Here is a 57671-nt window from a genome sequence, read left to right on the forward strand (position 1 = left end):
GCTGTTATTTTGCGCCGCACCAACCATCGTCACGCCCCTCCTCGCAGGAACGCAGACATGCACGATCCGGCCCTTTCCGACGCGCTCGCGCGCGTAAAACCATCCCCGACTCTCGCCGTCACCCAAAAGGCGCGCGAGCTCAAGGCGCAGGGCGTCGACGTCATCAGCCTCGGCGCGGGCGAGCCCGACTTCGACACCCCGGACCACGTCAAGGAAGCGGCCATCGAGGCGATCCGCCGCGGCGAGACGAAATACACCGCCGTCGACGGCATCCCCGAGCTCAAGCAGGCCATCGTCCGCAAGTTCAGGCGCGACAACGATCTCGAATTCAAGACGAGCCAGATCTCCGTCGCGCCCGGCGGCAAGGCGGTGATTTTCAACGCCCTGCTTGCGACTCTGAATCTTGGCGACGAGGTCGTCATCCCCGCGCCCTACTGGGTGTCCTATCCGGATATGGCGCTTCTGTGCGGCGCGAAGCCGGTGATCGTCGAGACCCGCGCCGAGGACGGCTTCCGCCTCAGCCCCGAGGCGCTCGAGGCGGCGATCACGCCACGCACGCGATGGCTCATTCTCAACTCGCCGTCGAACCCGACCGGGGCGGCGTATGACGCCCGCTCCCTCAAGGCCCTTGCGGATGCGCTCGCACGCCATCCTCAGGTGATGATTCTTTCCGACGACATGTACGAGCATATCGTCTATGACGGTTTCCGGTTCTCCACCATCGCCCAGGTCGCGCCCGAACTTTACGACCGCACCCTAACGGTCAACGGCGCGTCGAAAGCCTACGCCATGACTGGCTGGCGCATCGGCTACGCCGGGGGACCGGAAAAACTCGTGAAGGCGATGGCGAAGGTCATGTCCCAGTCGACCTCGAACCCCTGCTCGATCAGCCAGTGGGCGACCCTCGCCGCTCTTGACGGCCCGCATGACTTTCTCGCCGAGCGCAATCGCGCGTTCCGCGAACGGCGCGACATGGTGGTCTCGATGCTGAACGACGCGCCGGGCCTCTCCTGCGCGACGCCGGAAGGGGCGTTTTACGTCTATCCCTCCTGCGCCGGCGCGATCGGCAAGACCGCACCCTCCGGCCGGCGCATCAAGACCGATGAAGACTTCGCCGCCGCGCTGCTCGAAGCCGAAGCCGTCGCCGTCGTGTTCGGCGCGGCCTTCGGCCTGTCGCCCTTTTTCCGAATCTCCTACGCGGCGGCCAAAGATCTGCTCGAGGAAGCCTGCCGCCGCATCCAGCGATTTTGCGCAAGCCTCAAATGACCGCGCCGTCGGCGCAGTCTATCGACTGCGTCGATGCCGGACATCCGGTTTATCCATTTGATAAACGCCGATCCGGCGCCTATCTCTGTGTGGAACCGCTATAAGGAAAGGGAGAGACAGGAGCTGCCCATGAGCAATATCAACACCGGCCTCGCCGACAACGCCCGCCGCGCCGTCGCGGCGGCCCTGAACAACGTTCTCGCCGATACCTACGCGCTTTATCTCAAGACGCATTCCTATCACTGGAACGTTACGGGACCGCAGTTCCACACGCTGCATGTCCTGTTCGAAGAGCAGTATCGCGAGATGTGGGCGGCGCTCGACGAGATCGCCGAACGCGTACGCGCGCTCGGCGTTTACGCGCCGGCCAGCGGCAAGGCGTTCTCCGAACTGACCGTCATCGACAGCGCCGACAAGGAGCCGCCTGCGGCCGAGAAGATGGTGGAAAACCTGCTGAAGGACCACGAAACGCTTATCCGCCGCGCGCGCGAGGCGCTCGCCACGGCGGAAGAAGCCAGCGATCCGGCCAGCGAAGATCTGCTCACCCAGCGCATCCAGACGCATGAAAAGACCGCCTGGATGCTCCGTTCCCTGACGGCCTGACCCAAAGAAAAAGCCGGTCCGCCTTGACGGACCGGCCAGTCGTTCGAGCAAATCAGAGGGCTCATAGCGTTTGCTCGAAGGGGACGGGGAGAGAAGCAGCGACCCCGCTTCGCGCGATCGAGACGCGCAGGAAGGTCGCCTTTTCTCTGTACGAAAAATCTAATCCGTCCGCGCCTTCGTGCAAAGACCGCTCGCCGCGGCGCGCGCACGCTCCGTCGAAGAAATCGGAACGCACAAGCGCCGCGCAACAATATAGCGCGCACGCATTATTCTTTTAACGCCCCCACAGCGCGCAACCGACGGATCGTTTCGTCGGCCGCCCGGCTCGTTTCGTCGAGCGGCTCATAGCGCCAGCTTTCCAGAACCCCGGAAAACGGCCGCGCGACGCCGCGCTCGGCGAGCGCGCGATGGAATCGTTCGAACTTGTTCGCGCGCCGCGCCAGCGGCGCGCGGTCGAGCGGAAAGACATGAACCGGCTTCCCGGTCATCGCCGCCTCCGCCGCCATGTTCACGCTGTCTGCGGTGACGATCACATGATCGGCGAGGCCCAGCATGCCGAAATAGGGATTGTCGAGGCCGGCGACCGCCTCGCCCCTCCAGAAAAAGTGCGGCGCTTCCTTGAGCGCGGCAAGGATCGCGGCGCGCGTTTCGTCTTCGGTGCGACGCGACGCCGTAACCATAAGGCCCGCGCCGCCGTCCGCCAGCGCGCGCAGAGCGTCGGCGAAGCGCTGGCGCGCGTGTGCGGAAAAGCGATAGGCTCGGTTCGGCCCGCCGACGAGAACCGCGACGCGCGGCGCGGGCAGATGCGCGAGCGCCGGCGCGAGACGGCGCGCATCGTCTTTGAGGCGCGAGGGCGTCAGGCGGTTCGGCGAGCCGAGGATCGGAAAAACGTTCGGACCATGAAGGCCGTCATGCTCAGGCGGGACGACGAGATCGAACGAAACGAGCGGCGCGCGCGGCGCCTGCGTCTGCACGACGAACGTCCGTGGGCTGCGTTTCCTGACGGCGATGCTGAAAGGAACGCTGAGGCGGCCGCAGGCGATCCACAGATCGGGAAAAGGCGCGTCGAGCCGCGCGCTGTCGGACGACAGGCGCGCGAAGGGATCGCTCCACAGGGCGCGCGGCAGCGCGCGCCAGGGCGCGCCGACGGCGAGGCGCTTCGCTTCGATACGCAGCGCCGTCCGACGGCCGATCGCTTCGGCGAGGCCGAGCGCCTGATTCTCCATGCCGGCGCGGCCGTCGCTGACGACCCAGCAGGAGAGCGGTTCGGAGGAAGGCTTCGGCGTCATCAGGGCCGTGCTTAAACCGACCCGCCCCGCCCGCCTAGTCGAACGGCGCAAGGTGAGAGGGGGGCGATAATGGCGGTGGCGCCGCGTGTCCGACTCGAACGGACGACCTACCGCTTACAAGGCGGTTGCTCTACCAGCTGAGCTAACGCGGCCGCTTGATTTCGGATATCGGATCGCGCGAAGGATGGCCAGACCCCAAGGGGCGCCGCGCGAGGGCAATATCGAAAATGACGTCGAAAACCAAGCGGTCCCTGCTTGCATGGGCGGCCGGCGCGGCGGCGGTCGTCGGCCTCGCCGCCTGCGGCCGGGAGAAGCCGTCCGAGGCGCCGGCGCTGTCCGGGGCGGCCCTGGGCGAACGGGAGTATCGGTCCTGCGCGATTTGCCATGCGAGCGCCCCGCCGGGCACGCCCGCGGGCGACGCGCGCCTCGTCGGCCCGACGCTTTGGGGCGTCTACGGCCAGCCCGCGGCGCGCCTTGACGGCTACGCCTATTCGACAGCCATGCGCGAAGCGGACCTCATCTGGGACGCGGCGACGCTCGACGCCTTCATCGCGAACCCGCAGGCTGTCGTGCGCGGCACGCGCATGAGCTACGCCGGCGAGCCGAACCCGGAAAAGCGCGCGGCGATCATCGAATATCTCAAGACGCTGCAGTGAGGTTGCAGCTTGCAGGGGGCGTCCGGCCCCCGTTCACGCATTGAGATGTCCGACGACGCGGCGGCGATGGCGCCCGTCGCGATGTTCGAAAAGATAAATTCCCTGCCAGGTCCCAAGAGCGAGTCGGCGGTCAGCGACCGGAATTGACAGCGACACGGCCGTCAGCGCCGCCTTGATGTGCGCCGGCATGTCGTCCGGCCCCTCGGCCCTGTGCGCGATCCAGCGCATCGACGGGTCGTCAGAAGGCGGAACGAGGCGGCGGAAGAATTCGTCGAGATCGCGCCGGACATCCGGGTCAGCGTTCTCCTGAACGAGCAGCGAGCAGGAGGTGTGCTGCGCGAAAAGCGTCAGCAGCCCCTCGCCGACCCCCGCCTCGCGCACGAATCGGCGCGCATGCTCGGTGAACTCGTAAAGCCCGGGGCCGGCGGTCGCGATGGCGAAGGTTGTTTGCACGAAGCGAATGTAGGGCGGATGACGGAAAAGAGGAAGGAAGGAACGGAGCCCGCCGTCCCGGGCGCGTTGCAGCATTTTGATGACGCAATGCAGACCCGGGACCAAGTTCGTCAGAGTTCGGCGCAGGCGCGTTCTTTCCGATTCCCCTCTATCGATCGTATCCCGGGTTCTCCCGGTTCAGCTTCCGCAAAAGCCCCGGCCAGGCGAGATTGTCGCCGAGGCCCGGCGCGAAGGCCGGCGCGCCCTGCTGGAGAACCTTGGCCGCCATGGCGGGCGGCTCTTCGAGCGGCGTTTCCTGGTCGCACTGGGCGAGGATCTGCGCCCGGCAGGCCTGTTCGAGGAAATACATGCGCAGGAACGCCGTCGCGCAATTGGCGCCGACCGTCAGCGTGCCGTGGTTCTTGAGGATCATGAAGCTGCGGGACCCGAGATCCTTCACCAGCCGCTCGCGCTCGTCGAGGTCGGTCGCGATGCCTTCGTAGTCATGATAGGCGACGTCGTCATGCACGATCATGGCGAACTGGGTGTAGCGCTTCAGCCCTCCTTTCTGCGCCGAGACGGCGACGCCATAGGGCGTGTGCAGATGAAGCACGCAATGCGCGTCTTCCCGCGCCATATGGACGGCGCTGTGGATCGTGAAGCCTGCCGGGTTGGAGAAGTAGGGCGTCTCGGCGACGACGTTCCCGTCGACGTCGACCTTGACCAGCGCGGAGGCGGTCATCTCTTCGAAGAAGACGCCGTAAGGGTTGATGAGGAAGCGCGGCCTCCCGCGCTCGTCCGGGCAGCGCGCCGATATGTGCGTGAAGATCATGTCGTCCCAGCCGTAAAGCGCGACGAGGCGGTAGGTCGCGGCGAGCTCGCAACGCAGGCGCCATTCCTCGTCGCTCACCTTTCCCTTGAGCGAAGGCAGCGTCTGCGGATCGGGCACGTTAAAGCCCGGCTCGACCCCGATGGTCTCGGCCATCCCGGTGGGGGAATCGTCGGCGCGCATGGAGCTTGCGTGCATGGTCATGGGATTCCTCCCGATCGACTGCGACGCGGATTGTAGCGGAAATCGGGGAGCGCGCACGCGCCTGTTGCAGATGCGCCCGCGCGGCTTTCCAAACCCGCGCCAGGCCCGCTATCATTCTTCCGGGCGCGCCGGGAGCCGGAACGCGTCGCCGCGCGCGGGAGCGCGCCGTCAGGAGATCGGAGCGCTGGGCGAGCGCATGTCGCAGAAAAAACTGTCCTTTTTCGCCAGCGACCGGCCGGCCGCGATCGAGGCCGTCGCCGACCTGCGCCGCCGTTACGGCGAAACGCCGCCTGAACAAGCCGACGTGATCGTCGCCGTCGGCGGCGACGGCGCGATGCTGGACACGCTGCGCAAGACCATGGGCGACGGCAAGCCGGTCTACGGCGTCAATTGCGGCACGGTGGGCTTTCTGATGAACGCCTACGATCCCGACCAGCTGCTCGAGAAAATCGAGAAAGCCGAAAGCGCCGTCATCTATCCGCTCGTCATGAAGGCCCGGACCGTCGCCGGCGAAACGGAAGAAGCGCGCGCCATTAACGAGGTCTCCCTTTTCCGCCAGACCCGCCAGAGCGCGCGCGTACGCATCCTCGTCAACGGCAAGGTCCGCATGGAGTCCCTCACCTGCGACGGCGTGCTGCTGGCGACGCCTGCCGGCTCGACCGCCTATAATTTGTCCGCTCACGGCCCGATCTTGCCGATCGGCTCGCGCCTGCTGGCGCTGACGCCGATCAGCGCCTTCCGGCCGCGGCGCTGGCGGGGCGCCCTGATCCCGCATGACGCCCTGGTGCGCTTCGAAGCGCTCGAGCCTGAGGTCAGGCCGGTGTCAGCCGTCGCCGACAACCTCGAGGTGCGCAACGTCGCGGCGGTCGACGTGCGCGAGGACCGGTCGATCCCGATGACGCTCCTGTTCGACGAGGGGCATTCGCTCGAGGAGCGGATATTGCGCGAGCAGTTCAATTACTGACCGGCTGAGCCCGCATGGTTTACGCGGCGGCCTGAATCGTTTCACGTTCAGGCGCTGAGCATGGTCCAGCGCGCCGCGCCGGCCATTCAGCGAGAATTAACCCGCGCCGCCGAGGATGGCCGGCCTTGCGAGCGGGGCGGCGAGCGGCCAGCTCGGCGGAGGACGACGGATGGGCGCGCAGGCGGTTCGACTGTCGAATATCGACATCGATAATGCGCTTAAAAACAAGGACTTCGAGGTCCTTTTTCAGCCTATATTCGACCTTGGCAACGGGGCCCTCGCGCGCGTCGAATCCTTCGTACGCTGGCGTCATGCGACGCTCGGCGTGCTGCCGCCGGGGGCGTTCATCTCCTTTTTCGAATCGCAGGGGCGGATGGGCGAGCTCACCCGCTATGTGCTCGAGCAGGCGCTCCAATCCTATCAGGCCTGGCGCGGGGCGAACCCGCCGGGCTTTTCCATCAATCTGGCGCTGAGCGATCTTTCCGACGACGCCTTCGCGTCGCATTTCGACGTGCTGCTGCGCGACAGCGGCTTTCCGGCGGACCTCATCACGCTGGAATGCCCCATGCCGCCGGTCACCACGGAACCGGCCCAGGCGGCGGAGCAATTCCGTCGCCTCGCCCGAACCGGCGCGCGGCTCGCCATCGAGGTCCGCGGCCGGGCGAACGACTTTCTCCGCCAGATCGAGCCCTTGCCCTTCGACGAAATCAAGACCGGCGGAGCGGCGATCCTGCGCTTCGCGCGGACGGTGCGCGGCCCTGGCCTGAGCGCGATTTCGGAGCTGCTCGACATCGCGCAGAAATCGAACGCCGCGATCACCGCGGTCGGCGTCGAGGATCAGGCCTCGCTCGCGGCGCTGCGCAGCCTCGGCTTCGCCGCCGCCCAAGGCAACCACCTCGCCAAGGTCGGGCCGCTGTCGAACTTCCGCACGGAGCGGGTGAACGAGGTGCGCGCGCTGCTCGGTCTCGCTCCGCTCGACGAGGCCGAGCTCGACGCGCTGTTCCGAGTGAGCGCCCCGGACGTTTCCGCCGCCGCCCTCGACGCGAAGAAGGCCGGGCGTCCCGCTAAGAAATCGGCGGCCGCAACGGCGCCGGAGGGCGAAGCTGCGCGCGCCGAGGACGAGGAAAAAACGGCGGCGAACGAAACTGTCTCGCAACCGGTGAAACCGTCCCGCGCTGCGCGGACCCGCGCCCGGTCGGCGCCTGTGCGCGCAGCCGATCCGGAAGCGACGAAAGCCGCGGCGATCGCGCGCATCAAGCGCAAGGCGGCCGCCGCCGCGGCGAGCGCCGGCGAGGCCGACGGCCAGGAAGACGACGCGCCCGCTCCCGCCGCCGCCCGTTCGCTGCAGGAATGGCTCTCGCGCGAGTTCCATTCCGACGCGCTCGACGAACTCGACGACGGTTTCGACCTCGGCGAGCCGCCGACCGGAAGCGACGGCCAGCCGTCCGCGAGCCGGTCTAAAGCCGACGCCGAAGAAGCGCCGCTGGCGACACAGGCTGAGCCGGCCGACGCCCGCGGCGGGCGCGAACAGGAGGAAGAGGCAGGCCGCCGGCGCGAACCGTCAGCGTCCGACGCATCCGACACGACGTTCGCGCCCGCGCGCCCGCCTGAAGAAAGCGAAAGCGACGCGCAGCGGCCGGAGACGGCGAAGGCCGCGCAGGACGCGTCCGTCGCCGATGACCAGCCCGACGCGTCGGACGCGTTCGAACTCGAAGAGATCGAGCCCGTCCTGATCGATGCGCCGCCTCCGATGAAATCTGCGCCGCCCGATCCCGAGAGCGTCAGACGCGCCGCCCTCGCCATCGCCGGCGCGCGCGCCTATTTCCGGCCAGGCATCCGGGTCGGCGTTCTTGGCGCAGCGCCGGCGAGCGACCAACCCGCCCCGCCAGATAAATCCGAAACAGCTGAATTTGAAACGCCCGAGTCCGACGCGCCCGAACCGTTCGCCGCGGCGCATGGCGGCGCGCGCGAGGCGGAAGCATCCGCGCCGGCCGAGCCGGTCGCTCCTGCGCGCCCAGCCGCGCCGCGCCGCCGCCGACGCAAAAACTTCCTGACGCGGAAATACCGGTTGTGGCCGACCCATTTCTGGCCGAAGAGCTGGAAGCGCGCTTGGCGCCGGCGTCAGGCGCGGCGCGCGGCCGAATAACCTCTCGACATGCAGCCGTTGGATGCGCTTCTGACGGATACGCCGCTCAGGCGATCGCCGAAGTTCTCGAACCGGCCCCGTCGTCGCCCGCCGCCTCCGCCTTTGGCGCCGGCGCATCTGCTTGCGCGCGCAAGCGCGCCCAGCGCTCCTTGATCATCTTCGAGGTGAGCCGCGAGCCGTCGGGCGACCAGCCGGGCGGGCCGAAGAGATAACCCAGAACCTCGCGCGGCGAGCGGGCGCTCAGAACGTCGCGCGCCATCGCGATCCACTCATGAAACGAGATGACCAGCGGATTGAACGACCCAAGGTTCTTCACGATACCGTAGCGGGGCTTTTCCGCGTCGTCTTCCGGTACGAACGTGCCGAAAATCCGATCCCAGACGATCAGCGTGCCGCCGTAATTGGCGTCGATGTAGCGCGCGTTGGTCGCGTGATGCACGCGGTGATGGCTCGGCGTATTGAAGACCCATTCGAGCGGCCCGAGCCGCCCGATCTGCTCGGTGTGAATCCAGAACTGATATACCAGATTGAGCCCGCCGACGAAAACGACCATCGCCGGATGAAAGCCGAGAAAGACGAGCGGGGTCTTGAACAGGACCGCGCCGAGGATCTGACCGGTCCAGGTCTGCCGCAACGCCGTCGTCAGATTGTAGTGCTGGGAGGAGTGATGAACGACATGGCTCGCCCAGAACCAGCGCCGTTCATGACTGATCCGGTGCCACCAGTAATAGCGCAGATCGTCGAGCACGAAGCACAGAAGGATCGCCTGCCACGTGTTGGGAATGTCGAACAACCGGTATTCGTACGCCCACACAAACGCGGCGAAGACGAGCGCGCCGCCGCCGAACAACGGCGCGATCTGGCTGCCGAGCCCCATGACGAGGCTCGCCGCGGCGTCCCGGGTCTCGTAGTTGCCGCGCCCCGTCGCGCGCCACAGCGCCATCTCGATCAGGACGAGCAGTACGAAGGCCGGCACGGCCATCGTCACGACGTCAGGAAACTGCATGGTTTCCATTATAGGACGCCCCGCCGAGACGGGAAGCCCACGCCGCAGCCTCGGCCTCGCTCGGCGCCTTGAGCCGCAGCGTCCACCGCGAGGGATCGCGCAGGGTCGCGACCAGCGACTCGCCTTCGGCGCGAACCGGCGCGGCGCCCCGTTTCATCCGCCGCACGGCGATCCCGTCGCCGACGACGAAAAGCCAGGCGACCTCCTCGCCGTCCTCGGAAAGCGCCGCGGCGGCCCGCCCTTCCGTATCGAAGAGCCAAGCCGAGGGGAGAAAATCCGGCTCGTCGAAGGCGAGTTTGTCCGGGGCGGCGGCGGCATCGAGGCGCGCCGTTCGCCATGCGCCGAGCAGCCAGGAAACGGCGACCAGAACCCCCACGCCCGCTAGGGAGACGGCGAGATCGAGATAGAGATTCCCGGTCAAGGCCGCTCGCAACGCATCTAGCCGACGATCTCGCAGGCGGAGAAGAAGTAGGCGATCTCTTCTTTCGCCGTTTCCGGTCCGTCGGACCCGTGGACGCAGTTCTCGCCGATCGATTCGGCGAAGTCGGCGCGGATGGTGCCCGGCGCGGCTTCCTTCGGATTGGTCGCGCCCATGATCTCGCGATTGCGGGCGATGGCGTTCTCGCCCTCGAGCACCTGCACCACGACGGGGCCGGAGCTCATGAATTCGACGAGCTCGCCGAAGAAAGGGCGTTCACGGTGAACGGCGTAGAAGCCCTCGGCCTGCTCGCGGGTCAGCCGGATGCGCTTTTGCGCCACGACGCGCAGGCCGCCTTCCTCCAGCCTGGCGATGATCTTGCCCGTAATGCTCCGGCGCGTGGCGTCCGGTTTGATGATCGAAAGGGTGCGTTCGAGCGCCATGAGACAGTCCTTGTGAAGAAGGGAGAACGATTGATTCGGCGGGGCTACCTATCAACGCTTTCGCGCCCCGGCAAGCGCCGGGTGTTGCCTCGCCCTCGCCGCGAAGGCAAAAGCGGCCCAAACCGATCCGCGCCCATGCTGCATATCAACGACGTCACTTACCGCATCGAAGGCCGCCTGCTGCTCAACCAGGCGACGGCGGCGATTTCCGACGGCTGGAAGGTCGGCTTCGTCGGCCGCAACGGTGCGGGCAAGTCGACCCTCCTGCGCCTCATCCGCGGCGAGCTGCATCCTGAGTCGGGCGAAATTTCCCTGCGCAAGAACCGCCGGCTTGGCTGGGTCGAGCAGGAAGCGCCGGCCGGCTCGCAAAGCCTCATCGAGACGGTGCTCGCCGGCGACGGCGAACGCGAAGCGCTCATGGTCGAGGCCGAACGCTGCGACGATCCGATCCGGCTGGCCGAGATTCACACCCGCCTGGCCGATATCGAGGCGCATTCGGCCGAAGCCCGCGCCGCGGCCATTCTCGCCGGACTCGGATTCGACGCCGAAGCGCAAAAGCGCCCCTGCGCCGCGTTCTCGGGCGGCTGGCGCATGCGCGTCGCGCTCGCCGGGGCGCTGTTCGCCGCGCCGGATTTTCTCCTGCTCGACGAGCCGACCAACTATCTCGATCTCGAAGGCGCGATCTGGCTCGAGAACTATCTGAGGCGTTATCCGTACACGGCGCTGATCGTCAGCCACGACCGCGATTTTCTGAACCGCGCCGTGACGCATATTCTGGCGCTTGAAAACGGCAAGCTATCGGTCTCGCCGGGCGACTACGACAGCTATGAACGACGCCGCGCCGAGGCGCGCGCCGCGACGGAGGCCCAGCGGGCCCGGCAGGAGGCGCGCCGGCGCCACATGCAGGCCTTCATCGACCGTTTCCGCGCCAAGGCCTCGAAAGCCAAGCAGGCCCAGAGCCGCATCAAGGCGCTGGAAAAGATGCAACGGACCGAGCCGCCGCCCGAAACGCGCGTGCAGCCCTTCCGCTTCGCCGATCCGCGCCCGCCCATGGCGCCGCCGCTCGTCCGGCTCGTCGAAGCCGATCTCGGCTACGAGGAAGGCAGGCCGGTTCTCCGGAAGGTCAGCTTACGGATAGACCAGGACGACCGCATCGCGATCCTCGGCCCCAACGGCGAAGGCAAGTCGACCCTCGTCAAGGCGATCGCAGGCCGGCTGAAGCCGCTCGCCGGCCATGTCTACAAACACAAGAAGCTCGACATCGCCTATTTCGCCCAGCACCAGCTCGACGAGCTGAAGCCGAAGCAGACTCCTTACGATCATGTGCGCGCGCTGACGCCCGAGGGAACCGAGGCGGAGATCCGCGCGGCGACGGCGAGCCTCGGCTTCGGCCCGGAAAAGGCCGACGTCGCCGTCGAAAAGCTGTCGGGCGGGGAGAAGGCGCGCCTGCTGCTGGGGCTCATCACCTTCCGCGGGCCGCATCTCATCATTCTCGACGAGCCTACGAATCATCTCGACATCGACGCGCGCGCCGCGCTCGCCGAAGCGCTGGGCGATTATCAGGGCGCGGTCATTCTCATCACCCACGACGCCCATCTCGCCGGAACCGTCGCCGACCGTTTGTGGCTGGTTAAGGACGGGCGCGCCGCGCCCTATGACGGCGATCTTGAAGATTACCGCGCGCTGATCCTCGAAGCGGGCCGAACCCCGCCGCAGAACGCCGCCCGCCCCGCGACCGACCCGCGCGCGCTTTCGCGCCGGCAGGCTGCCGCGCGGCGCGAAGCGATCAGTCCACTGAAGAAACGCGCCGAAGCTTGCGAAGCGCGCGTGAGCGAACTCGCCGCGCTGCTCGAGCGGCTCGATGCGACGCTCGCCGATCCCGCGCTTTACCAGAACGACCTCGCCCGCGCGACGAAGCTCCAGAAGGAGCGCGCCGCCCTGACCGCGGCCATCGCAGAGGCGGAAGACGCTTGGCTCGCCGCCCTCGACGCCTATGAGGAGGCGCGCGCAGAGAATGAAACGGCGCGCGGCTGAGGCGCCTCAGCCCCCAGAAGGCGCCCGCGCCTCGCGTCGGCGGAAGAGAATCTCCACCACGTCCCGCACGAGCCGGACGACGCGCTTCTTGTCGAGATTCGGGTTGACGATGTTGCGCACGCCGAGCCCCTGCAACAGCGCGACGAACACTTCCAGCCGCATGTCGAGGTCCTCTTGATTGACCCCCTCGCCGAGGCAGGCGGTCACCCGGCTTTTCATCTCCCGATCCGTCGAGCGCAGAATCTCCGCGATCTTCGGATTGCGGGTCGCTTCAGAGGCCATTTCGAGAAACAGCGCCGACCAGAAAGGGTCAGTGGACGAGTCGACGCTTTCCTCAAGGCTTTCGACCATCTTGTCCACGACGCGGTCGCCGGCCTGCTCGAAACGCTCCAGCATGCACTGTTTCTGCTCGACATGGGCGCGGACCATCTCGGCGATGATCTGCTCCTTGCTGTCGAAATAATGATAGATGTGGCCTGGGCTCATCCGGGCTTCCTTAGCGATTTGCGCCATGCGCGCGCCGTGAAAGCCGCTGGCGATGAAGCAGCGCTCAGCCGCCTCGATAATCTGCCGGCGCTTGTCCTCCCCGCCCGCGGGCGTCGTCCCGCGCTCCGGCCCCGGTTCAAACATCCTCGCATCCTTTCTGCGGCTCGCCCCCTGCCGCCGTCATACGGCTGCTGACATCAATTGTCATTTGAACGTTGTAACCTGACAGCCGTCGTCGTTGCGTCGCAAAATTTTTTTCGATTCGTCGCGACGCGCCCTTGAAATCCTCAGTTAGAATGAACATTCAGTCTATTCAAGGGCCAGCTGCAGTCGCCAAAGCCGGCCCGCCGCAGCCGAACGCCCGCCCCGGGGAGAGTTATGTCATTGTTTTCACGTCGCTTCTACAAAGCAGCCGGGGCCGGGACCCTGGCGCTTCTCGCCGTCGCCTGCGCCGGAGAGGCGCAGGAGGGCATGTACGGTCAGGCCGGCCCGCCCGAGGTCGCCGTAGAATCCGTCAAGGCAAGGCCTGTGCGTCTGACATCGGTGCTGCCCGGCAGGACCGTCGCCTATCGGGTCGCCGAAGTGCGCCCGCAGGTCTCCGGCGTCATCACGGAACGGCTCTTCGAAGAAGGCGACGAGGTCGACGCCGGCCAGCCGCTTTACCGCATCGACAGCGCGCCTTATCAGGCCGCCTTTGAAAACGCCGCCGCTGCGCTCGCACGCGCCGAAGCTCTCGCCGTAGCCGCGGCGAACCGCGAGAAGCGCCTCGCCAGGCTCGTCGAGACCAACGCCGTCAGCCGGCAGGATTACGACGACGCCGTCGCCGCCGCCCGTCAGGCCCGCGCCGACGTCGCCGCCGCGCGCGCCGCCCGGGACAGCGCCAAGGTCGACCTCGACCGCACCGTCGTCGCCGCGCCGATCGCCGGACGCATCGGACGCGCGCTGGTGACCGACGGCGCGCTGGTCTCGGCCGGCCAAGCCCAGCCGCTCGCCGTCATCCACACGCTCGATCCGATCTATGTGGACATCGCACAGTCGAGCGCCGAGATCCTGCGCTGGAAGCGCCGGGCAACCGACAAGCGCGACGCCGGCGACGCCGAATCCTTCGGCGTCAAGCTGACCCTCGAAGACGGCTTTCCCTATCCGCTTGAGGGCCGTCTCGAACTCACGGAAGTAAGCGTCGAGCCGTCCACCGGCTCCGTCGCCATGCGCGCCGTCTTTCCGAACCCGGACGGTCTTCTTCTGCCCGGCATGTTCGTGCGCGCCGAAGTCGTTGAAGGCATGCTCGACGAGGCGATCCTCGCCCCGCAGCGCGCGATCACGCGCAACCCTCAGGGCCAGGGCGTGGCCTATGTGGTCGACGCTGAAAATCGCGCCGAGGCGCGCATTGTCGAGACCGAACGCGCCATCGGCGACCAGTGGGTCGTGACCGCCGGCCTGGAGCCCGGCGACCGCCTCGTGGTGGAAGGCTTCCAGCGTTTCCGGCCAGGCGATCCGGTCACGCCCGTGGAAGTCTCGCGCGTCGCCGCCGCCGGCAGCGAGTCCGGGGCGAACGCCCCAGGCGGCGGCCGCCCCTGAGGGCCTTCATTCTCGCGCCGACATAAAGCCGCCCGGCGCGCCGCGCGGCCGCTGACAAGGAAACTTCATCGTGGCGAATTTCTTCATCGAACGCCCGGTCTTCGCCTGGGTCATCGCGATCATCGCTATGCTCGCCGGGGCGCTCAGCCTGATGCGCTTGCCGGTCGAGCAGTATCCTGAAATCGCCCCGCCCCAAGTGACGATCACCGCCGTTTATCCGGGGGCCTCGGCGAAGGCCGTCGAGGACGCGGTCACGCAGGTGATCGAGCAGCAGATGAAAGGGATCGACAATCTGCGCTATATCGCGTCGAGCTCCAGCGCCGACGGCGTGATGTCGATGACGCTCACCTTCGAGTCCGGGACCGATCCCGATATCGCGCAGGTCCAGGTTCAGAACAAGCTGTCCCTCGCCGCGCCGCTCCTGCCCGAGGAGGTCCAGCGCCAGGGCGTAGTGGTCGAAAAGGCCCAGACCGGCTTTCTAATGGTCGTCGCGCTCGCGTCGGAAGACGGCTCGCTGTCTCGCTATGATCTCGCCGATTACATCGCCTCCAATCTTCAGGATCCCATCAGCCGGGTGAAGGGCGTCGGACGGGTGCAGCTTTTCGGCGCTCAATACGCCATGCGCGTCTGGCTCGATCCCTACGCGCTCGCCAATTACGGGCTGTCTGTGCAGGACGTCGTGCAGGCGATCCGCGCCCAGAACGCCCAGGTCGCGGGCGGCCAGATCGGCGGCGGGCCGAGCGTGCCCGGCCAGCAACTCAACGCCACGATAACCGTGCAGTCGCTGTTGCAGACGCCGGAAGAGTTCCGTGCGATCTCCCTGAGAACTCTTGAGGACGGCTCGCAAGTTTCGCTGGGCGACGTCGCGCGCGTCGAGATAGGCAGCGAGTCTTATTCGGACATCGGCGAGTTCAACAACAAGCCGGCGGCCGCCTTCGCTGTACAGCTCGCCACGGGCGCCAACGCGCTCGACACCTCGCGCGCGGTGCGCGCCAAGCTCGAAGAGCTGTCGGCCTTCTTCCCGCCCGGCATGACCACCGCCATCCCTTACGACACGACGCCTTTCGTCAAGGAGTCGATCAAGGAGGTGGTCAAGACCCTGGTCGAGGCGGCCCTGTTCGTGCTCGCCATCATGTTCCTGTTCCTCCAGAATATCCGTGCGACGGCGATCGTGATGATCACCGTGCCGATCGTTCTGCTGGGCACGCTGGCGATCCTGCTTTCCTTCGGTTTCTCCATCAACATGCTCACCATGCTCGCCATGGTGCTGGCGATCGGCCTTCTTGTCGATGACGCCATCGTCGTGATCGAGAATGTCGATCGGGTTATGGACGAGGAAGGCCTTCCGCCGCTCGAAGCGACGAAAAAGGCCATGAGCCAGATTACCGGCGCGCTGATGGGCATCGGAGCCTCGCTCTCGGCGGTGTTCGTGCCGATGGCGTTTTTCGGCGGCTCGGCGGGGGCCATTTACCGCCAGTTCTCCGTCACCATCGTTTCGGCGATGCTGTTGTCGGTGCTCACGGCCATCATCCTGACGCCGGCCCTGTGCGCGACCATCCTGAAGCCGCGCGATTTAGCCAAGGCGCCGCGGCCGGGTTCGCTCGCCTACCGGCTCGCCGCGCCGCTGCGGGGCTTCAACGCGCTCTTCAACGCCAGCGCGCGCGGCCATCAGCGCGGCGTTAAGGCGGTCCTCGCCCGCGCGCCGCGATTTTTCGCCATCTTCCTGATGCTCAGCGCCGTGACAGCCTTCGCTTTCTCACGCATTGAACAGTCCTTCCTGCCGGACGAAGATCAGGGGATCTTTCTGGTGATGGCGCAGCTTCCGCCCGGCGCGACCTTCGAGCGCACCCTCGCCGTGCTCGACCAGGTCGAGACCTATCTGGACGAGCACGAACAGGAGGCGGTCGAGTCATATTTCACCATCGCCGGCTTCAGCTTCGCCGGAACCGGACAGAATGTCGGCATCGGATTCGTGCGCCTGAAGGACTGGGAGCATCGCCGCCGCCCCGACCTCAGCGTCGCCGCAGTGGTCGGCCGGGCCATGGGCGCCTTCTCCCAGATCCGCGACGCGCAGGTCTTCGCCTTCGCGCCGCCCGCCGTGCCCGGCCTCGGCCAGGCGGGCGGTTTCGACCTGTTCCTTCAAGACCGCGCCGGCCATGGTCACGACGCGTTGATGGCCGCCCGAAACCAGCTGCTCGGCATGGCCAACCAGAACCCGAAACTGTTCGGCGTGCGCCCCAACGGCCTCGACGACGTGCCGCAGCTTAAGGTAGACGTCGATCATCGCCGCGCGCAGGCGATGAGCGTGGCGCCTGAAACCATCAACGCCACGCTGAGCACCGCGCTGGGCGGACTTTACGTCAACGACTTTCTCGATCGCGGACGGATCAAGCGCGTCTATGTGGCGGCCGACGCGCCCTATCGCATGACGCCGGAAGACCTAGCCCTGTGGCGCATTCCCAACGCCGAAGGCGCGCTCGTTCCTTTCTCCTCCTTCGCGGACGTCTCCTGGGCCTACGGGTCGCCGAAGCTCGAGCGCTATAACGGCGCGCCGGCTGTGCAGATTCTCGGCTCGGCCGCGCCTGGCGTGAGCTCCGGCGCGGCGATGAAGGAGATCGAGGCGATCGCCGCGCAGCTTCCCGCCGGCTTCGGCGTCGAATGGACGGGCGTGTCCGCCGAGGAGCGCGAGACAGGAGCGCAGGCGCCGATGCTCTACGCGCTCTCCGTGCTCGTCGTTTTCCTCTGCCTCGCAGCGCTTTACGAAAGCTGGTCGGTCCCGATCGCGGTGATGATGGTCGTCCCGCTCGGCGTCATGGGCGCGGTCGTCTCGGCTCTCGGCAACGGACTCGCCAACGACATCTTTTTCCAGGTCGGCCTTCTGACGACCATCGGTCTGTCGGCCAAGAACGCGATCCTGATCGTCGAGTTCGCTCAAGCGCTCGAAGGGGCGGGCCGATCCGCCGTCGAGGCCGCCGTCGAAGCGGCGCGCGCGCGGATGCGCCCGATCCTCATGACCTCCTTCGCCTTCGGGCTGGGCGTGACGCCATTGGCGTTGAGCGGCGGGGCCGGCGCGGCCGGCCGTTCCGCCATCGGCGCGGCGGTGCTCGGCGGCCTCATCGCAGCGACGGCGCTCGGCCTTTTCTTTACGCCGCTCTTTTATGTCCTCGTCCGTCGCCTCTTCGGCGGAAAGCCTGCGCGCGCCGGGGAGCCTTTGACAGAAGCATCCGGAGCCTGACAGTCATGCCGTCTTCTTCCATATCCCGCGCTGCGGCGGCGTTTCTCGCCTCGGTCTCGCTAAGCGCCTGCGCCACCATGGCGCCGGAATATGAACGCCCGTCCGCGCCGGTCGCCGGCGCGCTTCCCTATGCGGACGAACGGACAGAGGAAACCGGCGAACTTCTCGCCTGGCGCGACGTTTTCTTCGATCCCACACTGACCGCGCTCATCGAAACGGCGCTTGAGAACAACCGCGACCTGCGCGTCGCGACGCTGAATGTGGAGAGAGCGCGCGCGCTTTACCGCGTGCAGCGCGCCGAAACCCTGCCGGAGATTACAGCAAGCGCCGACTATCTGCGCCAGCGCTTCGGAGAGAACGCCTCGATTGGCGTCGCCGGCGCAGGAGGCGCCGCCGGCGCGAACGAACCTTTCGTCGTCGAGCAGTTCAGCGCGACCGGCGCCGTCACGGCCTACGAACTCGATCTGTTCGGGCGCGTGCGCAGTCTCAACCGCCAGGCGCTCGAAACGTTCTTCGCGTCGGAAGAAAACCGCAAAGCCGCCGAAATCGCCCTCGTCGCCGAAGTCGCGAACGCCTATCTGGCGCTTGCGGCCGACCGAGAGCTTCTCGCCATCGCGCGCGAGACCGCCGAAAGTCAACGGGAATCCTACGAGCTCACGCGGCAGCTTCTTGATAACGGCCTTGGCGGCGACATAGACGTGCAGCGCGCGCGCACGGCGTTCGAACGCGCCAGGGCCGACGCCGCTGCTCTTGAAGCGCAGGTCGCGCGCGACGAGAACGCGCTGCGCCTGCTGGTCGGAACGGCGGCGCTTCCCGCGAGCGACAGCGCGCAGACCATCGACGGCGTCGACATGCTGTGCGAGATCCCTGTCGGCGTCGCATCGGACGTGCTGCTCGGCCGACCGGACATTCTCGCCGCCGAACGTCACCTGCGCGCCGCCAACGCCAATATCGGCGCGGCGCGCGCGGCGTTCTTCCCGCGCATTCTCCTGACTGCAAGCGCTGGAACTGCAAGCGCGGAGCTTTCCGATCTCTTCGGTGGCGGCGCGGGCGTGTGGAGCTTCGCGCCATCGATCAGTGTACCGATCTTTACTGGCGGGCGCAACCGCGCCCAGCTCGCAGGCGCGAAGATCGACCGCGATATCGCTCGAGCGGAATATGAAGGCGCCATCCAGACCGCTTTCCGCGAGACGGCCGACGCGCTCGCGACCCGGCGCACCATCGCGGCCCGACTCGAGGCGAGCGAAAACCTCGCCGACGCGGCCGCGCGGGCCTTTCGCCTCGCCGAAGCGCGCTTCGAGAACGGCGTCGATGATTATCTCTCGGTGCTCGACGCCCGGCGCGAGGATTACGCCGCGCGCCGGGCGCTGGTGGAAACGCGGCTCGCGGCGGCCGCCAACATCGTCGCGCTATATCGAGCGCTCGGCGGCGCCATCCCGGCGGGCGCGCAGAATTCGCGTCAGGCGTCGTCCGCGTCCGGCCAGGTATCGCCGACGCGATAACCTGTCGGCCACGGATCGTCCGGGTCGAGAAGGAGCTGGCGCGTTCCGCTGATCCAGGCCCGCCCTTCGATGACGGGAATGACGGCCGGCATGTCGCCGAGCTTTGCCGTTTCTGAGATTGTTCCCACGAAGCGCGAGCCGATGATCGAGCGGGCGACGAGCTTTTCGCCGGGCCTGACGAGACCGCGGGCGTGAAGGACGGCGAGGCGCGTCGAGACCGCAGTGCCCGTCGGCGAGCGGTCGATCTTGCCGGGCCGGATCGCCGTCGCGTGACGGGTGGCGAAACCCTCCCCTTCCCGCTCGACGGGACCAGCGAAAAGACAGAAGGACACATGACGCCAGTCGGGCAGCGCCGGATGCGCGAATCCGACCTGGGCGCTCGCCGCCTCGGCGATGGCGACGCCCAGACGGGCCAGTTCGCGCGCCTCGGAAGGAATCAGCGAAAAGCCGAGCGCGGCCGCGTCGACGACGGCGAAACTGTCGCCGCCGAAGGCGATGTCCGCCCTGATCTCGCCGAGCCCGTCGACTTTCACGCGCGCGTCGGACGCGTAGACGAAAGACGGAACGTTCCTGATGCTGACAGCCTTGACCTTGCCCGCCTCGCATCGGGCGCGCGCCTCGACAAGCCCGCCCGGCGCTTCAAGAACGAGAATCGTCTCCGGCTCGCGCATGGGCGCAAGGCCGGTCTCGAGCAGGACCGTTGTCACGCAGATTACGTTCGAGCCCGACATGGGCGGCGTATCGGCCGGCTCCATGATGATGAATCCGAAATCCGCGCGAGGGTCTTTCGGCGGAACCAATAGGTTCACATGCCGGAACACGCCGCCGCGCGGCTCGTTGAGGACGAAGCGGCGCAAAGTCTCATCGCGTGCGATCCAGCGCGACTGCGCCCATATTGTTTCGCCCGGAGGCGGCGCGACCCCTCCGACGATGACGTCGCCGACCTCGCCTTCGGCGTGGCACTCGACGATATGGATGAGCCTTCGCGTGCGCACGGCGCCGCTTTATCGTTCCCACGCCCCGTCGACAAGGCGCGGCAGGCTCAAGGGATTGTCCGCCTTCGTCGCCGCCGGCAGGAGCGCGTCGGGCAGGTTCTGATAACAGACAGGCCGCAGAAAACGCTCCATGGCGCGCGAGCCGACCGAGGTTACGCGCGGATCCGACGTCGCCGGGAACGGGCCGCCATGAATCATCGCATGGCATACCTCCACTCCCGTCGGCCAGCCGTTGGCCAGGATGCGCCCTGCCTTGCGCTCGAGAATGGGCAAGAGCCTTGCGGCGAGCGCCGCGTCGGCGTCCCCAAGATGCAGCGTCGCAGTAAGCTGGCCCTCCAGCGCCTCGAGCGCGTCGATGAGCTGGTCTTCGGCCTCGCAGCGCACGATCAGCGAAGCCGCGCCGAACACCTCCTCGCGCAGCGAATCATCGGCGATAAAATCCGCAGCCTGAACGCCGAACAGCGCCGGGCGGCACAAATTGACGCCGCGCCTCGCCGCGCCGCGATGGAGGGTTTTCACGGCGGGATGGCCCGTCAGGGCCGCGACTCCTTCCTCATAGGCCGCGCAGATCTCCGCGGTGAGCATCACCGCCGGCTCGACCCTCGAAAGCGCCGCCACGGCGGCCCGCTCGAAACGGTCGAGGTCCGATCCGTCGAGCGCGAAAAGAAGGCCGGGATTGGTGCAGAACTGCCCCGCGCCCATGGTCAGCGAACTGACGAAGCTCTCGCCCAGCGCCTCGGCGCGCGCAGCGAGCGCGCCCGGCAGGAGCGCCGCCGGATTGACGCTGCTCATCTCGGCGAAGACCGGAATCGGTTCGGGCCGCTTCGCCGCGACGTCCATCAGCGCGAGCCCGCCCCGGCGCGAACCGGTGAAGCCCACGGCCTTGATGCGCGGATCGGCGACAAGCGCGGCGCCGACTTCCGCGCCGCCGTTCAGCAGGGAAAATACCCCTTCCGGAAGGTCGAGACGGCGGGCCGCCTTCGCCACTGCGCGGCCGACAAGCTCGCCGGTCCCAGGATGGGCCGGATGGCCCTTGACGACCACCGGACAGCCCGCCGCGAGCGCCGAGGCCGTGTCGCCGCCAGCGGTCGAAAAGGCGAACGGAAAATTGCTCGCTCCGAAGACGGCGACAGGCCCGAGCGCGATCATGCGCTGGCGCAGATCGGGCCGCGGCAGGGGCTTTCGCTCGGGCAACCCTGGATCGATCCGCACGCCCGCGAAGGCGCCGTCACGCAGAACTTCCGCAAACAGACGAAGCTGGCCGACGGTCCGCCCGCGCTCGCCTTCGAGCCGTGCGTGCGGCAGGCCGGTCTCGGCGCCGGCGCGCTCGATCAGCGCCTCGCCCAGCGCCATGATCTCCTCGCTGATGGCTTCGAGAAAAGCCGCGCGGGACGCTGGCGCGCTCTCGCGATAATCATCGAAGGCTTCCCAAGCGAGCGCGCAGGTCGCCTCGACATCCTCATCCCGCGCGATGGAGAAAGCCGGCTCGATCGCCTCCCCAGTCGCGGGATCGCGCGCCCTGAACGTCGCCGGAGCGGCGATTCGTTTCGCCCCGATGATGAGCTCGCCGGTCAAAGTCATGATCCCTCGTCGAATGCTGGTGTTGAACGACGCCCGCCCGCGTCTCGGCGCAGGCGGACTTGCGGCTGCGCCAATATCGTATACGATATTCTGAAACCGACATTCAACCCGCCGCCGACAAACCTAAGGGGCCGATTTCATGTGGAACGATCGTCTTTCGCGCCGGAGGCTGCTCGCGAGCGGGGCGCAGGCCGCGATGCTGGCGGCCTGCGCGCCCCGCGCCAGGAAGGCAAAGCCCGCCGCCAGCGGCGTCCAGCCCTTCCCGCTCGAGGCGGTCCGCTTGAAACCCTCGCCCTTCCTTGCGGCGGTCGAGGCGAACCGGCGCTATCTGCTGAGCCTTGAACCGGACCGTCTGCTCCGTAACTTCCGGCTCTATGCGGGCCTCGAGCCGAAAGGCGAGGCTTATGGCGGCTGGGAGAGCGAGACCATCGCCGGGCACACGCTCGGCCATTATCTCTCCGCCCTGTCTCTCATGCACGCCCAGACGGGCGACGCAGCCTGCAAGGCGCGCGTTCATTATATCGTCGCGGAGCTTGCCCTGTGCCAGAGCGCGCACGGCGACGGTTATGTCGCGGGCTTTACGAGAAAGTCCGAGTCCGGAGAGATCGAGCCCGGCCGCCTTGTTTTCGAAGAGATCCGGCGCGGTGACATCCGGCCGTCGAAGTTCCACATCAACGGCTCCTGGGCGCCGCTTTACAACTGGCACAAGCTCTTCGCGGGCCTGCTCGACGCCCAGCGCTATTGCGGCGCGGGCGATGCCATCGCGGTCGCTTCAGGGCTCGCCGGCTATCTCGAAAGGATTTTCGCCCCGCTGCGCGACGAGCAGGTCCAGGAAGTCCTGAGCTGCGAGTTCGGCGGGATCCCCGAATCCCTCGCCGAGCTATACGCGCGCACCGGCGAGCGGCGCTGGCTGGCGCTGGCTGAAAAACTCTATCACCGCGCGGCGCTCGACCCACTCGCCGAGAAGCGCGACGCGCTTTCCCATCTGCACGCCAACACGCAGATTCCGAAGCTGATCGCCCTAGCGCGCCTCCGCCAGCTTACGGGCGAGCCGGCCTATGCGACCGCGTCGCATTTCTTCTGGGAGACGGTGACGGCGCACCGCTCCTACGTCATCGGCGGCAACAGCGACCGGGAGTATTTCCAGGAGCCGAACTCCATCTCGAAATACATCACGGAGCAGACTTGCGAGTCCTGCAACACCTACAACATGATGAAGCTGACCCGGCTGCTCTACAAAGACCATCCGCAAGCGGCCTATTTCGACTATTACGAACGATGCCACTTCAATCACATTCTCGCCCAGCAGCGGCCCGACGACGGCATGTTCGCCTATATGGTCCCCCTGATGGCGGGTTCGCACAGAAGTTTTTCGACGCCATACGATTCTTTCTGGTGCTGCGTCGGCACGGGACTGGAAAGTCACGCCAAGCATGGCGATTCGATCTACTGGCGCGACGGAGAGACGCTTTTCGTCAATCTGTTCATTCCCTCGACGCTGGAATGGGCCGAGCGCAGCGCGCGCTTCGCGCTCGATACGGACTATCCCTGGTCGGGCGACATCCGGCTTTCGGTCGAGGCGGCGGACGACGCGCCTTTCGCCATCGCCCTGCGCGTTCCGGCCTGGGCGACGGACGCGACGTTTGACGTCAACGGCGAACCCGTTCCGCTCGAAACGGACGCGCGCGGCTATGCGCGCCTCGAACGCGTCTGGGCCGCAGGCGATGCGCTGACGTTGTCGCTTCCCATGTCGCTCCGCATCGAGCCGACGCCCGACGATCCGGACACGATCGCGTTTTTGCGCGGCCCCCTCGTGCTCGCGGCGGATCTCGGCCCTATCGACAAGCCTTGGAATGAACCGGCGCCGGCCCTCGTCGCCAACGACGCCCTGGCCGCCGTCAAGTCCGAGAGCGCCGCCGCGGCAATCCTCCGCACCGACGGGGCCGGGCGACCCGAAGACCTGCGCTTCAGGCCGTTCTTCGAGCAGCGCGACCGGCGCACGGCGGTTTACTTCAAGCGCTATACGCCGGCGCAATGGGAGGAGGCGCAGGCGGCTTTCGCGGCGGAGCAGGCGCGCCTCGCCGCGCTCGAGGCGCGTTCGATCGACCGCATCCTGCTGGGCGACGAAGCCGGCGAGCGCGCGCATGATCTTGATGCGGATATTTCCTACGCCGTCGCCTATCGCGGCCGCAAGGGGCGCGACGCGCGCACAGGGGGCTTCTTCGCGTTCGACATGACCGTCGCCGACGGCCCGCTTATCTTGCAGGCGACCTATTGGGGCGGCGAGCGCGAGCGCGTCTTTCACATTCTCTTAGACGGAACGCGCATCGCCACGCAGACCCTCGAAGGCGAGCATCCCTGGCGGTTCATCGACGTCGACTACGCTATCCGGCCCGAGCTGACCGCCGGCAAGACCTCGATCCGCATCCGCTTCGAGCCCGAGCCGGGTCACAGCGCCGGGCCCGTCTTCGGTTGTCAGCTCCTGCGCGCCGACGCGTGAAGCAGAACGCGCTGCGAAGGCTCCGCGACACCCGGCCGCGCGGAGCCCGGTCCCGGGTCTGCATTGCATCATCAAGGATGCTGCAATGCAGACCCGGGATGGCCGCGTTACTGATCCGAGATGGCGGAGACGCGCCGGTATATCGTCCGTACCTTAACGGATCTGACGCCCCGAAGGCATCGCCGGGCGAGCGCTCATGGGCGCGCGTCGGACGCGTTTGCGCGCCGCGCCACCGCCCGGCGGCGCGGCGGTTTCATTTCCCTCGCCCAGCTCCGCGCGCAGGTCCTCCAGCGTGCGTTCGAGGTGCCGGCGCACCAGCGCGGCCACCTTGTCGGGCTTGCGGGCGAGCCAGCAATCGAGGATTTCGCGATGCTCCGCTTCGGCGCGCACATGCCGTCCGCGCGGTTCGAGGTGTTTGCGCACATAACGGTCGGCCATGACGTGCAGCCGCATCACGATGTCAGTCGTGATGCGCCGCCCGCCTGGCTGCACCAGCGCCATGTGAAAAGCGCGATTGAGCGCGCCCACGTTCGGCCGCCCGGCGGAGGCTTCCTCGTCGAGCAGCGCAAGCGCGCGCTTCGCGGCGTCCTGATCGGCCTCGTTCGCCCTGAGGCAGGCATAAGCCGCCGCCTCCGGCTCGAGCTGGAGGCGCAGGGCGTAGACCTCCTCGGCTTCCTCCGCCGACAGGGGCCGTACGAAAAAACCGCGATTGGGGTGGGAAACGACCAGCCCGTCCTGCTCCAGGCGCGCCAGCGCCTCGCGCAGCGGAATCTTACTCACGCGCAACTGCGCAGCTAGGGCATCCTGCCGGATGGGCACGTCAGGCGGAATTTCGCCGGACAGAATGAAGTCGCGCACCACCTCGACCAACCGATCAGAGAGCGTGCGCACCTCGAGATAGGCCGACAGGGCCGGCCGCTTATCCGTCGCATCCATCATCGTCACATCGCGCGCTCGTGGCATGTTCGCACGCAGCATATCCTGAGTTGCGCCGCCGACAAATCGCCACGTCAGGAGGCGAATCGTCGCCCGTCGTAGCCGCCCCGCGGCGAGGCGCTCATGTCACCTGAAAGCCGCGCCAGAGCGGATCGTCCCGGTCGACCCAGATCGTGTTATAGCCGGTGGCGACCGCCGATCCCTCGATCGAAGGAATGATCGCGTCGTGATCGCCGAGGCGGATCACGTCTTCAACTGCGCCGACGAACCGGCTGCCGATATAGCTCTCATGCACGAAGCGGTCGCCCTTTCCGAGCCGCCCCTTGGCGACGAGCTGGGCCATCCGAGCCGACGTGCCGGTGCCGCAGGGGCTGCGGTCGATAGCGCCCTCGCCATAGAAGACCGCGTTGCGCGCGTCCGCTTCGGCGGATTTCGGCTTGTCCGCCCACAGAACATGACTCACGCCGCGAATGGAGGGCTCGACCGGATGGACCGGTTCGATCGCTTCGCGCACGAGTCGGCGCACCACGCGGCTGAGTTCGATGATCCGGCCCGCGCCGAGCGCGTCGAGCCCCTTATAGGCCCCCTGCGGCTCAATGATGGCGTAATAGTTGCCGCCATAGGCGATGTCGACCTTGAGCGGCCCGAAGCCGGGCGCGTCGATCGTCACGCCTTCGGCCGCAAGATAACTCGGCACGTTTCTGATGCGCACGGAAGCAACGCGGCCGCCTGTCTGCCTGTAGGCGATGTCGACGATCCCGGCGGGGACCTCGACGCGCAGTTTGCCCGGCTCGCGCGGGGTGATGAGGCCGTGGTCGAGGCCGAAGGTGACGAGCCCGATCGCGCCGTGACCGCACATCGGCAGGCAGCCGCTGGTTTCGATGAACAGGATGCCGACGTCGCAATCTTCCCGCGTCGGCGGATAAAGAAAGCCGCCCGACATCATGTCATGCCCGCGCGGCTCGAAGCACAGGCTCGTCCTGATCCAATCGAAGCGCTCGAGGAAATCGAGCCGCCTCTGGGCCATGCTCGTCCCCTTTAGGAGCGGCGCGCCCCCGACGACAAGCCGAACGGGATTGCCGCCCGTATGGCCGTCGATGCAGAAAAAGATGTGACGCATAACGTGCCGGCCGGGGTGAGACGCTGTCAGGAAGCCAAGGCCCGGCGCCGGGCCTCGACCGGGCGGTTCGCGGCGGCGCGCTCCACTATCGCGACGACCTCCTCGCGGCGCACGCCCGCAAGCGGCAATCTCGGCATTCTCACCCGTTCGGAGCCCCTTCCCATGATCTGTTCAGCCAGCTTTATTGATTGCACCAGATCATGCTCCGCGTCGAGATGAAGCAACGGCATGAACCAGCGGTATATTTCCCTCGCGGTATCAAGATCGCCCTTGCGCACGGCCGCCGCCAGCGCGATCGATTCTTCTGGAAAGGCATTGGTGAGGCCCGAGATCCATCCCTTCGCGCCAAGCAGCATGGCTTCGAGCGCCACGTCGTCAAGCCCGGCCATGACGAGGTAGCGTTCCCCGAAAGCGTTGATGAGGTCAGTGATCCGTCTCGTGTCGGCCGCGCTTTCCTTGATCGCGATGATGTTGGGAATCTTCGCCAGCTTTTCGAGCGCGTCGAGCCCGATGCTCACGCGATAGGCCGGCGGGTTATTGTACAGCATGATCGGCAACGAGGTCGCTTCGGCGATCGCGCGAAAATGAGCGATAAGCTCCTCTGGTTGCGGAACGTAGACCATCGCCGGGAGGGCCATGAGGCCGTCGACGCCGATCTTCTCGGCGTCCCGGACGAAACGGACCGCCCGGTCCGTCGTCAGCTCTGACACGCCGGCGATGATCGGGCGACGCCCGGCCGCGGCGTCCTTCGCCGCGCGCAGAAGGTCACGCTTTTCTTCCGGCTCCAGCGAGTTGTTTTCCCCGACCGTGCCCAGTACGACGAGGCCGTCCACCCCGTCCTCGATCAGGGCGTTCTGAATCTTCTGCGTCGCCGCAAGATCGACGGAGTGGTCCTCGGCGAACTGGGTGGTCGCGGCCGGAAAGACGCCCGACCATTCAACCGACATCACGTTCATGGCTTGCTCCTCTGACATCCATTTTCGTATACCGTATCTGAAAGAAATGCAAACCCAAAGCACAGGAGACCTGCTTGGGGACTTACAAATCGGCGATCGTCGCCGGCGCCGGCGTGATCGGCCTTGCTTGCGCCTTCCGCCTGCAAGAGGCGGGTTATGCGACGACCTTATTCGACCCGGCTCCCGCCCGTCCGTCAGCGTCCTGGGGCAACGCCGGGCACCTGGCGGTCGAGCAGGTCGAGCCGCTCGCCTCGCGGCGCATGATCGCCAGCGCGCCCGGCCGGCTGTTCGCCTTAGGCGGCGCGCTCGATCTGCCTCCGTCCCAGATCGCCGCCTGGGGGCCATTCCTGGCGCGCTTTCTGCGCGCCTCGGCGCCCGCCCGATTCGCCGCGGGCAAAGCCGCCCTTGCAGCCTGGCTTGAAGCCGCCATCCCCGCCTGGCGCCGGCTTGCCGCTGACATCGGCGCGCCGGATCTGGTGCGCGAGGACGGCCATTACGTGGTCTGGGGATCGGCCCGCGCGGCGGCGCGCGGCGAGGCCGCCTGGAGGCGCGTCGGCGCGGCGACCGCCGCTTTCCGGCCGGCGAGCCCGGCCGAGCGTGCGCGCCTTGAAACGATGATCCGCGCCCCCCTCGCTGGCGCGATCCGATTTGAGCGATCGGGCCAGATCGCCGACCTTGTCGCACTGCGTCAGGCGCTCGAGAGCGCCTTCGAGAGAGCCGGCGGGCGGCGGCGCAAACAGGCCGTGGCGCGCCTCGACGTCAGAAACGACGCGGCCCGCGCCATCGACGAGACGGGAGGCGAGCATCAGGCCGATATTGTGCTCGTCGCGGCAGGAACCGGCGCGCGCGCGCTGCTCGAACCCCTCGGCGTCCGCGTTCCGGTCGTCGCCGAGCGCGGCTATCATATCGAAGCCTCGGCGGGAGGCTGGCCGGCCGGTTTTCCCCCCCTCGTGTTCGAGGACCGCGCCGTAATCGCGACCCGCTTCGCGCGGTCCCTGCGCCTTTGCAGCTTCGTCGAATTCGCGCGGCCCGACAGCCCGCCCGATCCGCGCAAATGGCGCCGCCTGCGCCGGCACGCCGCCGAACTCGGCCTGCCGCTCGAAGAGCCGACGCGCGAATGGATGGGCGCGCGCCCGACCCTGCCCGACTATCTGCCGGCCGTCGGCGCGAGCCCCGCCGCGTCCGGTCTTCTTTATGCATTCGGACATCAGCATCTCGGGCTCACCCTAGCCGCCGTCACGGGCGAAGCCGTCGCGGCGCTAGCGCAGGAGCGCGCGCCGGCGGTCGACCCGGCACCCTTCGATCTCGCCCGTTTCGGTCGCGGCAGTCTTTATAAGGAGCAATAACGATATGACGAAAGGCGTCGGCGGTTCGACCGTCTCGGCGGAGCTTGCGGCTCTCGGCCCCTGGCCTGACCCGGCCCCGCCGATAACGGCGGGAGAGCGAGGGGCGAGGCGCGAACGCGCCCGCGATCTCGCCGCACGCGAAGGAGCTCATGCTCTGATCGTCGGCGCGGGCGCGAGCTTGCGCTACTTCGCCGGCGTCGTCTGGGGCGCAAGCGAACGCCTCCTCGCCATGATCCTGCCGGCGAAGGGCGGCGCGCCGGTTTTCATCTGCCCCGCCTTCGAACGCGGCTCGCTCGAAGTCTCGCTCGACGGCGCGCTTGCAACGGAAGCGGACATTCAGTGCTGGGAGGAGCATGAAGACCCATACGCGCTGACGGTGAGCGTCCTGAACAAGCTAGGCGTCAGGCGCGCGGCGCTCGACCCGGATATGGCGTTCGGCATGGCCGCGCGGCTCGCCGGCGCAGCGCGCGAGATTGAAGCGGTTCCGGGCTCGGCGATCGTCGACGGTTGCCGGATGCGCAAGTCCCCCGCAGAGATCGCGCTGATGAGGCAGGCGAAGTCGATGACCCTTGAGGCGCATCGGCGCGCCGCGCGTATTCTGGCGCCCGGAATCACGACAGCCGATGTCCGCGATTTCATCAGCGAAGCCCACCGCCGGCTCGGCGCTGCGGGCTCGACCTTCTGTATCATCCTGTTCGGCGAGGCGACCAGCTATCCGCACGGCGTCCCGCGCGAGCAGACCCTGCGCGAGGGCGACGTCGTACTAATCGATACGGGCTGCAACGTCGAAGGATACCATTCCGACATCACGCGCACTTACGTCTTTGGCAATCCATGTACTGATGTTAGGCGCATATGGGAGGTTGAAAAAATGGCGCAGGGGGCCGCCTTCGAGGCCGCCCGACTCGGCGCGCCCTGCGAGAACGTCGATGCGGCCGCACGCCGCGTGCTGGCGCAAAACGGTTTCAGTCCGGACTATCGCCTGCCCGGACTTCCGCATCGCACCGGCCATGGCGTCGGCCTCAGCATCCATGAGGCGCCTTATCTCGTGCGCGGCGACGCGACGCCGCTCGAAGTCGGCATGTGCTTCAGCAACGAGCCGATGATCGTCGTTCCGGGCCGTTTCGGCGTGCGGCTGGAAGATCATTTCTACATGAGCGAAAATGGGCCCGTCTGGTTCACGCAGCCTTCGCCCTCGCTCGACGCGCCTTTCGGCTGATACGGGAAAGCGACCTGCAGAGCGAGAGGGAGGCGCGCCCTGCAGGTCCTGGCGGCATCTTGTTCGAGGCCCTGGAGAAAACGCCTCTCGTCGAAGGGCGGGGAAGCGCCCCGGACGCGCGTCGCCGCCCGCCCGGGGGATCCGATCAGAAGCGCGCCCGCGCGCCGACGAAGAAGCGCCGGCCGACGACGTCGTAGATAGACACGTCGGTATTGGCGTCCCCGCCGAAGCTGAAGCCCAGGAGCGGCGGCTGCTCGTCGAATACATTATCAAGGCCGGCGAAGAGCTGGAGATTTTCCGTAGCTTGATAGGTCGTCGCCAGGTCGACATATTTACGCAGCCCCGCCTCAGTCAGGAAGGAGTTGACGCCGGGGAACAGCTCCATCTTGCCGATGAGGCGGTTCTGCACGCGCACCGACAACGGGCCGCTGTTGTAGGACACGCTCATCGTCGCCTTGAAGTCGGGCGTGCCGAACACCGTCTGGCCGGTGCAGCCGCCGCCGAAGAATCCTGCGCAGTCGCGGGCCGGGGCGTTAACGACTTGGCTCGTATTCTCGAACATCCAGCCCGCGACGGCTGTGAACTGCACCGCCGGGGCGTCTCCGAAGAGCGACAGCGACTGCGGCAGATCAGCGCCATAATCGACCTGCACGTCGACGCCGCGCACCTTGCGAAAACCGATATTGTTGAGCGCTGTGCTGACGAAATCGATCTGACCGTTTGAGAAGCGATGGATCGCCTGACAGGGCTCGCTCGAATTATCGAGCAGGGCGAAGCACGCATCCACCGTCTGCTGCGCGCCGATAGACGCGACTGCGTTGTCTATCTCGATATTGAAATAGTCTACGGCCAGGTTGAGTCCGTCGATGAAGGGCGCCCGGATGACTGCGCCGACCGTGAACGTTTTCGAGCGCTCCTCCGTCAGGTTTGGATTGCCGCCGCTTTCTGCTTCGAAACCCACATTGATCTGCTGGAAGGTGTCGATGTCGGAAGCTGGAACGCCCTGCGCCACGCATAGATCCTTCTGCGCCTGGGTCGGCGAAAAATCGACGTCGCATAGATCGTCCCCGGCGGTGAATCCAAGGCTTGTCGGCGAAAACAGCTCGTTCAGAGACGGCGCGCGCAGGGCGCGATTGTAAGCCGACCGGAAACGCAGCCAGTCGACGGGAGCCCATTCGCCGCTGACCTTCCATGTCACCGCGCCGCCGAAGTTCGAATAGTCCGAATGCCGGACAGCGCCTTCCACGGCGAGGATGTCGAAGAAAGGCTGGTCGGCCAGGATCGGGATGCGAACCTCGCCGAAGAATTCGGTGACGCTGTACTCTCCGGCCGTGACGCCGCGTGAGATCGGTCCGTACTCACCCGCCAGATCGGTCGCGCCGGGCGTGAAGTCGTATTCGTCATGCCGATACTCGAAGCCGGCCGCGGCCGCGACAGCGCCCGCAGGCAGATCCAGCAGCTCGCCTGAGACCGAGCCGCCGAAAATATAGCGCTCGAAGATTTCCTTTGAGGTGCGCGTCGTGGCGATGAAGGCGCCGGCTTCAGGCGTGATCGAGTCGATGCCGAAGGGATTGACCGGCACGCAACCGAGTATCTGCACCCGGCAGACCGCGTTGCCTGAACCATCATCGACGGCGTCAAGACCGAGCCCGAGGCGCGTCAGCGAATACTGCCCGTCGATCGTTTCATCCGTGCGCGAACGCTGGAACTGCCCGAAAACGTCCCAACTCCAGTCGCGCTCGGCAAGCGCAAACGAGCCGCGCAGACCGCCGGTCATGCTGAATGCGGAGCGTTCGTAATCGTAATGGCGCGGCCCTGTTTCGACGCCGCGCCTGCCCGTGCCCACGACGATAGCGTCGCCGTCGCCATCAGGATCAAATAGTTGCGGGTTATCGATGAAAAACTGCCTGACAGGATCGGGCAGAACCGGATTGGTCGCGTAATCCGGCACCACGAGCCCGCCGCTCGGGTGGCCGGGCGTGCGCAAGGCGAAGGATTCCTCCGCCTGCTGGTAGGCGTTTCGCGTGTTCACATAATGAACTTCCGAATAGGCCTCCACGCTCGGCGTGATCTCATAAGAAGCAAGACCACCGATCTGCTCGCGCTCCATCGGGCGCAGAAGATAATTGAGCGTGGCAAAATTGTAGGCGTCTTCCGGCTGGCAGAACGGGACAACCACGCCGCCTTCGTCGAACCGCACGCCCGACAGGGTCGTGCACGAGCCCGAGGGCGTCAGATCGACGCCGTTGAGCGAAGCGAGCTGCCCGCTGCTGAGCGCGATCCGCGTGCCTGGAATGTTGCTGGAGCCGAACGGCACGAGCGCGCCGTCGACCTCGCCCAGAGAAATTTCCGAGAACTCCCGATCGGCCATGAAGACAGGGTCGCGCTTGGTGTAGGAAGCGTGAACGACCGCGTTGCCGCGTCCGCCGTCGAAATCCGCGCCCAGCGTCAGATCCGTCTTGTGGTGGGCGCCGTCGCCCTTGGTCGTCTGCCCGTATTGATAAGAGGCCTCGACGCCTGTGAAATTCTCCTTGAGGATGAAGTTCACCGCGCCGGCTATAGCATCCGAGCCGTAAACGGCCGACGCACCGCCGGTGATGATCTCGACCCGCTCCACGAGCGCGCTCGGCACGGTCGCCAGATCGACGTTGCCGTCGCCGTTGGCCGCGACGAAGCGTCGGCCGTTGACCAGAACAAGCGTACGCGTCGACCCTAGCGCGCGCAGGTTCGCCGTCAGGACGCCAGATCCGCCGGCGGCGTTGACGCTTGACGTGTTGCCAGCCGCGAGCTGCGGAAATTCGTACAGGATGCTCTCGATGGTCGCGTCGCCCGCATTCTGAATCTGCTCAGCGCCGACCACCGTCGTCGGGCTGGGCGCGGAAAGATCGCTGCGCTGAAGACGCGAGCCGGTAACCACAACCACGTCTTCCGATCGCCCTTCCTGCGCCGCGGCCGGCGGAGCGCCCGCCGCCGCTATCGCCGCTGCGCCCGTCAACACCGTCGTTAGTTTCAGCCGCATCTTGCGCCGCCTGGCGCTGTTTATCCTGGTCCCGTTCGTCATTGGTCCACCCTCCGCTTTCATCTGTCCTTCTTTTGCTTCCCTCACCCGCCAGACGCCGCTCTAGGAAGCTCGCTCATGAGCAGCGCCGTTTCGTGTAAAGACAAAATGTCGATGAACGACCACTCCTCGCTCCACGGCAGCCGCGACATCTGCAAAGCCGGTCCCTCGGGCATAACCGCGAACATGTCGGAGAAGTTCGAACCGATGCCGGTTTCGGAATCGAACAGACCAGGCTCGACCGAAAAGCACATGCCCGGATCGAGGATCGTTTCATCGCCGAGCGCGAGCCAGGGCGGCTGGTGGCCTTCCGTACCCTCGCCGTGCGCCGGCCGGTGATAAATGTATTCTGCACGCCCTGCTCAACCTGGAACCTGTGAATGGCGCAAGCGACGTCCTGGCAAGGCGTTCCGGCGCACGATAGATCCTTCTGCATAAGACAGGCGTCGCGATTGACGGTCCATATCTTTTTCATATGGTCCGTGTACGGTCTTATCATGCATGGGCGGTAAAGCTCGCCGCCACATCCGCCGATACGCACGACGCCGGCGATCTGCAGGGCCTGTCCGCGCTCGACCTTATTGTGGTGGAACTGATTAGGATGCGGATAGCTGGTCGCTTTTCCGGCGCGGCAGCCGACGCCGATGGTTATCCCGACCGCCATATGCGGCCCGCCGTCGCGCACGATGTCCGCCATGACGAGGTCGGTTCCGTATTTCTCCGCTGCCGAAGCGATGTCGTAATCGATAAGGTCCGTGCCATGCGTCAGAAGAAGATCGCGCGCGAAGGCGTGAATCCTGTCGAAATAGGCGTAGGCTCGCCGGGCGAGCGCAAGCTCCTCCGGCGTCTTGCGCATGCGCATGTTCATGCACGCCGCGCTCATATCGCTCATTGCCCGCCCGAGCGTCCTCACGATCTTTTTCTGCACGGACGGAACGAGCTCGGCGTCGGCGGCAAGCTTGCGCCGTGTATAGCCGCGCCGCTTCAACCCTTCCGCGGCCCATTCCCACAGATCGACCTTCGGGCCTTTGACCACTTCGCCAAGGTGGGGAAAACCGCTTTCGGCGTGATGCCAGTCGAAATACATCTCGCCGTCGGCGAACCACCATGACTCGATAAGGTCGCGATCGAGCGCGGGATAGAACCAGATCGGCCCTTCGCCCTCGCTCGGAATGAAGGCGTAGATCATCCGCTCGGTGGTGGTGTGCCACAGGCCAGTGAAATAAATGACGTTCCAACGGTCCGTCAGCAGCACGCCGGCGTAATCGGCCTTCAGTCGCTCCTGCAACAAGCGCGTGCGGCGCTTGCTCCAGTCGAGATCGAGTCGGTCATAGGCGGCAGGCTGAAGATCATCCTTGTCGGCGGGCAGGAAGAGCTTGCTCGATTCCGCGCCGAGCCCTTTGCCCGTGCGGGCGGCGTCCTGCGCCGCAGCCCGAAGGCCCGCGCCCCCGAAAAGCGCGCCGCTTGCGGCGGCCGCGCCGGCGGTCAGCAGTTGGCGTCGATCAACCATCGGCCTAGCCTTCTCGAGGTTCATAAACGTATACGAAATACGGTATGCTAATTGTCAGGGCTGTCAACCGGCCGCCACAAAGAAAGGCTGGGAAAGCGACTGGCCGTTGCAAATGAGTGACGGCCATGGGCCGGCTGACGAAACCGAAAGGGAGTGAGTTTGATGACAAAGAGCTTCAACGGGCGGCGGCGCGCCGCCGGCGCCCTCGCTTTGGCCTGTCTCGCCTTCGCAGGGATCACCGCCGCGCAGGAGCCCGCCGACATCGCGATCACAGACGTGACGGTCATCGACGGGACCAGCGCGCCGGCGCGCCAGCATATGACGGTCCTGGTCAAGGATGGCCGGATCGCCGCCATCGCTCCGGCCGGACGCGGCGGCGTGGATGCGGCGCGAGTCACTGACGGGCGGGAGAAATACCTTCTCCCTGGCTTCATCGATAGCAACGTCCATGCGACCGTCTGTGGCAACGCCAAGCGCTGCGAGACGGTCGTGAAGTATGGCGAACGCAACGAGGCGCTAGCAATCGAGTCGGCCCAACGCCATCTGAAATACGGCGTCACGACCATCCGCAACAGCTAAGGCGTGCTGTCGGCGCTCGTCGGTGTGCGAACGCATCGAGCGCGGCGATGCGATTGACGCGCAGATGTTCGTGGCCGACAACATCATCGGCTGGGGCGAGCCGTTTTCGACCACCTTCTCGCTCATGGCTGAAGAAGAGCTCACGCCTTTTCAAGAGCAGTGGAACGATCTGGTCGCGCAAGGCGTGGGCGAAGAGCTCGCCGATATGGGCACCGAGGCGTTGCGCGCCGCGATGGGCGCCTATCTCGACAATGGGCCTGACTTTATAAAGTACGGCGGCTCTGCGCATTTTCGCCAGCCCGTACTGATCGGCTTCTCTCCGGGCGCCCAGTGCGTGATCGTGGAGGAAGCCCATAAGCGCGGGAAAAAGTCGAAACCCACGCCACCAGCCAGGACCCTCTGCGGCTCGCCGTCGATGCCGGGATCGACTTCATTCAGCACCCGGAGATCCTGAGCGCTGACTATCCGGACGATCTTATCGCGCTGATCGTCGAGAGCGACGTGCTCTGCGGGATTCTCTCAAATATGCTCACGGGGCGGATCTGGCGGCGGCATCGCGATGCGCGCCGCGAAGCGCTTTGCAAATATGAAGGCGGATCGCCGCCTGCAATGATCGCCGAGCGCCGCCGGGGCGCCGAAGAACTGGACGAAGACCTCGAATTGCAGCGACGCAACGTCACGCCTCATCAAGGCCGGCTGCACGGTCTCCATCGCCACCGATTATTACCAAGGCGACGCCCCTGAGTTGCGCCGCGCGCCCAAGCCCTTGGAGCAGGAAGCCGGACTCGGTTCGCTGCTCGCCATCGAAGGGCTTGTCGAACTCGGCATGATGCCGATGCAGGCCGTCGTCGCAGCCATCCGCAACGGCGTTCTCGCGGTCGGGATGCTCGACGAGATGGGTACGATCGAGGAAGGAAAGACCGCGGACCTAATGCTGCTCGGCGCCGATCCCCTGCGCGACATCGCCAATGTCCGGAAGATCAAGCATGTAATCGCCCGCGGACGCCTCATCCACCGCGACAGTTTGCCGGAAAAGCCGATCTTCCACCTGCCGGCGGCCGAAAAAGGATTTTAGAGCGCCGCGGGCAAGATACTCAAATAACGCCGGCTTTTATAAAAACGCAAACACAAGCAGCGCAGCGATCGCGATGGGCGCGACGTAACGTATGAACAGTCGCCAGAGACGGAAGACGACGCCGTCGGGAAGCTCCAGCTCTTCGAGCGCCATGCGACGCGTCATCACCCAACCCGCGAAGATCGCGGTGGAAAAAGCGCCGATCGGCAACAATATATTCGAGGCGATGAAATCGGTCGCGTCGTAAATGGTCATGACCTCGAACAAAGCGATAAACCCGAGGGGATGGAAGTCATTCAGCAGGTTGAAGGACAGCACGGACCCGGAGCCGACCGCGAAAATGAGCGCGCCGAAGACAATCGCCGCGCGCCGGCGCGATACGCCCCGACGTTCTTCGGCCCAAGACAGCAACGGCTCGAAATTAGCCACTGTCGAGGTGAGCGCTGCCGCCGTCAGCAGAAGAAAGAACAACGCCGCAAAGACGCCCCCGAAGGGCATCGCGCCGAAGGCGAGCGGCAAGGTTTGAAAGACCAGACCCGTGCCTTCCGTCGGCTCCAGGCCGTTCGCGAAGACGACAGGAAAGATCGCGAGCCCCGCCACGAGCGCCACGAGCGTGTCGGCGGATACGATGATGATCGAGGACGTCGAGGGCTTGATCGTAGGCGGCAGATAAGCGCCATATGTCATCATTCCGCCCATCGCAACGCCTACGGAGAAAAACGCTTGGCCGATGGCCGCCAGAAAGGTCATCGCGGTCACATCTTCAAACTTCGGCGCGAATAAAAATGCCGCCGCCTGTCCGAACCCCTCTGTCGTCGCGCCGTAGATCGCCAGAAGGATCAGAATTACGAACAGCATTGGCATGAGCACCAGCGTCGCGCGCTCGATACCGCGCGTGACGCCCCGACTGGTGATAAAGGCCGTCAAGGCGAGCACCACGCCTTGCCAGAATGCGAGCCGCCACGGACTCGCGAGAAGTTCGTCGAACATTGCGCGCGACTGCGCGGTGGAAAGTCCTTGGAAGCCGCCGAGAATCGCGCGAACAAGATAGTCCATCGCCCAGCCGGCGACGACTGCGTAAAAGGTCAGGATCGTGAATGTGGCGATGAGCGCGATCAATCCGACGACGCCCCATGCTGCACTTGCGCCGGCCTCTGTCGCAACCTTGCGCATGCTTACGATCGGACTCATGCGTCCGCGCCGGCCGATCATCAGCTCGGCGGCGACCAGCGGCGCCCCGATGGCGAAGATGACCGTAAGATAGATGAGAACGAAGGCCCCGCCCCCGTTCTCGCCCGCAACATAGGGAAAGCGCCAGATATTGCCGAGGCCGACCGCGAAGCCGATTGCAGACAACAGGAAGGTCGTACGCGACGACCATGTTTCATGCGTAGACTGATGTTCGGACAAGGAACGGCCCTTCCAATGCCAATGACGATAAATTAACAGCCGCAGCGGTCAGCGGCGCGGCGACGTCTCGACGGGCATGGGCCCTGGCGGAACGCCGAGCTTCTCCTTCGCGGAGCGCACCATCTGACGCACGTCGCGCAACAGCACGCGTGCGTCATAAACGATCCCGTCCTTGATCGTATATGCGACGCCGCCTATGCGTTCGACCTCGCCGGTATCGTCATTAAGCCTGATCGTCCCCGTGCCGAGCAGGACGTGAAGATTCTCGAGCGGGTTCTCCTTGACGATAACGAAGTCGGCTTTTTTTCCGACCTGCACGGAGCCGACATCATTGCCGATGCCGAGCTGCTCGGCGCCGGCGAGCGTCGCGGCGTGGATGACTTCCAGAGACGAGAACCCCGCCTCTCGCAGAAGCTCCATCTCCTGAACGTAGCCGAAACCATAGAGGTTGTAGATATAGCCTGAATCAGAGCCGACGGTGACGCGACCGCCGCGATTCTTGTATTCGTTCACAAACTGCATCCACAGGCGGTAGTTCTCTTTCCAGTCGACCTCTTCTTCGAGCGTCCAGTAAAACCAGTACGATCCGTGTGCGTCGCGATTTGGCCGGTACCAGTCCCATAGCCCCGGCATGGTGTATTCATCGTGCCAGATCGCGCGACTCATACGCATGAAGTCGCGGCTCGTCAGATAAGCGGTAAAAGTGGGGGAAAGACCGAAATCGCGCTCGAGCAGAGTGGTCATCACTTCGTTCCACTTCTCGGAGCCAGGTCTCGCGGCCTGGCGCCATAGCCGGCCGGCCTCGGCGAAGCGATGCTGCTCGTCATGATAGATGTAATCATTCGGATAGCGCTGGATGCGCTTATCCTCGAACATCGCCTCTGGCAGGCCGTACCAGTGCTCCATGCCTTTAAGTCCACGCGCCGAGGTGTCGAGCACGTTCGCCTGGGTAACTGCAATCTGGGCATGATGCATAGTGGAGTTAAGGCCGATCCTGTTCGCTTCATCGAGCGCAGCCCAGAGAATGTTCGCAGGCGCGCCGATGAACTTGACGCCTGATGCGCCGAGCCGTTTCATCAGGCGGATCTGCTCGCGGGCCTCGGCCTCCGTCGTGGCGGGCGGAATCCCGAGCGAGCCGCTGTTGAACATCGGATAGACTTCCATGCGCGGGCCTGTGATCTCATTGCGGGCGCTGCGCCGGGCGGTTTCGATCATCCAGCGCGTATCTTTTGCGCCGACCGTGCGTCCGCTGGTGACGCCGTGCGCAAGCCAGAGCTTCAAAATATACTCGGGCGGGACGCCCTGCCCCTCTTCCTCCGTATGCAAATGGAGATGCGTGTCGACGAAACCCGGCAGGACGTACATCCCGGAGACGTCAATCTCGCGGGCGCCGTTAGCCGGCGGGCGCTTTTCCGGATCGATCGCGAGTTTCGGCGCGCCGACGACCTTGATCTCGACGATGCGGTCCCCCTCGACGACGATGTCGACTGGACCCTGCGTCGGCGCGCCCGTTCCGTCAATCAGATACCCCCCGCGCAGAATGAGCCGGTCGAACGGCCCCTCGCCTTCGGCGCGCGCTGCGACCGGCCGCGGCGCGGCGTCGGCCCGCGGCGCGAGGCCGGCGAGCGCGACCGCGACGCACGCCGCTGCGGCGAACGCTTTCACGCCGCCGAACAGGCGCGCCGTTCCGATTTTGGCGCGCTTGCACGCGCGCACGCTCTTTGTCGTCGCCATCGGATCAACCCTCCCGAACTCTCTTTCGAACGCTTACCGCGCTGGACAAGATCATTCTAGATCGAATACAGTATACTATGTCAACCAATCCTGACGGCACCGGAAGGAAGCGGGCCGTTCGCCGCTGACAAAAACCGCAAGGGAAGAGGGGCTTCATGACACGCCGACTTTCGCCGAGAACCGCCTTTCTGTCTCTGACCCTCGCCGGTCTGTGCGCCGCCGCGCCCGCCGCGAAGGCGCAAGCGCCGGATGCAGCCGCGCTTCAGGGGTGGGCCGAGGATCCGCCCGTGCTATCCGCTCTCGTCGCCTTCGCCCAAACTGAAAGCGATCTGCGCGCGTCGGTGGTTCGCTATGTCGAAGACAAGGCGGCGATCGGGCGGCGCTATCCCGTGCTTTACTCGTCGGCGCGCGCCGCGCGTCTGCGGGCGTTTCACGAAGGCTGGCGGGCGCGCCTCATCGAGGTTGATTTCAATTCGCTCAACCAGGAAGGCCGGATCGACTACATCCTGCTGCGTAACAGGATCGACTACGATCTCGCCATGCTCGATCTCGCCGAACAGCGCGCAAAGGAGATCGCGCCGCTCGTGCCGTTCGCCGATTCGATCCGCCGGCTTGAAGAGACGCGCCTCGACCGCCGGCGCGCCGATCCGCGCGAGTCAGCGAGCCTTCTTAACGATCTCGTCAGACAGGTCGAAGCGCTGACCGCCGCCCTCGTGCAGGAAGCAGCGCGCCGCAACGGCCTCGTCGTCCGGCGCGGGATCACGCCCGCCATCGCCCTGCGCGCGGCGGAGCATGTCGAGCATTTGCGCGAAACGCTCAAGAACTGGAACACGTTTTACGACGGCTACGACCCGGAATTCAGCTGGTGGGTGCGCAAGCCTTACGCCGCGCTCGATGCGGCTTTTTCCGCCTACGCTGCAGCGATCAAGGCGCACATGGTCGGCATAAAAGAGGGCAAAACGCCGCCTATCGTCGGCGACCCGGTTCTCGCCGAAGGACTCCAGGCGGACCTCGCCGTCGAAATGATTCCGTACACGCCTAAAGAACTCATCGCCATCGGCGAGAAGGAATTCGCATGGATTGAAACAGAAATGAAAAAGGTCGCCCGCGACATGGGATTCGGCGACGACTGGCAGGCCGCGCTTGAGCATGTCAAGAATCTCGCCCCGCCGCCAGGAGAGATTCCATGGACGCTCTACGACATCGCAGACTATTCAGAAACCTTCATCGAAAATCTCGACGTCATCAATATGCCGCCGCTCGCGCGCGAGGTCTGGCGCTTCGCCATGCAGACGCCGGAGCGTCAGCTCTACAATCCCTTCTTCAGCGGCGGCGAGGTTACGCGCCTGTCCTACCCAACGGACGGCATGGAGCATGACCAGAAGATGATGAGCATGAGGGGCAATACGCCGCACTTCAACTTCCCGACCGTGCAGCACGAGCTCGTTCCTGGTCATCATCTTCAGAGCTTCATGAACCGACGCTTCAATAGCCATCGCGCGGCGCTTAACTGGACGCCGTTCTGGACCGAGGGGTGGGCGCTATATTGGGAGCTCATTCTGTGGGACCGCGGATTTGCGCGCAACGATCCCGACAAAATCGGGATGCTGTTCTGGCGTATGCACCGAGCTGCGCGCATTATCTTTTCGCTGAATTACCAGCTCGGAAACTGGTCTCCCGAGCAGTGCGTCAATTTCCTCGTCGAGCGCGTTGGTCATGAGCGCGCCAATGCCGAGGCCGAGGTGCGTCGCACCGCCCGCGACGCGCCGCTTTATCAGATCGCCTATATGACTGGCGCGCTTCAGATCCGGGCCCTGCGCCGGGAACTCGTCGAATCCGGCCTGATGAGCGAAGAAGAGTTTCACAACGCCATCCTGATCGGCGGACCCATGCCCATAGAGCTCGTCCGCGCACGTCTGACCGGAAAAAAACTGACCCGGGATTATCAGAGCCAGTGGCGCTTTTACAACGAAGCGGGCCGTTGACACGTTTTCTCCGCCGCCTTGCGCGCCTGCGGATAAATGTCCGTAGGCGTTATTTAAAAGGGGCGCGCCCTTTCGGGGGCGTCCGGGGGAGACGAGACGGTCGAAAGGGCGCGCTTGCTTCCGCCCGGGGCCAGGCGGAAACTCTCATGTCAGAACGACAAACTGAACACCGCTCCGAAGCGATGACTCATGGCCGAATCCTCGAACTCTCCGTCATAGTTGAAAGACAGGACGTAACTGTCGCCGGTCGCGCCGAGCGCCAGCCCGAACAGAACAGCATCGCCATACCCTTTGAGGTCGGCGATCTCGAAAATTTCGTCGACGGCGACGAACCGCGCCTCAGCGTGGTAAAGTGTCTGCGACAAGATCGTGCGATAACCGGCGTAGGCGTGCTGGAAGAATCGAGTCTGCGACCTCCGCCCGCCCGGCGTGAAGCCGCCGTCGAGGACGCGCCGCGGCGCGAGGGCTTTCGGCGCGCGGCCGAACTGCGCCATCGCCGTCGCCGCGGCGCGGCCGGTGTCAGCCCCGCCGATTTCGAGCGCAAAGGGCGTGTCCGCGCCTGTTCCCGTCTCCACATGCCCATCGCGGCTCATGCGGAAGTAATCCGCACCCGCTGAAGGCGCAAGATAAAATGATCCGTGCTCGAATCTATAGGAAAGGCGCGCCGAACCGCCGTAGAAGAATCCTTTATCATCGCCTTCGTACACGTCAAGAATATCACCGAAGGAGATGATCCGCTTCGTATCCAGCCGCGCAAGACCTGCTGATCCCGCCAGATCAAACGCCAAAGCGCCGAGCCTTTTTAAGGCATAAAGACCGAGCTCATAAGCCGCGACGTTCACCTCGCCGGTGCGGTCGTCGAGAGTCTTGAACTTGCCGATGCGCGCCGCGCCGCTCGCGCCAAAAATGAAATCATTCCCCAGCAGACGGTCATACCCCCCTTTGAAGGAGAAACCGAAGCCGTCATAGCCGGTCTTTTCTTCGCTCGTCTTTTCACGCAGATAGCTTGTCTGTTCAGTGAGCCAGAAACCATGCCGGGCGGCGGGATCCCCGGCGCGCAGGGCATCGAAACGATGCGCCAACACGCCGTTGGCGAACGAGGTCTCGCCAGCGATGAAGCGCGTCGCCGCGTCGGCGTGGTCGGGCAGAAGCTGCCGGTAGGCCGCGATCAGCGCGTCCTCCTCCATATAGCCGACAAGGGCGCGCCCGACGGCTTCGTTCCCGTCAGCAAGGGCGAGAAACGGCGCAAACGCTGCGCTTTCGTTCGTGTTCAGGCCGAGTTCGGCGCTCGTTTTAGGGGTAAGCGCGACGGCCAGCGTCGTATCGCTCGTCTCAACGGCGCTTTTGAAGATCGCCGGCGTCGCGATCGACAGCGCGATATCGCCCTCGCCGACGAGCGTAAGCGAGTCGGCTTGGATCAGCGCAAGCGTGCGCGCCTCGTTGCGGAACCGTTCGATCTGCACGTTGATCTGAGTGTCTCGCGCTATGGTCGCCGTCCCGGAGGCGGTGATGAGGGCTTGCACGTCGCCGGAGCTGAAGCTCTCGACAGAGAAGCCGAGCGTTGATCCGCCCGTCACATTCAACGTGTTGATCATAACCGGCTCAGCGTCGAGCAAATCGAGTTCGGCGCTCTCCACGGTAATGACAGCCGAGCCGTCGGGATCGCGGATGGCGCCGCGAAAGACTGCGCCGTCGCTAAACATTAGCCGGTCGACTCCCGCGCCGAGATCGAGCGCACCGAAGAAGACCGAATCGGAGACCGTGAGCACGTCATCGCCAGCGCCGAAAAACACGTCGCCCTCCACACGGCCGGCGAAAATCTCGAAACGGTCCGCCCCGGCCCCGAACAGCACGTCGCCTATGATCGCGGGCGCTGGCGGATTATCGTCGTCATCAACCGGCGCGCGCCGCGACTGGGCGAGGCGCGCGCCCTGTCCCGCGCCGTGGCGGGAAAGGTCGATTGCGACCGTCGCGCCGAGACCTTCGTCCTCTTCGCCGTCGTCGACGAAGCGCGCGACGATGGAGCCTTGATTGAGGATCGATTCGACGCCTCCGGAGAAATCGGCGATCGCCGTCGCCTTCCCGCCATAGCCGCGCGAGGAGGCGCGGATGACTCCGGTGTTGACGATGCGCTCGACTTCGGCTGTCTCTTCGATTAAAATCGCACGCGCAATATTGTCCTCCTCGGTATTGATCGACGCCTCGATGGTCCCGCTGTTGAAAATGGCGGGAACAATCGAATGACGACCCACGGAAAGCGCGACGGCGTCGGCCTCGAAAGCCGAGGACGCGATCTGACCGGTGTTGCGCAGCCCGCCCTCGACGACGACCCGGCGCGCGCCGTCGTTCGATCCTTCCAGGCTCAAGGCGGTCGCGTCGAACCCGACATTCAGCCCGTTGGCGCGGATCGTTCCACGGTTGATTAGGCCTTCATCATAGGTGATCACGGCGACGATTTCGTTCGTATCGTCGTCATCATCCGTATCTGAAATGTCGCGGACGGACTCTACCGCCTTGCCGAGTACGATGTCGCCGGCCGTCGGGTTAAGATCGGCCGAGATGAGCACCGCCTCGCCTGACCCGAAGCTGCGTATGGTTCCGGTCGTGCGGTTCTCGTCGTGATCGTCGCCGGCCGCGCCGTTGTTGAGAAATCCCTTTCCCACGCTTGCGCCGATGGCGACGGCGGACCCGCCGTCAAGCAGATCTTCCGGGTCGATCCGTTCCTCTATGGGCGTGTCGTCCTCGTCAAGCGTATCCGGGTCGACATAGTTGGACAGCGTGGTGCTGGCGAAGCCGGTTGCCGTGACGGTTCCCTCGTTCACGAAAGCCCCGCCGATCGCGCCCAGCGACACGACGCCTCTGGCGTTCTCGCCCCTGCTCGTTACGGTTCCTGACTGCAGCACGTCGCCGCTCGCGCCGGCGTGCAGCTCGATTCCGACCGCATCGTCGCCGAGTACAGAGATAGAGCCGTCGCTCGCAAATGCGCCGTCAAGAAGTCCTTCGACTCGTACGCCCGCCGACTGGTTGCCCTCGATCTCGATGGAACCGCCCGCGCCGATCACGATATCGCCGGAAAAACCACCCGTTTCCACGCGCAGGCCCGTCTGGCCGACCGCGAGCGCATAAGGCCCATCCGCATCGTCGTCGTCATCTGTATCGGGGCGTTCGTAATCTTCGAGAATCTCGATGTCGCCGGTGACGACGATCTGTCCCGACACGCCGCCTTTGACCAGCACGCCCGTGACATGATCAGCATTTTCGATCAGAATGCGTCCGGCGTTTTCAAGCCGGTGGTCGCTGTCAATGGTAACCGCAACGACGCTGTCCGTGTTTTCCAGCTCGATGGCCCCGCCGCTGGTGATGACGACGTCGCCGGGCGATCCATTGTTGATCGTCGAGCTTCTCACCGGCGTCGTGATGGTTCCGTCGATCTGCGCCCGCGCCGGAGACAATAGCGCCGCCAAGGCGGCGCCGCACAGCAACAGGGTTTTCCGCTTCCCCACGAACCGCTCCCGCTTGAGTCTTTAATACGGCTGAAACAGGACACGGCGCGCGCCGGCCCGACATCGCGACTACGACGGGCGCAAAAGATTATTCCGTCTGCTGGAGATTTTTATTGCAGAGCCGGCCTGTTCGCGCCGGCGGCGAGATAGGCGTCTTCGGCGAGCAGCCCTGCGCCATAAACGAGGTCGAAGCCGGGCTCGCCGAGATCAATCGCCGCGGCCATGACCAGCGCGCGCATCTGCTCGGCCGCGCCGGCCCGGGGTTCGTCGAGGCGGCGCGCGAGCCAAGCTGATACCACAGGCGCGGCGTAGGATGTGCCGGCGAGACGCTCATCGGTTCCCTGCGCCTGCGGCGGCACTACGCCGACCCCGACGGCGGACACGTCCACCCCTTCGCCGCGGTTGGCCCGCTCGTAGATCCGACTTTCGCGGTCGACGGCGGTTACGCCGATCACGCCCGGATAGGCCGCCGGGTATTGCGGCGGCGCCTCGGGCCCCTGATTGCCGACCGCAGCGACCACGACATGCCCGCGTGCGAGCGCACGGGCCACGGCGCGCTCGAGCAGGCCGTTGGGCGGCCCGGCAAGGCTCATATTGACGACGGGAACGCCCTTCCCCGCCATCCAGTCAAGAGCGCGAACGACTGCCTCGACGTCAGCGAAGGCGGGCTCGCCGGAAAAGACGTCCGCGACCAACAGCCGGCCGGCGCCGTGCCGGCGCGCGAGGGCCGCCACCGCCGCGCCATGCGCGCGCGGGGTCGTCCGCTCGCCCCGGCCGAAATTCTGCTGCGCGAGGATCGCTCCGGCGAGCTCTTCGATGTCCGGATCCACGCCGGTGTCGATCACGCCGACGAGCCCGACGGCGCGCCCGTCGTCCGCAAGCCCTGCGGCAATAGGAAGGAGAGGGCGCGCAACCGCGGCGCCCTCCTGCAACTCGAACATTGCATTGGGATAATACGCGCCGTCCGGGTCGCCCCGGCGCAGACGCCGGAGGGCGCGGCGCACCGACTGGCCGCGCGGCGCGCGCAACACGTCGACCCGGATATCGAGCGACTCCAGACGCCAAGCGCGCACCGGCTCGAAACCCAGCGCACGCGCCCTCTCCAGCGACGCTGGGTTGAGATCGACGCCGACCACCTCCTCCCGGCGCACGGGAAAGTCGCGCGCGCCGAAGCTCATGCGCTCCACACTGGCGCCGAGCCGGCGCTCGGAAGCGGCCAGCGTCGCTGCGCGCGGGGCCGGCATGTCGCGCGGACCGTATTCCGGGCCCTGCATCTGAAAGCGCGACAGCCTGTCGATCCGGTCGGCGAAATCCCCGACAGGGCGCGGCTCGGTCTGGGCGCGCGCGCCCGCCAGCGCAAAACAGGCGAGGCACAACGCCGCCAACGCCCCTGCGCCAGGCCAAATCTTGCGTTCCGCTGGTTTCTTGCTCGCTCTCATGATCCGGGCCACCCCGTCTTGTGTCGCGCGCCAGCATAGCCCAAGAACAGACGGAATCGTCCCCGCCCCGTCATGAGAAATATTTTACGCGGCGATGGAATTTTTTCTTCCGCGCGTCGTAGTCGCATCGAAAGCGAATTCGCCGGCGGAAAGATTTTGGACGCGCAGCGAAAAGAGCTGGTCGACTGTATTCCGCGTCTCCGGCGGTTCGCCCTTGCGCTTGCCGGAGACCAGTCGGACGCCGATGACCTCGTGCAGGCCGCCGTAGAGCGGGCGCTGCGCCGTCTCGACGGCTTCAGGCAAGACGGAAGAATGGACAGCTGGCTGTTCAAGATCGCGCAGAATTTGTGGATCGACGGCCAGCGGGCGCGCCGGCGCCGGGGCCGGCACGTGGAGCTGGAGTTCGCCCATGATCTTGTCGGCGAGGACGGCCGCCGCGCCGCCGAACAACGCGCCGCCGTCGCCGACGCGCGCGCGGCCATCGCGCGCCTCCCGGAGGCGCAACGCCTGGTGGTCGCTTACGTGCTGGTGGACGGGCAATCCTATCGCGACGCGGCAGCCAATCTCGGCGTGCCCGTGGGCACGGTGATGAGTCGGCTCGCCCGCGCGCGCAAAACCTTGGAACAGGCCATCCTCGGAGAGGACGGGAGCGATGACCAAAATCAGCGATGAATTGCTCGCCGCCTATGCGGACGGCGAAGCGGGCATGGCGGATCGGGCGGCGGTCGAGCGCGCGCTGTCGCAGGACGCGCGCCTGCGCCGCGACCTTGAGCGCTACCGGCGCCTGCGCCAGGAGATCGACCGTAGCTTTGCGCCCGTCCTGTCTGCGCCGACGCCGACGCGCTTGCGAAAAGCGATCGAGGCCGCCGCCGAAAGGGCCGCCGCGCCGGCGGCGAGCCTCCGCAGGCGTCTCAAGCGCGACTGTTTCATCCCGGCGGCGCTCGCAGCTTCCTTCGCAGCAGGGCTTTTCCTCGGCGTCGCCCTGATGCGCGCGCCGGGAGACGACTCCCGCCTGCTTGCCGCGAGCCCTGCCCTGGCCGCGGCGCTCGATTCGCTCCACGACGCAGAAGCGATCGGCGCGGTGCGCATTCTTGCGAGCTATCGCAATAGCGAGCTTCGGGTGTGCCGGCGTTTTTCAGTTTCAGACGGGCGTCTGCCTGTCGAAGGGCTCGCCTGCTTCGCCGAGGATGGGGCTTGGCGCCTCGCAGCGCTCGAAGCAAGCGCGCCGGCGGACGCCTATCTGCCTGCCGGCGAGACAGGCGGGCTCGACCGCTTGACGGCCTTGATGCGCCCTCTTCCGCAGGACGAACTTGAAGCGTTCCTCGCCGCTCGCCGCGACCGGCCTTAGTCGCGGTTTGGGTTCCCGCCGACATCGAAATCGATAGAAAAGCGAATGCCCGCGCCGATGTCGGGACTCGCATCTGAAAGGCCGGTCACGCTGTAGGCAAGCACGCTCAGTCGCGAGTTGATCCGTGCGGAAACATAGGTAGTGACTTCGCTGATGTCGTCAGAACCGACCAGTACGGGTTCGCGCCAGTCATAAAGCGCGCCGACCGTAAACCGCCGTCCGACTGGCGCATAGGCTGCCGCCGACAGTCGCCAGCGATCCTGCAGTTCAAAGCGCGGCGTCTTGCCGACGAATGTACGCCCGCCCCCGATAACAAAACCGAATCGGCGCGTCTCATAAATGAAATCGGCCTGCATGGTTATGTCCGTGCGGCCCGTGCCTATCAGCTTGTCGACATCGCCGACGGGCAGTTTCGCCAGGACCATCGCGTCAAGATACAGGCGGTCGCGTTTAAGCTCGAGGGACCGTCCCACGCCTGCAGTGACGTCTCCAAAGCCCTTGGTGGTCGGATTAAGCCGGGGAAACAGAAAGCTGGGATCGTCTGGCAGCGAAACCAACGGTATGGCTGCAGCGTCGACGCCTTCCGGCAGGCGCAGCGCGAATACCGGCGTCGCCTGTGGATTGAACGGCGCTCCCGGCCCCGTCACCCGCACATACGGCACGGTCAGGCTGTAGGTCCAGCCGTTAACGCTGTACCGGGCCGAAATCGAAGCCATGGCGATTTCGGTTTCAGCAAAGGAGCCGTAAAGCCCTCGAGTATACTCGAAGCCGCTCGCGAGCCGCAAATTTTGCGCATCCGCAGCCGCAGGCCACATCCAGCAGGCGAATGCAAGCGCTCCGCTTGCCGCCGGCCTTTTGAGCCACCGTTTTTTCCCCACGACCGCGCGCAACAGTCAGCACCGCCTTCTTGTGCGCGTCCTTTTCGCCCCAGTCGCGCCGTCTCCCGCGCGGAATTGGACGCCGCCTTAGCTTCAGTCCTGCATAACCAAACGCCGGGGCCGCGACAAGGCGGCCCCGTGCAGTGCGAGTGCGATGCTTCCACCGTCGCTGGGGCTACGCTCAGAGCCTCACCCATTCAGTCAAAATTTGGCTAGGTCAACCGCGTTCAGCGCGCACCGTTTCGGCTTCAGCGAAAGTCCATTCGACGATATCGCTCAAAAGGGCCGAAATCGCCTGATCGAACGCAGAAGCGACCTGAGCCGCCCCTTCGTCGTCAACCGCCACCGCATGTTCAAACAGGCGGGCGGCATAGACTTCTCCGCGCCTGCTCATCAACTTCGCATAAACAGACACGGTCGCGATCGGCCGGCCGCTCGTATAATCGGCATGCATCGCGCGAATATCCGTACGCAAAATGAAATCGCTCGACGGGGAGCTCGCCAGATCGCCAACGGAAAGAATGCGCCCGCTGTTCTCGAAACTCCTGACGAGCGCAATAAGGAACAAGCGCGGCGCGCGATCGGCCCACTCGCCGCCGGCGTAATACTCGATTCTTCCAGGTGCACGCGCGAGCGCGATTTTCGTTGTGTCATAAGCACGCGTCGCCGCCGGATCGTCGACGCCCAAGCTCCAGGCGACCTGCGCCTCGCCGGCCGCGGCGAACCCCGCCGACGCCAGAACATAGCGCGGCGGCGGCGGCGCGGCTTCGGGCAGCACTGAAACGCATGCGACGAGCGTAAGCGCTGCGCCGGCGACGATACACCCTCGGATCATGGCTCAACCTCATATCGCGGGGCGGACTCTCCGAGAAGGTAGCCGCGCGGGTCGCGGTCGATCTCGCGGAGGACATGATCGAGAGAACGCATCAGCCTGCGCGCCTCGACCACGGCCGGACCGACTTGGGCGAGGCCTTCCTCCGTAAAGGCCGAAAGCGGCGCGCGATTCTCCTCAACCACGACGCGCAGCTCGTCGGCGAGCGTCCTTATGGACGCCATCGCCTCGCGCGTTTCTGCAAGCGTCGCGGGCGCGTCATTTCCAATTAGCTTTTCTATTTCGTCGGCCGCTCGGCGAAGCCTGTCGCTCGCTTCGGCCATGTCCTCCATCATCGCGGCGAAGTTGGCGATCGATTCGCCTATCTTGTCTTCCTGCTTGGCGAGAACCCCGGTGAAAACATCGATGTTTCCGATAATTCGACTGAAGGCTTCGATGTTATCCTCCGCTAGCAGAAGGTTTATGGCGGCGACGATGTCGCTGCTGCCTTCGATTATTGCGGCGAAACCGGAAGCGTCCGCCCTGATGCGAGGAATCCCGCGCTGGACATCCTTGAGAAGCGGCGCGTCTGGACTCCCGCCGACGAGCTGAATCACCGCGAGTCCCGTGAACCCAACCAATTCCAGTTCGGCCCGCGTATCCGTTTTCACAGGCGTATCGTTGTCCACTCTGATGCGCGCGACGACGATCGAAGGATCGTCCGGATCGATGTTGAGTTCGCGAACCTCGCCTTTTTGAATGCCGTTGAACCGCACCGCGGCGCCGACCGAAAGCCCAGAGACGCGATCCGTGAAAATGACATCGTACTCGTCGAACTCGCGCTGGGTCTGTCCGAGCCACAGAATGAATAGAAACGCGAGCGCCACCGCGCTCAGCACGAAAGCGCCGATCAAAACGTAATGCGCCCGAGTCTCCATCCGCTCACTGCGCCTCTTGTCTCGCCGCGTCCGCGCCGACGCCCTTAGAAGCCAGCGCCGCCCGGCCCCGCACGCCCCCGAAATACTCCTGGATCCACGGATGCGGATTGGCGCGCACCTCACATATCGACCCGCATGCGATCACCCGTTTCTCCGCCAGCACTGCGACGCGGTCGCAGGCTGCGTGAAGCGTATCGAGGTCATGCGTAACCATAAACACGGTTAACCCTAAGGATCTCTTTAGATTTACGATCAGCTCGTCGAACTTCGCAGCGCCGATCGGGTCGAGCCCCGCCGTCGGTTCGTCCAGAAACAGAAGCTCGGGATCGAGCGCCAGCGCCCGGGCGAGCGCGGCGCGCTTCTGCATCCCTCCCGACAACTCCGCCGGATATTTCGCGCCGGCGTCCGCCGGCAAGCCGGCCATGGAGATCTTCATCGCAGCGATGTCGACCGCGAGCGCCCGCGGCGGATGCAGATGCTCCATGATCGGCGCCATGACGTTCTGGGCGACCGTCAGGGACGAGAACAGCGCGCCGGCCTGAAACAATACGCCCCAACGTCGTTCGACGCCGAGTCTGGTCTCCTCATCAGCTTCAAGATAATCCACGCCAAAGACCCGGATCGAGCCGGCGCTCGGACGCTTCAGGCCGATGATGGCGCGCATCAGCACGGACTTTCCGGTTCCGGAGCCTCCCACGACCCCGAGTATTTCGCCCTGATGAACGTCCAGATCGAGATTCTCGTGGATGACCGTATCGCCGAACTGGGTCTTGAGCCCGCGAACCTCGATCACCTTTTCCGTATGGGAACCGTTCTCCGTCAAAAGTCGATCTCCAGAAAAAACATAGCGAAAAACGCGTCCAGCAGGATGACTAGAAACAACGCCTGGACGACAGACAGCGTGACGCGCTGGCCGAGAGATTCGGCGCTGCCCTTGACCTCCGTGCCCTGAAAACAACCGATGATGGCGATGGCGAAGGCGAAGAAAGGCGCCTTGATGATTCCGGCCCAGAAATTCGACATCACGATCGTCTCCTGCATGCGGGTGATGAAAAGAACGGGCGAGATTCCCAACGAACTCCACGCCACCAATCCGCCGCCGATAAGACCGAGCATAGCGGCCAGAAAAGCAAGCGCCGGCAGCATGATGACGAGCGCGAACAGGCGCGGCAGGACGAGCACCTCCATCGGATCGAGACCAAGAACCCGCAGGGCGTCGATCTCTTCGCGTATTTTCATCGTGCCGATCTGAGCGGTGAACGCGCTGCCGGACCGGCCGGCGATAAGGATCGCCGCCAGCAGCACGCCGAATTCGCGCAGAACCGAGATGCCGACGAGTTCGACGGTGAATATCTCCGCTCCGAACTGGCGCAGAATTTTTGCGCCCATGAACGCCACCACCGCGCCGATGAGAAACGACATAAGGCCGATGATAGGCACCGCGTTCAGGCCGGCCTCCTCCATGTGATAGACCACCGACGTCCAACGGATGCGGGAAGGATTAGCCATCACGCGCGCGGCGCTCGAGAGGGCGAAACCAACAAAGCTCAGAACTTCGAGCGAGGCGAAATAGGCTTCCACCGCGCCCTGGCCTAGCCGGTTGAGCATTGCGACGAAAGCGTTCCCGCGCGCCGGTTCGACCGGACAGGGAACGATATGTTCGCCAACCTGCTCAAGCAGCGCCGCATGGGGCGGGGCCGCGCCGATGATTCGCGAACGCTCGCCGCGAGTCTGACAGGCCCGAAGCACGCGCTGCAGGACCATTGCGCCCGCGGTATCCATCCGTTCGACCGCCGAGACGTCGATCAGAAGATCGCGTCCCATCGAATCGTCTTCGAAATCGCGCAACGCCCCATCGATCTGGCCAAGGTTGGGCGCGCGCCAATCGCCCTTGGCGACTAGCTTGAGCAGATCGCCCTCGATATCGATGTCGAACAGCGTCTGAACAGCCGACATGAGGCGCCCTCCCTAGCAGGCGTCGCGACGGCGGCGCCCGGATTGCATTGGTAAGCCTTAACCTAGGATACTAAAATCATCCTGAAGGCGCGTTGCGCCGAACGCGCTGCGACGACTCGGGTATAGGTTCGCCGAGGCGGCCGGCGTTGGGGCCGAGGGAGCGGGACGACGTGGCGATAAATATGTTTGCGGCGCGGTTTCGCTGGCTCACGGCCCTGCCGCTTTTGTTCGTGATTCTCGCGCTCGCCGTGATCGCCGTAGGGACTTTGTCCGGCGCGCATTCTCCGAAGGCCGCTACACGAGAGAAATTATTTGATTTTTATCAGAGGGTTATCCCATCTTCTTCAAGTACGCCACAGCCTTTTCACATTATAACGATAGACCGGGAGAGCCTAGATCGGATCGGTCCCTGGCCCTGGCCGAGAACCATCCTCGCCGATCTTGTCGATAAAGCCAGCGCCGCCGGCGCGCGCGGCGTTCTTCTGGTCGAGCCGGTCGACGCGCCGGATCCGCTTTCGCCGGAGACCATTGGCGATTTCTGGCTCGGCGGTACCCGCGACGAGGAACTCGCCCGCCAGCTCGCATTGCTGCCGAGCACGGATGCTGCGCTGGCCGCAGCCTTGACGCGAACCCGCGGGGCGGCGGCGATCGCTGAGAGCGCTAGCGCCGAGGCGTTGGGCGCGCAGCGCGCCGATATGCGGGGGGTCGAATGGCTCAGGCTGAAAGGAGGGGACGGCGATTATCTCGCCCTCCCCGGCGCGCGCCCGCGTTTTGAGATCAACGACGTTCTTGCAAGATCGACTCGCCTTGCAATTGCTGCGCTGGAGCCTGACGGCGACGGCGTGCTCCGGCGCGTCACGCTTCTCTGGTCGCGCGCCGGACGCCCTGCGCCGTCGCTGGCTCTCCAAGCCGCCCTGATCGCCAGCGACGCGGATACGGCGACGGTAATAGCCGATCCTTCCGCCGTGGCCCTGACGGGGAGACTCCCGCGCATGTTGGAGATTTCCGGCCGCACGCTTCCTCTAGGACCGGACGCCGCGCTGCGCCTTTATCCTTCGCGTCAGACGCACGCGCCCGAAACGCCGGCCTGGCGCCTGCTCGAACCCGCCGCTTCCAACGCGCAGCTTCGTGGCGCGGTGGTGCTCATCGGCCTGGACGTCGCGCAGGGCGCAGCCGTCAAAACCCCGCGCGGAACGCTGTCGCGTGCCCAGGCGCACGCGATGATCGCGCGTCAGATCGTCAGCGGCAAGGGCCTCACACGACCCCGTTGGGCGGGATATGTCGAAGCGGTCGCCGTGATGCTTCTCGGGGCGGCGGCGATCATGTGGTCGCAGCGCTTCGACTTCTGGAAGGCCGTAGGCGTGGCCGCCTTGTGCTCGCTAGTTCTCCTCGCCGCCTCGGTCGCGGCGTTCGTTTTCGCCGACATGCTGCTCAATCCGCTACCGCCCGCGCTCGCCCTGTTCCTCGGCGCATTCTCTGTGGCGGGAGGTCGCTCCCTTGGCGTCGTCTTGCGCGACGACACCGTACGCGGATCGTTTCACGACTCCTTGCCCGAACCGACCATGAAGAGGCTGCGGGAGGAAGGCGCTGCGGAAATCCTCGACGGAGACCATCGCCCGATAACCGTGCTCGCCTGCGAACTGAAACTGGCGGATGACGATATGGCCAAGCTCGCGGCGACGCCAGACGACGCCACCAAACTCATCGCCGCGGCCTGCGAGGATCTGCGCAAGACCATCATCGAGACGGGCGGCGCGGTCGAACAAGCTCAGGGCGGGAAACTGTTCGCCTATTTCAACGCCCCGCTGCAGAACGCCGACCATATTGAAGCGGCCTGCGCCAGCGCGTTGCGCCTCATCGAAAGCATGGACAAGGTCAACGCAGAGCTCGAAGCGTCATCGCGCAGCCGGGACGTGCAGGTGCACTTAGCTATCGGCATCGCCTCAGGCAATTGCTTTGTCGGCCCGATGGGACACGGTCGACGCAACCGTTATTCGGCGATCGGGCCTGCAGTCAATTCCGCCGCGTTTTTGCGCAGCCAAGCCGAGGTCTATGGCCCAGCCATCATCTGCGACGAGACAGTCTACCGCAAGTCGCACCATCATTTCGCGTTTCTGGAACTCGATCGTCTGAAAACGAATTTCTGGGAGAAGCCCATGAGCGTCTATGCGCTCGTCGGCAATCCGTTCATCAAGTCGAGCAAGAGCTACCGCACGCTCGAGGAAAACCATCGCAAGCTGCTCGCCGCCTATCGCGCGGGCGACTGGGCGACAGCGCGCGCCATGCACGCAAAAGTCAAGGAATCTCCAGGCTCGAACATCGCTCTGTTTGACATTTACGAAGAACGCATCCGAAAGATGGCCGAGGAAGGCGCGCCAGCCGACTGGGACGGCGCGCACCGGGCGCATGTCTGAAACTCAGTCGAACAGCTTTTCGCCGCGCCACATACGCGACAACAGCAACGCAAGCGACAGCCCTGCGCCCGCGATTCCCGCCATCGCGACATAAGCGGCGGACGCGCCGTAGCCGGCGAAGATATAGCCCGCGATTACCGTCGCCAAGCCGGTCAACGCGCCCACCCCTGTCGTCGAATGAAGCGTCATCGCCGTGTTTACGAGGCGTCTCGGTATCGCCCGGTCGACAAACTCTATCGTTCCTACATAGGTCGCGCCGAAGGTCAGCGCGTGCAGGGACTGCACGCAGAAAAGCAGCGGCAGAGCCGGCTCTGCAGCCGTCAGAAGCCAGCGGAAGACCGCGCCGCCGACGCCGAACGCGATAAGATGGTGACGCCGGCCACGATCGCAGGCTTGAATGTGGAGACCGCCAGAAGAGCAGCCCCCGACGCAAACAGAAAGGCGATGAGCCGCAAGACGCGTCGTTCATCGGCCTGCCCATCCGCCCAGAAAGCGACCGGCGGTCGGAGAGCGAGCCTCAACGCCAGCGCCGCTCCCGTAACAAGGCCGATTTCCTGCGGAGAGAAGCCGCGCAAGACCAGCCATCCTGACAGAAAGGGCAGCTGCACGCCCAACAGGATGAACTTGCCGCTATAAAACGCCGCGTAGGAGATTTGCGTCCGGCTGCGCATGCCTCGCCGATCAAAGCTGATATGGGGCCGACGCTCTGCGTCTATGCAGAAATCATAACTAAAGAAAACAGAGCGCCCCCACCGGCCGGCGCGCCTGATCTGGCGGCGCGGTCCCGCCATTCAACTGCGTAGGAGGAGCGTTAGAGGAGTGTTACGGCGGATAACACCTTAGAATGAGCCGCCGAATCCGTCAGGACGCAGATCGTGTCCTGCATAGGTCGATGTGCGATCTTGGGCGACAGCTTCGGCCAGCCTATCAGCTGCGACTCCAACCTCCGCGATCGCCGCGTTGAAGGCGCCTTTCACCGTATGAACGGTTTCCGCATCCACCGCGTCGTTTTCGCTCGACAGCATTTTGAGAGCGGCGACATATATGTCGCGAGCCTCGCGCAGCTCGCCGATCGCCGCCTCGACGACAGAAACGTCAGAAACTGTAGGGCGGATGGAGTCCGCCGCCGCCGCCGCCGCGAAAGCCAATCCGCGCGCCGCTTCGAGGTGCGCCTGCGCGTCAGAGATGACCTGGGCCAATCGCGCGTCCGTATTGTTAGCCAAACTGGAAAGATAAATTTCGACCGCTTGGCTTTGCGTCATGCGATCGCTGCTGACCACCCCGACGCTCAGAATCTCGACCAAAGACGCTCGCTCGGGTTTGGGCCATTTGACGCGCCCGACCGCGGCGGCGGCCTCCACAAGCGCAGTTCGTTCGACGGCGGCTTCACGTCGCGCGACCGCGCTTTCGCTGGAGATAACCGTTGCGCAACCTGAAGCTGAAATCAACACGGCCGCCGCCCCCAACGCCAAGCGGCCGTTACGCCACACGCCCCTCATCGGCGCCCCGCTCCTCTCTAGAACCTTCCGCGGCGCCCATCCGCGCAGAGGTCCTTGATTACCTGACCAACCCCCTGTTTAACGGATAGCACGCTCAGCCGCCCAGTGTCAGTAAGGAAATGATAGAACGCCTTAATTTGTATCCGCCAATTGAACCTTTCGAGACGGGTTTCCTGAAAGTCTCCGACCTTCATGAGATCTACTACGAGGTTTCCGGCGCGCCCGACGGCAAGCCCGTGGTCGTATGCCATGGCGGGCCGGGGGGCGGGTCGACGCCGTCGATGCGCCGATATTTCGACCCGAGGATCTACAGGATCGTGGTCTTCGACCAGCGCGGCTGCGGCCGCTCCACGCCGCGTGCGGAGCTGCGGGAGAACACGACCTGGCATCTGGTCGAGGATATGGAGAAACTGCGCGAGCGCCTGGGGATCCAGCGCTGGCAGGTGTTCGGCGGCTCCTGGGGCTCGACCCTGGCGCTGTCTTACGCCCAGACGCACCCCGAAAGAGTGACCGAACTGGTGCTGCGCGGGATCTTCACGCTGCGCCGGGACGAGTTACGCTGGTTCTATCAGGAAGGCGCGAACTGGCTTTATCCCGACGCGTGGGAAGACTTTCTGCGGCCGATCCCAGAAGATGAGCGAAGCGACCTCATCGCCGCCTATTACCGGCGCCTGACTGGAGATGACGAAGCGGCGAGACTGGCCGCCGCCAAAGCGTGGAGCGTATGGGAAGGCGGCACAGTATCCCTGTTTCCCTCCGCAGAGCGCATCGCCAGCTTCGGCGGCGACGACTTCGCCCTCGCCTTCGCGCGGATCGAGTGCCACTACTTTATCAATGGCGGCTTTTTCGAGCGTGATGACCAGATCATCGCGAATATCGGGAGCGTGCGCGACACCCCGGCCGTCATCGTGCAGGGCAGATACGACGTGGTAACGCCCATGAAAACTGCCTGGGAACTCCACAAGGCCTGGCCGGAGGCGGAATTCGTCCTCGTGCAGGACGCCGGCCACGCCGCCAGCGAGCCTGGCATAATCGACGCGCTTGTGCGCGCCACGAACAGGTTCGGCGCGCGCTGAACCGCCCTTGCTGTCGGCGGCTCAAAAAAGGCGGGGCCGCAATCCCGCCTTTTTGATGATCCGGGCATTTTGCGGCGGTCAACCGCCAAGCAGGGGCGCCACGACGACCGAGTAGATGATCACGGCGCCGATGCCGATCGGACAGATGTAGCGGATCAGAAAACGCCAGCGCCGGAACCAGCGCTCCGACTTGAAGCCCAGTTCTTCCCGCGCGGCGGAGGCTGACACGACCCAGCCGGCGAAAACGGCCGTGATAAACCCGGCGATCGGCAGAATATAATCAGTCAGTCTGCTGAGGAAATCCAGAAGCACGAGGCCGGAGAATTGCGGAACGCCGTCGAGGGGCCGCCAGGTATTGAAGAACCCCGCCTGATCTGCGCCGTCTGGGCCGACCGTCGGCACCTGCGACAGGGCGTTTGCCACGCCCACCGCAAAGGCTACGAGGCCTAGCAGAATAGCGATAATCGTACGCTGACGTCCCTTCTGCTGATCCTCGAACCAGCGCGTCGACGCCTCAAGCAGGGCGATGGAGGACGTGATGGCCGCAAACAGCGCGAGCACGAAGAAAATCAATCCGAAGAGGCCGCCTGCGGGCATCTGCTGGAAGGCAAGGGGCAAGGTCTGGAACATCAAAGTCGGCCCCTGCCCAGGATTGAGGCCCACCTGAAAAACGATGGGAAAAATCGCCAGCCCGGCCAGGATGCCGACGCCTGT

General features: G+C 65.3%; 47 protein-coding genes and 1 tRNA gene (1 of these 48 only partly in view). 20 read left to right on the forward strand and 28 right to left on the reverse strand.

Annotated features, from left to right (window positions below):
• Positions 1 to 57: 57 nt before the first annotated feature.
• The gene (locus CHB64_RS07195; protein WP_089411905.1) at positions 58 to 1266 is read left to right on the forward strand and encodes a pyridoxal phosphate-dependent aminotransferase; all 1209 of its coding nucleotides are present in this window, start codon (positions 58 to 60) and stop codon (positions 1264 to 1266) included.
• Between the two features lie 129 nt (positions 1267 to 1395).
• A complete protein-coding gene (locus tag CHB64_RS07200; protein WP_089411906.1) occupies positions 1396 to 1869 on the forward strand; it encodes a Dps family protein in 474 nt (157 codons plus the stop codon).
• Positions 1870 to 2135: 266 nt separating this feature from the next.
• Here CHB64_RS07200 and CHB64_RS07205 read toward each other — a convergent pair whose 3' ends face one another.
• Positions 2136 to 3158 (reverse strand): mitochondrial fission ELM1 family protein, encoded by a 1023-nt coding sequence (locus CHB64_RS07205; protein ID WP_089411907.1) that lies wholly within the window; start codon positions 3156 to 3158, stop codon positions 2136 to 2138.
• A 76-nt stretch (positions 3159 to 3234) separates the two neighbouring features.
• Positions 3235 to 3310: transfer RNA gene (locus CHB64_RS07210), tRNA-Thr, on the reverse strand.
• A 75-nt stretch (positions 3311 to 3385) separates the two neighbouring features.
• Here CHB64_RS07210 and CHB64_RS07215 point away from each other — a divergent pair.
• On the forward strand, positions 3386 to 3814 hold the full coding sequence (locus tag CHB64_RS07215; RefSeq protein ID WP_089411908.1) for a c-type cytochrome: 429 nt from the start codon (positions 3386 to 3388) through the stop codon (positions 3812 to 3814).
• 33 nt (positions 3815 to 3847) lie between these two features.
• On the opposite strand, the gene CHB64_RS07220 is transcribed toward CHB64_RS07215, so the two are convergent.
• Complete coding sequence (locus CHB64_RS07220; protein WP_089412033.1) at positions 3848 to 4342, reverse strand: secondary thiamine-phosphate synthase enzyme YjbQ; 495 nt, start codon at positions 4340 to 4342, stop codon at positions 3848 to 3850.
• A 73-nt stretch (positions 4343 to 4415) separates the two neighbouring features.
• Positions 4416 to 5231 (reverse strand): class II aldolase/adducin family protein, encoded by an 816-nt coding sequence (locus tag CHB64_RS07225; protein ID WP_089412034.1) that lies wholly within the window; start codon positions 5229 to 5231, stop codon positions 4416 to 4418.
• 244 nt (positions 5232 to 5475) lie between these two features.
• On the opposite strand from CHB64_RS07225, the gene CHB64_RS07230 reads away from it, so the two are divergent.
• The gene (locus CHB64_RS07230) at positions 5476 to 6243 is read left to right on the forward strand and encodes an NAD kinase (RefSeq protein WP_089412035.1); all 768 of its coding nucleotides are present in this window, start codon (positions 5476 to 5478) and stop codon (positions 6241 to 6243) included.
• A 169-nt stretch (positions 6244 to 6412) separates the two neighbouring features.
• Positions 6413 to 8389, forward strand: a complete 1977-nt coding sequence (locus CHB64_RS07235; protein ID WP_159462438.1) for an EAL domain-containing protein — start codon at positions 6413 to 6415, stop codon at positions 8387 to 8389.
• Positions 8390 to 8435: 46 nt separating this feature from the next.
• On the opposite strand, the gene CHB64_RS07240 is transcribed toward CHB64_RS07235, so the two are convergent.
• From CHB64_RS07240 to ndk, 3 genes are read right to left on the reverse strand one after another with little or no spacing between them, the layout of a single operon-like run.
• Positions 8436 to 9395, reverse strand: a complete 960-nt coding sequence (locus CHB64_RS07240) for a sterol desaturase family protein (RefSeq protein ID WP_089411910.1) — start codon at positions 9393 to 9395, stop codon at positions 8436 to 8438.
• Entirely contained in the window at positions 9382 to 9816 is a 435-nt protein-coding gene (locus CHB64_RS07245; RefSeq protein WP_089411911.1) for a hypothetical protein, read from the reverse strand. Before CHB64_RS07245 ends, CHB64_RS07240 begins: the two co-directional genes overlap by 14 nt.
• A 17-nt stretch (positions 9817 to 9833) precedes the next feature.
• Complete coding sequence (ndk, locus tag CHB64_RS07250) at positions 9834 to 10256, reverse strand: nucleoside-diphosphate kinase (protein WP_089411912.1); 423 nt, start codon at positions 10254 to 10256, stop codon at positions 9834 to 9836.
• A 135-nt stretch (positions 10257 to 10391) separates the two neighbouring features.
• Between ndk and CHB64_RS07255 the strand changes: the two genes are divergently transcribed.
• A complete protein-coding gene (locus CHB64_RS07255; RefSeq protein WP_089411913.1) occupies positions 10392 to 12290 on the forward strand; it encodes an ABC-F family ATP-binding cassette domain-containing protein in 1899 nt (632 codons plus the stop codon).
• Positions 12291 to 12296: 6 nt separating this feature from the next.
• Here CHB64_RS07255 and CHB64_RS07260 read toward each other — a convergent pair whose 3' ends face one another.
• Positions 12297 to 12920, reverse strand: coding sequence for a TetR/AcrR family transcriptional regulator (locus tag CHB64_RS07260; protein WP_089411914.1), 624 nt, complete (start codon positions 12918 to 12920; stop codon positions 12297 to 12299).
• Between the two features lie 234 nt (positions 12921 to 13154).
• On the opposite strand from CHB64_RS07260, the gene CHB64_RS07265 reads away from it, so the two are divergent.
• From CHB64_RS07265 to CHB64_RS07275, 3 genes are all read left to right on the forward strand, one after another.
• Entirely contained in the window at positions 13155 to 14354 is a 1200-nt protein-coding gene (locus CHB64_RS07265) for an efflux RND transporter periplasmic adaptor subunit (RefSeq protein ID WP_089411915.1), read from the forward strand.
• A 70-nt stretch (positions 14355 to 14424) separates the two neighbouring features.
• On the forward strand, positions 14425 to 17589 hold the full coding sequence (locus tag CHB64_RS07270; protein WP_089411916.1) for an efflux RND transporter permease subunit: 3165 nt from the start codon (positions 14425 to 14427) through the stop codon (positions 17587 to 17589).
• 5 nt (positions 17590 to 17594) lie between these two features.
• Positions 17595 to 19091, forward strand: a complete 1497-nt coding sequence (locus CHB64_RS07275; protein WP_089411917.1) for an efflux transporter outer membrane subunit — start codon at positions 17595 to 17597, stop codon at positions 19089 to 19091.
• Here CHB64_RS07275 and CHB64_RS07280 read toward each other — a convergent pair.
• Together CHB64_RS07280 and CHB64_RS07285 are read right to left on the reverse strand one after the other, a co-directional pair.
• Complete coding sequence (locus CHB64_RS07280; RefSeq protein ID WP_089411918.1) at positions 19049 to 20086, reverse strand: trans-3-hydroxy-L-proline dehydratase; 1038 nt, start codon at positions 20084 to 20086, stop codon at positions 19049 to 19051. The two genes, CHB64_RS07275 and CHB64_RS07280, sit on opposite strands and share 43 nt — an antisense overlap.
• 9 nt (positions 20087 to 20095) lie before the next feature.
• Positions 20096 to 21667, reverse strand: a complete 1572-nt coding sequence (locus tag CHB64_RS07285; protein WP_089411919.1) for an aldehyde dehydrogenase (NADP(+)) — start codon at positions 21665 to 21667, stop codon at positions 20096 to 20098.
• Positions 21668 to 21806: 139 nt separating this feature from the next.
• Here CHB64_RS07285 and CHB64_RS07290 point away from each other — a divergent pair, with 139 nt between their 5' ends.
• Positions 21807 to 24167 (forward strand): glycoside hydrolase family 127 protein, encoded by a 2361-nt coding sequence (locus tag CHB64_RS07290; RefSeq protein WP_200815265.1) that lies wholly within the window; start codon positions 21807 to 21809, stop codon positions 24165 to 24167.
• Between the two features lie 153 nt (positions 24168 to 24320).
• On the opposite strand, the gene CHB64_RS07295 is transcribed toward CHB64_RS07290, so the two are convergent.
• The 3 genes from CHB64_RS07295 to CHB64_RS07305 form a co-directional block, all read right to left on the reverse strand.
• Complete coding sequence (locus CHB64_RS07295) at positions 24321 to 25103, reverse strand: GntR family transcriptional regulator (RefSeq protein WP_089412037.1); 783 nt, start codon at positions 25101 to 25103, stop codon at positions 24321 to 24323.
• Positions 25104 to 25224: 121 nt separating this feature from the next.
• Positions 25225 to 26223 (reverse strand): 4-hydroxyproline epimerase, encoded by a 999-nt coding sequence (locus CHB64_RS07300; protein ID WP_089411920.1) that lies wholly within the window; start codon positions 26221 to 26223, stop codon positions 25225 to 25227.
• A 26-nt stretch (positions 26224 to 26249) separates the two neighbouring features.
• Entirely contained in the window at positions 26250 to 27170 is a 921-nt protein-coding gene (locus CHB64_RS07305) for a dihydrodipicolinate synthase family protein (RefSeq protein WP_089412038.1), read from the reverse strand.
• Between the two features lie 83 nt (positions 27171 to 27253).
• Between CHB64_RS07305 and CHB64_RS07310 the strand changes: the two genes are divergently transcribed.
• Together CHB64_RS07310 and CHB64_RS07315 are read left to right on the forward strand one after the other, a co-directional pair.
• Positions 27254 to 28525, forward strand: a complete 1272-nt coding sequence (locus CHB64_RS07310) for an NAD(P)/FAD-dependent oxidoreductase (protein WP_200815268.1) — start codon at positions 27254 to 27256, stop codon at positions 28523 to 28525.
• A 4-nt stretch (positions 28526 to 28529) separates the two neighbouring features.
• Positions 28530 to 29744, forward strand: a complete 1215-nt coding sequence (locus CHB64_RS07315) for a M24 family metallopeptidase (protein ID WP_089411921.1) — start codon at positions 28530 to 28532, stop codon at positions 29742 to 29744.
• A 145-nt stretch (positions 29745 to 29889) separates the two neighbouring features.
• Here CHB64_RS07315 and CHB64_RS07320 read toward each other — a convergent pair whose 3' ends face one another.
• Complete coding sequence (locus CHB64_RS07320) at positions 29890 to 32805, reverse strand: TonB-dependent receptor domain-containing protein (RefSeq protein ID WP_089411922.1); 2916 nt, start codon at positions 32803 to 32805, stop codon at positions 29890 to 29892.
• A gap of 41 nt (positions 32806 to 32846) precedes the next feature.
• Positions 32847 to 33146 carry a M24 family metallopeptidase gene (locus CHB64_RS15750; protein WP_200815281.1) on the reverse strand — a complete coding sequence of 100 codons (300 nt, stop codon included), beginning with the start codon at positions 33144 to 33146 and terminating at the stop codon, positions 32847 to 32849.
• Between the two features lie 1328 nt (positions 33147 to 34474).
• On the opposite strand from CHB64_RS15750, the gene CHB64_RS15370 reads away from it, so the two are divergent.
• From CHB64_RS15370 to CHB64_RS15380, 3 genes are all read left to right on the forward strand, one after another.
• Positions 34475 to 34891 (forward strand): amidohydrolase family protein, encoded by a 417-nt coding sequence (locus CHB64_RS15370; RefSeq protein WP_200815269.1) that lies wholly within the window; start codon positions 34475 to 34477, stop codon positions 34889 to 34891.
• Between the two features lie 22 nt (positions 34892 to 34913).
• Positions 34914 to 35345: a hypothetical protein gene (locus tag CHB64_RS15375; protein WP_200815270.1), complete on the forward strand. Its 432-nt coding sequence runs from the start codon at positions 34914 to 34916 to the stop codon at positions 35343 to 35345.
• A gap of 255 nt (positions 35346 to 35600) precedes the next feature.
• A complete protein-coding gene (locus tag CHB64_RS15380; RefSeq protein WP_234993332.1) occupies positions 35601 to 35966 on the forward strand; it encodes an amidohydrolase family protein in 366 nt (121 codons plus the stop codon).
• A gap of 36 nt (positions 35967 to 36002) precedes the next feature.
• Here the strand turns inward: CHB64_RS15380 and CHB64_RS07335 are convergent, their stop codons facing one another.
• Positions 36003 to 37376 carry a sodium-dependent transporter gene (locus CHB64_RS07335; RefSeq protein ID WP_089411923.1) on the reverse strand — a complete coding sequence of 458 codons (1374 nt, stop codon included), beginning with the start codon at positions 37374 to 37376 and terminating at the stop codon, positions 36003 to 36005.
• 48 nt (positions 37377 to 37424) lie between these two features.
• The gene (locus CHB64_RS07340) at positions 37425 to 39110 is read right to left on the reverse strand and encodes an amidohydrolase family protein (protein WP_089411924.1); all 1686 of its coding nucleotides are present in this window, start codon (positions 39108 to 39110) and stop codon (positions 37425 to 37427) included.
• 155 nt (positions 39111 to 39265) lie between these two features.
• On the opposite strand from CHB64_RS07340, the gene CHB64_RS07345 reads away from it, so the two are divergent.
• Positions 39266 to 41095 (forward strand): DUF885 family protein, encoded by a 1830-nt coding sequence (locus tag CHB64_RS07345; protein ID WP_089411925.1) that lies wholly within the window; start codon positions 39266 to 39268, stop codon positions 41093 to 41095.
• 149 nt (positions 41096 to 41244) lie between these two features.
• On the opposite strand, the gene CHB64_RS07350 is transcribed toward CHB64_RS07345, so the two are convergent.
• On the reverse strand, positions 41245 to 44598 hold the full coding sequence (locus CHB64_RS07350) for an autotransporter outer membrane beta-barrel domain-containing protein (protein WP_143265958.1): 3354 nt from the start codon (positions 44596 to 44598) through the stop codon (positions 41245 to 41247).
• A 110-nt stretch (positions 44599 to 44708) separates the two neighbouring features.
• The gene (locus CHB64_RS07355) at positions 44709 to 46037 is read right to left on the reverse strand and encodes a S8 family serine peptidase (protein WP_089411927.1); all 1329 of its coding nucleotides are present in this window, start codon (positions 46035 to 46037) and stop codon (positions 44709 to 44711) included.
• A 156-nt stretch (positions 46038 to 46193) separates the two neighbouring features.
• On the opposite strand from CHB64_RS07355, the gene CHB64_RS07360 reads away from it, so the two are divergent.
• Both CHB64_RS07360 and CHB64_RS07365 read left to right on the forward strand, forming a co-directional pair.
• Positions 46194 to 46709 (forward strand): RNA polymerase sigma factor, encoded by a 516-nt coding sequence (locus tag CHB64_RS07360; protein ID WP_200815271.1) that lies wholly within the window; start codon positions 46194 to 46196, stop codon positions 46707 to 46709.
• The gene (locus CHB64_RS07365; protein WP_089411929.1) at positions 46690 to 47385 is read left to right on the forward strand and encodes an anti-sigma factor family protein; all 696 of its coding nucleotides are present in this window, start codon (positions 46690 to 46692) and stop codon (positions 47383 to 47385) included. The genes CHB64_RS07360 and CHB64_RS07365 overlap by 20 nt, the downstream gene beginning before the upstream one ends.
• Here the strand turns inward: CHB64_RS07365 and CHB64_RS07370 are convergent.
• The 5 genes from CHB64_RS07370 to CHB64_RS07390 all read right to left on the reverse strand — a co-directional run bounded on the left by CHB64_RS07370 (position 47382) and on the right by CHB64_RS07390 (position 51968).
• Positions 47382 to 48275: a hypothetical protein gene (locus CHB64_RS07370; protein ID WP_089411930.1), complete on the reverse strand. Its 894-nt coding sequence runs from the start codon at positions 48273 to 48275 to the stop codon at positions 47382 to 47384. The genes CHB64_RS07365 and CHB64_RS07370 overlap by 4 nt on opposite strands.
• A 205-nt stretch (positions 48276 to 48480) precedes the next feature.
• Positions 48481 to 49098, reverse strand: coding sequence for an ABC-type transport auxiliary lipoprotein family protein (locus CHB64_RS07375; protein ID WP_089411931.1), 618 nt, complete (start codon positions 49096 to 49098; stop codon positions 48481 to 48483).
• A complete protein-coding gene (locus tag CHB64_RS07380) occupies positions 49095 to 50012 on the reverse strand; it encodes an MlaD family protein (protein ID WP_089411932.1) in 918 nt (305 codons plus the stop codon). Before CHB64_RS07380 ends, CHB64_RS07375 begins: the two co-directional genes overlap by 4 nt.
• Before the next feature lie 4 nt (positions 50013 to 50016).
• Positions 50017 to 50835 (reverse strand): ABC transporter ATP-binding protein, encoded by an 819-nt coding sequence (locus CHB64_RS07385; RefSeq protein WP_089411933.1) that lies wholly within the window; start codon positions 50833 to 50835, stop codon positions 50017 to 50019.
• Positions 50832 to 51968, reverse strand: coding sequence for an MlaE family lipid ABC transporter permease subunit (locus CHB64_RS07390; protein ID WP_089411934.1), 1137 nt, complete (start codon positions 51966 to 51968; stop codon positions 50832 to 50834). Before CHB64_RS07390 ends, CHB64_RS07385 begins: the two co-directional genes overlap by 4 nt.
• A gap of 170 nt (positions 51969 to 52138) precedes the next feature.
• Here CHB64_RS07390 and CHB64_RS07395 point away from each other — a divergent pair, with 170 nt between their 5' ends.
• A complete protein-coding gene (locus CHB64_RS07395; RefSeq protein WP_143265959.1) occupies positions 52139 to 54382 on the forward strand; it encodes a CHASE2 domain-containing protein in 2244 nt (747 codons plus the stop codon).
• A 3-nt stretch (positions 54383 to 54385) separates the two neighbouring features.
• Here the strand turns inward: CHB64_RS07395 and CHB64_RS07400 are convergent, their stop codons facing one another.
• The 3 genes from CHB64_RS07400 to CHB64_RS07410 form a co-directional block, all read right to left on the reverse strand.
• Positions 54386 to 54781 carry an MFS transporter gene (locus tag CHB64_RS07400; protein ID WP_143265960.1) on the reverse strand — a complete coding sequence of 132 codons (396 nt, stop codon included), beginning with the start codon at positions 54779 to 54781 and terminating at the stop codon, positions 54386 to 54388.
• On the reverse strand, positions 54703 to 55053 hold the full coding sequence (locus CHB64_RS07405) for an MFS transporter (RefSeq protein WP_089411937.1): 351 nt from the start codon (positions 55051 to 55053) through the stop codon (positions 54703 to 54705). The genes CHB64_RS07400 and CHB64_RS07405 overlap by 79 nt, the downstream gene beginning before the upstream one ends.
• Positions 55054 to 55221: 168 nt before the next feature.
• On the reverse strand, positions 55222 to 55743 hold the full coding sequence (locus tag CHB64_RS07410; protein WP_089411938.1) for a hypothetical protein: 522 nt from the start codon (positions 55741 to 55743) through the stop codon (positions 55222 to 55224).
• A 257-nt stretch (positions 55744 to 56000) separates the two neighbouring features.
• Between CHB64_RS07410 and pip the strand changes: the two genes are divergently transcribed.
• A complete protein-coding gene (pip, locus tag CHB64_RS07415) occupies positions 56001 to 56957 on the forward strand; it encodes a prolyl aminopeptidase (protein ID WP_089411939.1) in 957 nt (318 codons plus the stop codon).
• Between the two features lie 78 nt (positions 56958 to 57035).
• Here the strand turns inward: pip and CHB64_RS07420 are convergent, their stop codons facing one another.
• A protein-coding gene (locus CHB64_RS07420) for a sodium-dependent transporter (protein ID WP_089411940.1) crosses the window boundary here: on the reverse strand, positions 57036 to 57671 show its end. The gene runs 870 nt beyond the window's last position; the window shows 636 of its 1506 coding nt (coding positions 871-1506); the start codon falls outside the window, past its right edge; the stop codon is at positions 57036 to 57038.

The organism is Amphiplicatus metriothermophilus, assembly GCF_900199215.1.
In the GTDB taxonomy this organism is placed as follows: domain Bacteria; phylum Pseudomonadota; class Alphaproteobacteria; order Caulobacterales; family Parvularculaceae; genus Amphiplicatus; species Amphiplicatus metriothermophilus.

Bases quoted from the DNA above. Each gene is read 5' to 3' on its own strand.
- CHB64_RS07195 (WP_089411905.1), top strand. From the start codon at position 58: ATGCACGATCCGGCCCTTTCCGACGCGCTCGCGCGCGTAAAACCATCC.
- CHB64_RS07200 (WP_089411906.1), top strand. From the start codon at position 1,396: ATGAGCAATATCAACACCGGCCTCGCCGACAACGCCCGCCGCGCCGTC.
- CHB64_RS07205 (WP_089411907.1), bottom strand. From the start codon at position 3,158: ATGACGCCGAAGCCTTCCTCCGAACCGCTCTCCTGCTGGGTCGTCAGC.
- CHB64_RS07215 (WP_089411908.1), top strand. From the start codon at position 3,386: ATGACGTCGAAAACCAAGCGGTCCCTGCTTGCATGGGCGGCCGGCGCG.
- CHB64_RS07220 (WP_089412033.1), bottom strand. From the start codon at position 4,342: ATGCTGCAACGCGCCCGGGACGGCGGGCTCCGTTCCTTCCTTCCTCTT.
- CHB64_RS07225 (WP_089412034.1), bottom strand. From the start codon at position 5,231: ATGGCCGAGACCATCGGGGTCGAGCCGGGCTTTAACGTGCCCGATCCG.
- CHB64_RS07230 (WP_089412035.1), top strand. From the start codon at position 5,476: ATGTCGCAGAAAAAACTGTCCTTTTTCGCCAGCGACCGGCCGGCCGCG.
- CHB64_RS07235 (WP_159462438.1), top strand. From the start codon at position 6,413: ATGGGCGCGCAGGCGGTTCGACTGTCGAATATCGACATCGATAATGCG.
- CHB64_RS07240 (WP_089411910.1), bottom strand. From the start codon at position 9,395: ATGCAGTTTCCTGACGTCGTGACGATGGCCGTGCCGGCCTTCGTACTG.
- ndk (WP_089411912.1), bottom strand. From the start codon at position 10,256: ATGGCGCTCGAACGCACCCTTTCGATCATCAAACCGGACGCCACGCGC.
- CHB64_RS07255 (WP_089411913.1), top strand. From the start codon at position 10,392: ATGCTGCATATCAACGACGTCACTTACCGCATCGAAGGCCGCCTGCTG.
- CHB64_RS07260 (WP_089411914.1), bottom strand. From the start codon at position 12,920: ATGTTTGAACCGGGGCCGGAGCGCGGGACGACGCCCGCGGGCGGGGAG.
- CHB64_RS07265 (WP_089411915.1), top strand. From the start codon at position 13,155: ATGTCATTGTTTTCACGTCGCTTCTACAAAGCAGCCGGGGCCGGGACC.
- CHB64_RS07275 (WP_089411917.1), top strand. From the start codon at position 17,595: ATGCCGTCTTCTTCCATATCCCGCGCTGCGGCGGCGTTTCTCGCCTCG.
- CHB64_RS07285 (WP_089411919.1), bottom strand. From the start codon at position 21,667: ATGACTTTGACCGGCGAGCTCATCATCGGGGCGAAACGAATCGCCGCT.
- CHB64_RS07290 (WP_200815265.1), top strand. From the start codon at position 21,807: ATGTGGAACGATCGTCTTTCGCGCCGGAGGCTGCTCGCGAGCGGGGCG.
- CHB64_RS07295 (WP_089412037.1), bottom strand. From the start codon at position 25,103: ATGGATGCGACGGATAAGCGGCCGGCCCTGTCGGCCTATCTCGAGGTG.
- CHB64_RS07300 (WP_089411920.1), bottom strand. From the start codon at position 26,223: ATGCGTCACATCTTTTTCTGCATCGACGGCCATACGGGCGGCAATCCC.
- CHB64_RS07305 (WP_089412038.1), bottom strand. From the start codon at position 27,170: ATGTCGGTTGAATGGTCGGGCGTCTTTCCGGCCGCGACCACCCAGTTC.
- CHB64_RS07315 (WP_089411921.1), top strand. From the start codon at position 28,530: ATGACGAAAGGCGTCGGCGGTTCGACCGTCTCGGCGGAGCTTGCGGCT.
- CHB64_RS07320 (WP_089411922.1), bottom strand. From the start codon at position 32,805: ATGACGAACGGGACCAGGATAAACAGCGCCAGGCGGCGCAAGATGCGG.
- CHB64_RS15370 (WP_200815269.1), top strand. From the start codon at position 34,475: ATGACAAAGAGCTTCAACGGGCGGCGGCGCGCCGCCGGCGCCCTCGCT.
- CHB64_RS07340 (WP_089411924.1), bottom strand. From the start codon at position 39,110: ATGGCGACGACAAAGAGCGTGCGCGCGTGCAAGCGCGCCAAAATCGGA.
- CHB64_RS07345 (WP_089411925.1), top strand. From the start codon at position 39,266: ATGACACGCCGACTTTCGCCGAGAACCGCCTTTCTGTCTCTGACCCTC.
- CHB64_RS07355 (WP_089411927.1), bottom strand. From the start codon at position 46,037: ATGAGAGCGAGCAAGAAACCAGCGGAACGCAAGATTTGGCCTGGCGCA.
- CHB64_RS07365 (WP_089411929.1), top strand. From the start codon at position 46,690: ATGACCAAAATCAGCGATGAATTGCTCGCCGCCTATGCGGACGGCGAA.
- CHB64_RS07375 (WP_089411931.1), bottom strand. From the start codon at position 49,098: ATGATCCGAGGGTGTATCGTCGCCGGCGCAGCGCTTACGCTCGTCGCA.
- CHB64_RS07380 (WP_089411932.1), bottom strand. From the start codon at position 50,012: ATGGAGACTCGGGCGCATTACGTTTTGATCGGCGCTTTCGTGCTGAGC.
- CHB64_RS07390 (WP_089411934.1), bottom strand. From the start codon at position 51,968: ATGTCGGCTGTTCAGACGCTGTTCGACATCGATATCGAGGGCGATCTG.
- CHB64_RS07405 (WP_089411937.1), bottom strand. From the start codon at position 55,053: ATGCGCAGCCGGACGCAAATCTCCTACGCGGCGTTTTATAGCGGCAAG.
- pip (WP_089411939.1), top strand. From the start codon at position 56,001: ATGATAGAACGCCTTAATTTGTATCCGCCAATTGAACCTTTCGAGACG.